The organism is Bradyrhizobium sp. 154 (assembly GCF_023073875.1).
Taxonomy (GTDB): Bacteria; Pseudomonadota; Alphaproteobacteria; order Rhizobiales; family Xanthobacteraceae; genus Bradyrhizobium.
On the sequence record NZ_JADPKG010000085.1, the window covers coordinates 112,718 to 167,387 of the forward strand.

The 54,670-nt window shown below is 63.2% G+C and carries 59 protein-coding genes and 2 pseudogenes (2 of these 61 cut by a window edge); 27 read left to right on the forward strand and 34 right to left on the reverse strand.

Going from position 1 to position 54,670, the window contains the following annotated elements:
* The 4 genes from IVA92_RS20105 to IVA92_RS20120 all read right to left on the reverse strand — a co-directional run.
* Positions 1 to 227: the start of an ABC transporter permease gene (locus tag IVA92_RS20105; RefSeq protein WP_247280503.1), read on the reverse strand. It extends 622 nt beyond the left edge of the window; 227 of the gene's 849 nt are visible here — the first part of the coding sequence; its start codon is at positions 225 to 227; its stop codon lies off the left edge, out of view.
* Complete coding sequence (locus tag IVA92_RS20110) at positions 224 to 1,030, reverse strand: ABC transporter ATP-binding protein (protein ID WP_247280504.1); 807 nt, start codon at positions 1,028 to 1,030, stop codon at positions 224 to 226. Before IVA92_RS20110 ends, IVA92_RS20105 begins: the two co-directional genes overlap by 4 nt.
* Positions 1,027 to 1,986 carry a YVTN family beta-propeller repeat protein gene (locus tag IVA92_RS20115; RefSeq protein ID WP_247280505.1) on the reverse strand — a complete coding sequence of 320 codons (960 nt, stop codon included), beginning with the start codon at positions 1,984 to 1,986 and terminating at the stop codon, positions 1,027 to 1,029. Before IVA92_RS20115 ends, IVA92_RS20110 begins: the two co-directional genes overlap by 4 nt.
* Positions 1,987 to 2,218: 232 nt before the next feature.
* Complete coding sequence (locus IVA92_RS20120) at positions 2,219 to 3,400, reverse strand: ABC transporter substrate-binding protein (RefSeq protein ID WP_247280506.1); 1,182 nt, start codon at positions 3,398 to 3,400, stop codon at positions 2,219 to 2,221.
* Positions 3,401 to 3,459: 59 nt separating this feature from the next.
* On the opposite strand from IVA92_RS20120, the gene IVA92_RS20125 reads away from it, so the two are divergent.
* A complete protein-coding gene (locus tag IVA92_RS20125; protein ID WP_247280507.1) occupies positions 3,460 to 4,032 on the forward strand; it encodes a DUF3280 domain-containing protein in 573 nt (190 codons plus the stop codon).
* 173 nt (positions 4,033 to 4,205) lie between these two features.
* On the opposite strand, the gene fghA is transcribed toward IVA92_RS20125, so the two are convergent.
* Both fghA and IVA92_RS20135 read right to left on the reverse strand, forming a co-directional pair.
* Entirely contained in the window at positions 4,206 to 5,051 is an 846-nt protein-coding gene (gene fghA, locus IVA92_RS20130) for an S-formylglutathione hydrolase (protein WP_247280508.1), read from the reverse strand.
* A 69-nt stretch (positions 5,052 to 5,120) separates the two neighbouring features.
* Complete coding sequence (locus IVA92_RS20135) at positions 5,121 to 5,741, reverse strand: response regulator transcription factor (RefSeq protein ID WP_247280509.1); 621 nt, start codon at positions 5,739 to 5,741, stop codon at positions 5,121 to 5,123.
* A 210-nt stretch (positions 5,742 to 5,951) separates the two neighbouring features.
* Here IVA92_RS20135 and IVA92_RS20140 point away from each other — a divergent pair, with 210 nt between their 5' ends.
* The 3 genes from IVA92_RS20140 to IVA92_RS20150 all read left to right on the forward strand — a co-directional run bounded on the left by IVA92_RS20140 (position 5,952) and on the right by IVA92_RS20150 (position 10,340).
* Positions 5,952 to 7,310, forward strand: a complete 1,359-nt coding sequence (locus tag IVA92_RS20140) for a histidine kinase (RefSeq protein ID WP_247280510.1) — start codon at positions 5,952 to 5,954, stop codon at positions 7,308 to 7,310.
* A gap of 163 nt (positions 7,311 to 7,473) precedes the next feature.
* On the forward strand, positions 7,474 to 9,942 hold the full coding sequence (locus IVA92_RS20145) for a TonB-dependent receptor (protein WP_247280511.1): 2,469 nt from the start codon (positions 7,474 to 7,476) through the stop codon (positions 9,940 to 9,942).
* A 185-nt stretch (positions 9,943 to 10,127) separates the two neighbouring features.
* Complete coding sequence (locus tag IVA92_RS20150) at positions 10,128 to 10,340, forward strand: hypothetical protein (protein WP_247280512.1); 213 nt, start codon at positions 10,128 to 10,130, stop codon at positions 10,338 to 10,340.
* On the opposite strand, the gene IVA92_RS36070 is transcribed toward IVA92_RS20150, so the two are convergent.
* The 3 genes from IVA92_RS36070 to IVA92_RS20165 form a co-directional block, all read right to left on the reverse strand.
* Positions 10,319 to 10,522, reverse strand: a complete 204-nt coding sequence (locus tag IVA92_RS36070; protein ID WP_247280513.1) for a hypothetical protein — start codon at positions 10,520 to 10,522, stop codon at positions 10,319 to 10,321. The genes IVA92_RS20150 and IVA92_RS36070 overlap by 22 nt on opposite strands.
* A 52-nt stretch (positions 10,523 to 10,574) precedes the next feature.
* On the reverse strand, positions 10,575 to 10,811 hold the full coding sequence (locus tag IVA92_RS20160) for a transcriptional regulator (RefSeq protein WP_247280514.1): 237 nt from the start codon (positions 10,809 to 10,811) through the stop codon (positions 10,575 to 10,577).
* 97 nt (positions 10,812 to 10,908) lie between these two features.
* Positions 10,909 to 11,118 (reverse strand): cold-shock protein, encoded by a 210-nt coding sequence (locus tag IVA92_RS20165; RefSeq protein WP_247280515.1) that lies wholly within the window; start codon positions 11,116 to 11,118, stop codon positions 10,909 to 10,911.
* A gap of 440 nt (positions 11,119 to 11,558) precedes the next feature.
* Here IVA92_RS20165 and rpsU point away from each other — a divergent pair, with 440 nt between their 5' ends.
* Positions 11,559 to 11,834 (forward strand): 30S ribosomal protein S21, encoded by a 276-nt coding sequence (gene rpsU / locus IVA92_RS20170; RefSeq protein WP_247280516.1) that lies wholly within the window; start codon positions 11,559 to 11,561, stop codon positions 11,832 to 11,834.
* 109 nt (positions 11,835 to 11,943) lie between these two features.
* On the opposite strand, the gene IVA92_RS20175 is transcribed toward rpsU, so the two are convergent.
* From IVA92_RS20175 to IVA92_RS20185, 3 genes are read right to left on the reverse strand one after another with little or no spacing between them, the layout of a single operon-like run.
* Entirely contained in the window at positions 11,944 to 12,222 is a 279-nt protein-coding gene (locus IVA92_RS20175) for a DUF1488 domain-containing protein (protein ID WP_247280517.1), read from the reverse strand.
* 59 nt (positions 12,223 to 12,281) lie between these two features.
* Complete coding sequence (locus IVA92_RS20180; RefSeq protein ID WP_247280518.1) at positions 12,282 to 12,578, reverse strand: hypothetical protein; 297 nt, start codon at positions 12,576 to 12,578, stop codon at positions 12,282 to 12,284.
* Positions 12,571 to 12,837, reverse strand: a complete 267-nt coding sequence (locus IVA92_RS20185) for a hypothetical protein (RefSeq protein ID WP_247280519.1) — start codon at positions 12,835 to 12,837, stop codon at positions 12,571 to 12,573. The genes IVA92_RS20180 and IVA92_RS20185 overlap by 8 nt, the downstream gene beginning before the upstream one ends.
* A 337-nt stretch (positions 12,838 to 13,174) precedes the next feature.
* On the opposite strand from IVA92_RS20185, the gene IVA92_RS20190 reads away from it, so the two are divergent.
* Positions 13,175 to 13,519: a hypothetical protein gene (locus tag IVA92_RS20190; protein ID WP_247280520.1), complete on the forward strand. Its 345-nt coding sequence runs from the start codon at positions 13,175 to 13,177 to the stop codon at positions 13,517 to 13,519.
* A 510-nt stretch (positions 13,520 to 14,029) separates the two neighbouring features.
* Complete coding sequence (locus IVA92_RS20195) at positions 14,030 to 14,437, forward strand: hypothetical protein (RefSeq protein ID WP_247280629.1); 408 nt, start codon at positions 14,030 to 14,032, stop codon at positions 14,435 to 14,437.
* Positions 14,438 to 14,611: 174 nt separating this feature from the next.
* On the opposite strand, the gene IVA92_RS20200 is transcribed toward IVA92_RS20195, so the two are convergent.
* Positions 14,612 to 15,187: a nuclear transport factor 2 family protein gene (locus IVA92_RS20200; RefSeq protein ID WP_247280521.1), complete on the reverse strand. Its 576-nt coding sequence runs from the start codon at positions 15,185 to 15,187 to the stop codon at positions 14,612 to 14,614.
* Between the two features lie 83 nt (positions 15,188 to 15,270).
* On the opposite strand from IVA92_RS20200, the gene IVA92_RS20205 reads away from it, so the two are divergent.
* From IVA92_RS20205 to IVA92_RS20220, 4 genes are all read left to right on the forward strand, one after another.
* The gene (locus tag IVA92_RS20205; protein ID WP_247280522.1) at positions 15,271 to 16,224 is read left to right on the forward strand and encodes a LysR family transcriptional regulator; all 954 of its coding nucleotides are present in this window, start codon (positions 15,271 to 15,273) and stop codon (positions 16,222 to 16,224) included.
* 173 nt (positions 16,225 to 16,397) lie between these two features.
* Positions 16,398 to 17,861 (forward strand): GH1 family beta-glucosidase, encoded by a 1,464-nt coding sequence (locus IVA92_RS20210; protein WP_247280523.1) that lies wholly within the window; start codon positions 16,398 to 16,400, stop codon positions 17,859 to 17,861.
* A gap of 190 nt (positions 17,862 to 18,051) precedes the next feature.
* Positions 18,052 to 19,284: an acetyl-CoA C-acetyltransferase gene (locus IVA92_RS20215; RefSeq protein ID WP_247280524.1), complete on the forward strand. Its 1,233-nt coding sequence runs from the start codon at positions 18,052 to 18,054 to the stop codon at positions 19,282 to 19,284.
* Between the two features lie 283 nt (positions 19,285 to 19,567).
* Positions 19,568 to 19,870 (forward strand): HU family DNA-binding protein, encoded by a 303-nt coding sequence (locus tag IVA92_RS20220; protein WP_084805933.1) that lies wholly within the window; start codon positions 19,568 to 19,570, stop codon positions 19,868 to 19,870.
* A 71-nt stretch (positions 19,871 to 19,941) separates the two neighbouring features.
* On the opposite strand, the gene IVA92_RS20225 is transcribed toward IVA92_RS20220, so the two are convergent.
* From IVA92_RS20225 to IVA92_RS20255, 7 genes are all read right to left on the reverse strand, one after another.
* On the reverse strand, positions 19,942 to 20,097 hold the full coding sequence (locus IVA92_RS20225; protein WP_247280525.1) for a hypothetical protein: 156 nt from the start codon (positions 20,095 to 20,097) through the stop codon (positions 19,942 to 19,944).
* Positions 20,098 to 20,102: 5 nt separating this feature from the next.
* Entirely contained in the window at positions 20,103 to 22,484 is a 2,382-nt protein-coding gene (gene lon / locus IVA92_RS20230) for an endopeptidase La (protein ID WP_247280526.1), read from the reverse strand.
* 8 nt (positions 22,485 to 22,492) lie between these two features.
* Positions 22,493 to 22,876: an Hsp20/alpha crystallin family protein gene (locus tag IVA92_RS20235; RefSeq protein WP_247280527.1), complete on the reverse strand. Its 384-nt coding sequence runs from the start codon at positions 22,874 to 22,876 to the stop codon at positions 22,493 to 22,495.
* 153 nt (positions 22,877 to 23,029) lie between these two features.
* Positions 23,030 to 23,596 carry a ferritin-like domain-containing protein gene (locus IVA92_RS20240; RefSeq protein ID WP_247280528.1) on the reverse strand — a complete coding sequence of 189 codons (567 nt, stop codon included), beginning with the start codon at positions 23,594 to 23,596 and terminating at the stop codon, positions 23,030 to 23,032.
* 114 nt (positions 23,597 to 23,710) lie between these two features.
* Entirely contained in the window at positions 23,711 to 23,917 is a 207-nt protein-coding gene (locus tag IVA92_RS20245; RefSeq protein ID WP_247280529.1) for a hypothetical protein, read from the reverse strand.
* Between the two features lie 87 nt (positions 23,918 to 24,004).
* The gene (locus IVA92_RS20250) at positions 24,005 to 25,192 is read right to left on the reverse strand and encodes a carboxylate-amine ligase (RefSeq protein WP_247280530.1); all 1,188 of its coding nucleotides are present in this window, start codon (positions 25,190 to 25,192) and stop codon (positions 24,005 to 24,007) included.
* 3 nt (positions 25,193 to 25,195) lie between these two features.
* Positions 25,196 to 26,014, reverse strand: coding sequence for a gamma-glutamyl-gamma-aminobutyrate hydrolase family protein (locus IVA92_RS20255; RefSeq protein WP_247280531.1), 819 nt, complete (start codon positions 26,012 to 26,014; stop codon positions 25,196 to 25,198).
* Positions 26,015 to 26,338: 324 nt separating this feature from the next.
* Here IVA92_RS20255 and IVA92_RS20260 point away from each other — a divergent pair.
* The 3 genes and pseudogenes from IVA92_RS20260 to IVA92_RS20270 form a co-directional block, all read left to right on the forward strand.
* Positions 26,339 to 26,479, forward strand: a pseudogene (locus IVA92_RS20260) (MarC family protein); the annotation flags it as partial.
* A 239-nt stretch (positions 26,480 to 26,718) separates the two neighbouring features.
* Entirely contained in the window at positions 26,719 to 27,372 is a 654-nt protein-coding gene (locus IVA92_RS20265) for an L-fuculose-phosphate aldolase (protein WP_247280532.1), read from the forward strand.
* A 12-nt stretch (positions 27,373 to 27,384) separates the two neighbouring features.
* Positions 27,385 to 29,172 carry a chloride channel protein gene (locus IVA92_RS20270; RefSeq protein ID WP_247280533.1) on the forward strand — a complete coding sequence of 596 codons (1,788 nt, stop codon included), beginning with the start codon at positions 27,385 to 27,387 and terminating at the stop codon, positions 29,170 to 29,172.
* 1 nt (position 29,173) lies between these two features.
* Here the strand turns inward: IVA92_RS20270 and IVA92_RS20275 are convergent, their stop codons facing one another.
* The gene (locus IVA92_RS20275) at positions 29,174 to 29,431 is read right to left on the reverse strand and encodes a DUF2798 domain-containing protein (RefSeq protein ID WP_247280534.1); all 258 of its coding nucleotides are present in this window, start codon (positions 29,429 to 29,431) and stop codon (positions 29,174 to 29,176) included.
* 290 nt (positions 29,432 to 29,721) lie between these two features.
* Between IVA92_RS20275 and IVA92_RS20280 the strand changes: the two genes are divergently transcribed.
* From IVA92_RS20280 to IVA92_RS20290, 3 genes and pseudogenes are all read left to right on the forward strand, one after another.
* Entirely contained in the window at positions 29,722 to 30,117 is a 396-nt protein-coding gene (locus IVA92_RS20280) for a hypothetical protein (protein ID WP_247280535.1), read from the forward strand.
* 679 nt (positions 30,118 to 30,796) lie between these two features.
* Positions 30,797 to 31,015, forward strand: coding sequence for a hypothetical protein (locus IVA92_RS20285; protein ID WP_247280536.1), 219 nt, complete (start codon positions 30,797 to 30,799; stop codon positions 31,013 to 31,015).
* Between the two features lie 797 nt (positions 31,016 to 31,812).
* A pseudogene (locus IVA92_RS20290) lies at positions 31,813 to 31,925 on the forward strand (SOS response-associated peptidase); the annotation flags it as partial.
* Between the two features lie 396 nt (positions 31,926 to 32,321).
* On the opposite strand, the gene IVA92_RS20295 reads toward IVA92_RS20290, so the two are convergent.
* Both IVA92_RS20295 and IVA92_RS20300 read right to left on the reverse strand, forming a co-directional pair.
* Positions 32,322 to 32,588: a hypothetical protein gene (locus tag IVA92_RS20295; protein WP_247280537.1), complete on the reverse strand. Its 267-nt coding sequence runs from the start codon at positions 32,586 to 32,588 to the stop codon at positions 32,322 to 32,324.
* Positions 32,589 to 32,959: 371 nt separating this feature from the next.
* Positions 32,960 to 33,439, reverse strand: a complete 480-nt coding sequence (locus IVA92_RS20300; protein WP_247280538.1) for a DoxX family protein — start codon at positions 33,437 to 33,439, stop codon at positions 32,960 to 32,962.
* Between the two features lie 326 nt (positions 33,440 to 33,765).
* Between IVA92_RS20300 and IVA92_RS20305 the strand changes: the two genes are divergently transcribed.
* From IVA92_RS20305 to IVA92_RS20320, 4 genes are all read left to right on the forward strand, one after another.
* Positions 33,766 to 34,314, forward strand: coding sequence for a thermonuclease family protein (locus IVA92_RS20305; protein WP_247280539.1), 549 nt, complete (start codon positions 33,766 to 33,768; stop codon positions 34,312 to 34,314).
* Between the two features lie 250 nt (positions 34,315 to 34,564).
* Positions 34,565 to 35,647, forward strand: a complete 1,083-nt coding sequence (locus IVA92_RS20310) for a hypothetical protein (protein WP_247280540.1) — start codon at positions 34,565 to 34,567, stop codon at positions 35,645 to 35,647.
* Positions 35,648 to 35,812: 165 nt separating this feature from the next.
* Complete coding sequence (locus tag IVA92_RS20315; protein ID WP_247280541.1) at positions 35,813 to 35,989, forward strand: hypothetical protein; 177 nt, start codon at positions 35,813 to 35,815, stop codon at positions 35,987 to 35,989.
* Between the two features lie 93 nt (positions 35,990 to 36,082).
* Complete coding sequence (locus IVA92_RS20320) at positions 36,083 to 36,316, forward strand: hypothetical protein (RefSeq protein ID WP_346015601.1); 234 nt, start codon at positions 36,083 to 36,085, stop codon at positions 36,314 to 36,316.
* Positions 36,317 to 36,800: 484 nt separating this feature from the next.
* Here IVA92_RS20320 and IVA92_RS20325 read toward each other — a convergent pair whose 3' ends face one another.
* On the reverse strand, positions 36,801 to 36,995 hold the full coding sequence (locus tag IVA92_RS20325; protein ID WP_128956029.1) for a hypothetical protein: 195 nt from the start codon (positions 36,993 to 36,995) through the stop codon (positions 36,801 to 36,803).
* A gap of 149 nt (positions 36,996 to 37,144) precedes the next feature.
* Positions 37,145 to 37,696, reverse strand: a complete 552-nt coding sequence (locus IVA92_RS20330; RefSeq protein WP_247280542.1) for a hypothetical protein — start codon at positions 37,694 to 37,696, stop codon at positions 37,145 to 37,147.
* A 245-nt stretch (positions 37,697 to 37,941) separates the two neighbouring features.
* Here IVA92_RS20330 and IVA92_RS20335 point away from each other — a divergent pair, with 245 nt between their 5' ends.
* The 4 genes from IVA92_RS20335 (at position 37,942) to uraD (ending at position 40,544) form a co-directional block, all read left to right on the forward strand.
* Positions 37,942 to 38,211 (forward strand): hypothetical protein, encoded by a 270-nt coding sequence (locus IVA92_RS20335; protein ID WP_247280543.1) that lies wholly within the window; start codon positions 37,942 to 37,944, stop codon positions 38,209 to 38,211.
* Positions 38,212 to 38,299: 88 nt separating this feature from the next.
* Entirely contained in the window at positions 38,300 to 38,713 is a 414-nt protein-coding gene (locus tag IVA92_RS20340; RefSeq protein ID WP_247280544.1) for a DUF3830 family protein, read from the forward strand.
* Positions 38,714 to 39,649, forward strand: a complete 936-nt coding sequence (gene puuE, locus IVA92_RS20345; protein ID WP_247280545.1) for an allantoinase PuuE — start codon at positions 38,714 to 38,716, stop codon at positions 39,647 to 39,649. It abuts the gene before it with no gap.
* A gap of 7 nt (positions 39,650 to 39,656) precedes the next feature.
* Positions 39,657 to 40,544: a 2-oxo-4-hydroxy-4-carboxy-5-ureidoimidazoline decarboxylase gene (uraD, locus tag IVA92_RS20350; RefSeq protein WP_247280631.1), complete on the forward strand. Its 888-nt coding sequence runs from the start codon at positions 39,657 to 39,659 to the stop codon at positions 40,542 to 40,544.
* A 105-nt stretch (positions 40,545 to 40,649) separates the two neighbouring features.
* Here uraD and IVA92_RS20355 read toward each other — a convergent pair whose 3' ends face one another.
* Together IVA92_RS20355 and IVA92_RS20360 are read right to left on the reverse strand one after the other, a co-directional pair.
* Positions 40,650 to 43,445: a molybdopterin cofactor-binding domain-containing protein gene (locus IVA92_RS20355; protein WP_247280546.1), complete on the reverse strand. Its 2,796-nt coding sequence runs from the start codon at positions 43,443 to 43,445 to the stop codon at positions 40,650 to 40,652.
* The gene (locus tag IVA92_RS20360) at positions 43,442 to 44,269 is read right to left on the reverse strand and encodes an FAD binding domain-containing protein (protein WP_247280547.1); all 828 of its coding nucleotides are present in this window, start codon (positions 44,267 to 44,269) and stop codon (positions 43,442 to 43,444) included. The genes IVA92_RS20355 and IVA92_RS20360 overlap by 4 nt, the downstream gene beginning before the upstream one ends.
* 151 nt (positions 44,270 to 44,420) lie before the next feature.
* Here IVA92_RS20360 and IVA92_RS20365 point away from each other — a divergent pair, with 151 nt between their 5' ends.
* Positions 44,421 to 45,770 (forward strand): 8-oxoguanine deaminase, encoded by a 1,350-nt coding sequence (locus tag IVA92_RS20365; RefSeq protein ID WP_247280548.1) that lies wholly within the window; start codon positions 44,421 to 44,423, stop codon positions 45,768 to 45,770.
* 95 nt (positions 45,771 to 45,865) lie between these two features.
* Here IVA92_RS20365 and IVA92_RS20370 read toward each other — a convergent pair whose 3' ends face one another.
* The 4 genes from IVA92_RS20370 to IVA92_RS20385 form a co-directional block, all read right to left on the reverse strand.
* Positions 45,866 to 46,942 (reverse strand): BMP family ABC transporter substrate-binding protein, encoded by a 1,077-nt coding sequence (locus tag IVA92_RS20370; protein ID WP_247280632.1) that lies wholly within the window; start codon positions 46,940 to 46,942, stop codon positions 45,866 to 45,868.
* A gap of 78 nt (positions 46,943 to 47,020) precedes the next feature.
* Positions 47,021 to 47,938: an ABC transporter permease gene (locus tag IVA92_RS20375; protein WP_247280549.1), complete on the reverse strand. Its 918-nt coding sequence runs from the start codon at positions 47,936 to 47,938 to the stop codon at positions 47,021 to 47,023.
* Positions 47,925 to 49,016: an ABC transporter permease gene (locus tag IVA92_RS20380; protein WP_247280550.1), complete on the reverse strand. Its 1,092-nt coding sequence runs from the start codon at positions 49,014 to 49,016 to the stop codon at positions 47,925 to 47,927. Before IVA92_RS20380 ends, IVA92_RS20375 begins: the two co-directional genes overlap by 14 nt.
* Positions 49,000 to 50,589 (reverse strand): ABC transporter ATP-binding protein, encoded by a 1,590-nt coding sequence (locus IVA92_RS20385; protein ID WP_247280551.1) that lies wholly within the window; start codon positions 50,587 to 50,589, stop codon positions 49,000 to 49,002. Before IVA92_RS20385 ends, IVA92_RS20380 begins: the two co-directional genes overlap by 17 nt.
* Positions 50,590 to 51,098: 509 nt before the next feature.
* Here IVA92_RS20385 and IVA92_RS20390 point away from each other — a divergent pair.
* Positions 51,099 to 52,202, forward strand: coding sequence for a hypothetical protein (locus IVA92_RS20390; RefSeq protein WP_247280552.1), 1,104 nt, complete (start codon positions 51,099 to 51,101; stop codon positions 52,200 to 52,202).
* A 77-nt stretch (positions 52,203 to 52,279) separates the two neighbouring features.
* Here the strand turns inward: IVA92_RS20390 and IVA92_RS20395 are convergent, their stop codons facing one another.
* The 3 genes in view from IVA92_RS20395 to IVA92_RS20405 are tightly spaced (at most 13 nt apart) and all read right to left on the reverse strand, a layout consistent with a single transcriptional unit that may run on beyond the window.
* A complete protein-coding gene (locus IVA92_RS20395; RefSeq protein WP_247280553.1) occupies positions 52,280 to 52,765 on the reverse strand; it encodes a nucleoside deaminase in 486 nt (161 codons plus the stop codon).
* Positions 52,766 to 52,778: 13 nt separating this feature from the next.
* Complete coding sequence (locus tag IVA92_RS20400) at positions 52,779 to 54,311, reverse strand: ABC transporter ATP-binding protein (protein ID WP_247280554.1); 1,533 nt, start codon at positions 54,309 to 54,311, stop codon at positions 52,779 to 52,781.
* On the reverse strand, positions 54,308 to 54,670 hold the 3' portion of the coding sequence (locus tag IVA92_RS20405) for an isochorismatase family cysteine hydrolase (RefSeq protein ID WP_247280555.1). Its footprint extends 321 nt past the window's final position; 363 of the gene's 684 nt are visible here — the last part of the coding sequence; the start codon falls outside the window, past its right edge; the stop codon is at positions 54,308 to 54,310. The genes IVA92_RS20400 and IVA92_RS20405 overlap by 4 nt, the downstream gene beginning before the upstream one ends.

Consider the following 54,670-nt stretch of genomic DNA (forward strand, 5'->3'; position numbering starts at 1 on the left):
TAGAGGATGTAAGTCTCGTAGGGCGGGATGATGGAGATGCCGAGCACCTGGCGGAAGCCGGCGGCGAAGATGAACAGCCACACCAATGGCCGCACCAGCGCCGAGACGAAGCGCTCGCGCTGATGCAGGAAGCGCAGGCCTTCGCGCCAGACGATGCCGGTGAGGCAGGTCATGTACTCCGCGGACGAAAAGCCGCGCGGCGCCTCGCGGGTCGTGATGCTGCTCATGCGATGCCTCCCGGCATCGCTTGCGCGCCGGTCAGGCGCATGAAGGCGGTGTTGACGTCCTGCGCACCGACTTCCGTGACGACGCGGCTCATCGGCCCCTGCGCCAGCACCTTGCCCTGGTGGAGCACCACGAGATCGTCATTGGGCATGACCTCGTCGAACAGATGCGTCGCCCAGAGCACGCCGATGCCTTGCTCGGTCACGAGCTGGCGGACATGGCCGATGATGTCGGCGCGCGCCTTGACATCGAGGCCGACGGTCGGCTCGTCCAACAACAGCAGCCGCGGCCGGTGCAGCAGTGCCCGTGCGATCTCCAGTCGCCGCATCTGCCCGCCCGAGAGATCGCGCACCTTGCTGCCGGCGCGCTCGGAGAGCCCGATGCGCCCGAGCAGCTCGGCGCTACGTGAAGCCGCCTCACGCCGGCTGATGCCGTGAAGCGCAGCGTGATAGAGCAGGTTCTGCGTCAGCGAGAGGTCGAGATCGAGCGTACGCGGCTGGAACACGACACCGAGCAGCCGCAGCGCCTCGCCCGGAGTATTGCTGATGTCGTGACCGAAGATGGCGACACGGCCAGCCTGGATGCCGAACAGGCGCGTGATCAGCGAGAACAGCGTGCTCTTGCCGGCACCGTTGAGGCCGAGCAGCGCGGTGAAGCTCGCGGGCTGCACGTTGAAGGAGACGTCGGTCAGTGCCCGCCGCGGCCCGTAAGAATGACTGACGCTGTCGATCGATAGCGCCGGCACTGCGGCCAATTCCAGCCTCGGCGTCTCACGCGGTTCGGCGATGGGGGCAGGGCTGGTCATGGCGCGATCGTGATGCCCCAGGGCAGTTCGCCCACCTGAATGGTCTTGATCACCTTTTGCGCGGCGACGTCGATGACGGAGACGTCATTCGACACGCCGTTGGTGGTGAGCAGGTATTTTTCATCCGGCGTGAACGCCATGTGCCAGACCCGCTGCCCCACCAGCAAATATTTCAGCACCTTGCGCGTCGCGACGTCGACCACGGCGATGCGGTTGGCGGGGCCGAGCGCGATGAAGGCGGTCTTGTCGTCCTTGGTCATGCCGATGCCGACCGGCTGGATCGCCTCTTTCCGCAAGCCCGGGATCTCGAAGGTGACCTTACCGATCACCTCATGCTTGTTGGGATCGATGATCGAGACGGTGCCGCCGATCTCGGAGGAGACCCACACTTCCGAGCTGTCATGCTTGAATTCGGCAAAGCGCGGCCGCGCATCGACCAGCACGTTGGCGACGATCTGGCGCGACGATGTGTCGATGAAATGCGCCATGTTGGTCGTCTCGGACGTGTTGATCAGCGTCTTGCCATCGGGGCTGATGGTCATGCCCTCGGGCTCGACGCCGACCTGGATGTCGCCGAGCCGGGCGCGCTTCTCGAGGTCGATCACAGTCACCGTGTTGTCGTTCTCGTTGGCGACGTAGAGGATTTTCCCCGCGGCATCCTGAGCGAACAATTCCGGGTCGGGCCCGGAGGGCAAGCTGTCCACCACGCTTTGCGTCTTGGCGTCGATCACCTGGATGGTGTCGTCGTCGCCGACCGCGACCATCACGAACTTGCCGTCACGGGTGAAATCGATGCCGCGTGGACGCTGGCCGACCTTGATGGTCTTGGTCACGGTCCAGCTGTCGGTGTCGATCACAGACACCGTGTTGCTTTTCTCGTTCGAGACATAGGCGATGAACGCATGCGCGGGCGCGTTCGCAAGCGCTAGTCCGGCAAACAGCGAGAGGGGCAACATCAGCGTATGCAAGGGACGTTGCACTTCGATGCGCTGAGGTTGTGCGCGGGCTGCCTTCACCTCCCCCGCTTGCGGGGGAGGTCGTATCGCATCGACAGATGCGATGCGGGAGAGGGCTCGCTCCTCTTGGGGAGTCTTCCTTACTGAGACACCCTCTTCCCAACCCTCCCCCGCAAGCGGGGGAGGGGGCGCAGCGTCGTCGCGGTGGCGGCTCGAACTCATCTCAAATTGCTCACTTCAGCTTGCATTTGCTCTCCGGACGGTCGTAGCCGAGCGTGTCGAGCTCGGAGACCTGGTGCAGGAATCCCTCCTGCGGCGAGACCGACACCACCATGCGGCCGTCGACCAGCAGGATCGGCTGGCGAAGCTGGAGATTCCAGTCGCGCAGGGTGAGCCGCGTCCCCTTGAAGGCGGCGACCGAGAAATCCGGGCCCTTGATGAAATCGGCGACTTTCTTGACCTCGCCGGAATTGGTGCGCGAGGTGGCTTCGCCGATCATGCGCACCGCGGTCCAGGCCTGCATGTCGAGCGCGGTCATGCGCCGCGAGTTCAGCTTGACGAAGCGGTTCTGCATCTGGATCGCGCCCCATTGATCCTGCGCCGCGTCCCAGCTGCGCGGCACGAGACCGGCCGAGCCCGCGACGGGCCGCGGATCCCAGGTGCGATAGGGAAGGTACGCGCCGAACACCTCGCTCTCGTCGGCGACAACGAGCACGTCATAGGCCGGCGCCTGTTGCGTGAACACCGGCATCTGGCGCTGGATCAGCGTCACGCCCGAGTCGGTGCGCCGCGCGCCGCCTTTGTCTTCAAACGTGCGCTCCTGCACGATCTTGGCGCCGAACCGCGTCGCGGTGCGCCTGAGCGCATCGGCGAACAGCTTGTCCTCCTCATGCGAGCCGACCACGAGCAGCCAGCGCTTCCACTGCTTCCACACCAGATATTGGCCGAGCGCATCCGCCAGCATCGCGCGCGTCGGTGCGGTGTGGATGACGTTGGCGCGGCAATCGGCCTCGCGCAGCCGCTCGTCGATTGCGCCTGCATTGAACAGCAGCGTGCCGCGATCGCGCAGGGCGTCCGAGACTTTCAGCAGCGCATCGGCCGGCAGGTCGGCGATGATGAAGCCGTTCTTCTCGGCGAGCGCGGTCGCAGCCTGCACCACGTCCTCGCCTTCCCCGATGCGGCGCTCCTCCAGCGTGAAACGCTGGTTGAGGAATTTCCCCGTGGTGTTGTTGTCCTCGATGGCGAGGCGGGCGCCGGCGATGCCGTCATTCTCCGCGGGCTGCTCGACCAGCGACAGCGTCGATCTGGTGCCGGCGACGCCGAGATAGCCGACGCCGATCATGACAGGGTCGGCCGCGAGCGCACTCGCCGCGGCAGCACCCAAGCCGATCAGGCCGACCAACCATCGGATCATGTTTCCTCCAGGCGTTCCCCCCGGCTTGACCGCTGGTGGAGAATTGTCTCTGCTAAAGCATGACCAATTTGTCAGGGCATGCAACCCCGCATTTCGTCCTCGCAGGCGCGGGGACTGGAATCACGATCGTGCGAGCGCTGATATGTCTCGCCGCACTACTGTTGACGGGATCGGCCGCGTTCGCCGATCCGCCGAAACTCGCGGTGTTCGATTTCGAGCTGATCGACACCAGCCTGCCCGGCGAGTTCTACGGCTCGAAGCTTGAAGAGGCGCGGCTGGAGCGCATCAGCGAGCAGCTGCGCAAGGAACTGGCTGACTCAGGCAAGTTCCAGGTGCTCGACATCGCGCCAATCAGGGATGCCGCCCGTCACGCCAACCTGCAGGCCTGCGGCGGCTGCGACCTTAAGCTCGCCGGGCAGCTCGGCGCCGACTTAGAAATCACCGGCATGGTGCAGAAGGTCTCGAACCTGATCATCAATCTGAACATCTATCTGCGCGACGTGAAGACCGGCAACGTGATCACGGTCGCCAGCGCCGACATGCGCGGCAACAGCGACGAAGCCTGGACGCGCACGATGAGCTATCTGATCCGCAACCGGTTGCTGGCACCGAATTACGGCAAGCCGGAGTAGGGGCTCTTACCCTCCCCTGGGAGGGGAGGGTCGATCGCGCGGAGCGCTAGCGGGGTGGGGTGACAGTCTCTCCCTTGAGGCGGTGCCCGAGTGGAGAGATCACCCCACCCCGCTTCACCTCTCGCTTCGCTCGACGCGAGGCGACCCTCCCCTCCAGGGGAGGGCAAGAAGGATCACGCCGTCAATCTTTCCGCGTGCCAGTGCAGATGATCGCTCATGAAGGTCGAGATGAAATAATAGCTGTGGTCATAGCCTGCCTGACGCCGCAGCGTCAGCGGGATACTCGCCTTGGTGCAGGCGGCTTCGAGCAGTTCCGGCTTGAGCTGTTCTTTCAGGAAATTGTCGGCCTCGCCGATATCGACCAGAAAGCCCGAAAACTTCGCGCCGTCCTCGATCAGCGCAACCGTGTCGTGGCTGCGCCAGGCGTCCTTGTTCAGCCCGAGATAACCGGTCAACGCCTTGATGCCCCAGGGCACGAGCGAGGGCGCCACGATCGGGGCGAAAGCGCTTGCCGCGCGAAAACGGTGCGGATTGCGCAGGGCCACCGTCAGCGCACCGTGGCCGCCCATCGAATGGCCCATCACCGATTGTCGCTTGGCGTCGACCGGAAAATTCGCCGCCACCAGCTTCGGCAGCTCGTCCGTCACGTAGCTCCACATGCGATAGTTGCGGGAGAACGGCTCTTGCGTCGCGTCGACGTAGAAGCCGGCGCCCAGGCCGAAATCGTAGGCGTTGTTGGCATCACCCGGCACGTCGGTCCCGCGCGGACTGGTATCGGGCGCGACGAAGATCAGGCCGAGCTCGGCGCAGGCTTTGCGGAATTCGCCCTTTTCGGTGACGTTGGCATGCGTGCAGGTGAGCCCGGAGAGATACCAGACCACGGGCAGCTTGGCGCCGTCCGCGTGCGGTGGAATATAGACCGAGAACGTCATGTCCGTTCCGGTCGTCTGGCTCGCGTGTCGATAGACACCCTGGACGCCGCCATAGGATTTGTTCGTCGAGACAGTCTGAATCGTCATGCCCAAAGCTCCGTGGCATCTCGCCACATCAAGATTGCAACGCTTGTGTGACCGAAATTTGTGGCGATGTCAGGCAACGCCGCTGTCGATCGCCAGCCGCACCAGCTCGACCGAGGTCTTCACGCCCAGCTTCTGGCGCATGATCGAGGACGTATTGGCCACCGTCTTGTAGGACGATTGCACCAGCCAGGCGATCTCGGACAGACTTTTTCCGGCGCTGAGCAGCCGCAGGATCTCCATCTCGCGTGCGTTCAGCTTCGACAGCGGGCTTTGCGCCAGCGCCGGTCCCGCAAAGGCAATGCTGCGCGCGATCGCGCTCGGGAGGTACGTGCCGCCGCTCCCGACGGCGCGGATCGCCTCGACGAGGTCGTCGGGGTCGCCGGTTTTGGAGACGTAGCCCTTGGCGCCGCATTCGATCGCGCGCGCCGCAAAGGCGGGATCGTCGTTCATGCTGAACATGATGATGCGGGCCTCAGGCGCGCGCTCGAGGATGCGGCGCGCGAGCTCGAAGCCGGAGACGGTCGGCAGGTTGATGTCGATGATGCAGAGGTCGGGGCGTTCGACGATGAACACGCACTCGCCGTCTTCGGCGTCGGCAGCCTCCAAAATCTCGATCTCGCCCGCGTCGGCCAGCACGGCACGGCAGCCGGAGGCGACGATGGGATGATCGTCGACGATCAGAATGCGCATAGGCGTTCCCCGCGACAGCGCGTTCTCCCTGATAGAAACTGCCTGTTCTGCGCCGCATGAGGCCGACCAGGCTAGACGCGCGCGTCTCATGTCGCCTCATGCAACCCGGCCGGGATTGCTGTACGCTTCCGATTAGATATCCGCCGCTTCGCCTCTGTCAACGTCATCGGAGAGGCGGGGCAGAACCTTCGCGGGGCACGAGCGATACCAATGTGGCAAAATCTTTCCTTGCGCGGGCGCATCAACCTGTTGCTGGCGCTGCTGCTGGCGCTGGGGCTGGCCGTCAATATCGGCCGCCAGGTCGCGGAGGCGGGGCCGCGCGTGCAGGCCGAGGACCAGAGCGTGATCCGGCTCGCACGCGAGTTCATCGAGATGATCGTGGCGGACCTGAACGAGGCGCCCGATCCGGACGCCCGGCTGAACCAGATTGCGCGTGATCTCAGTCGCCTGCGCCATGTCAGCATCGCGCTCCATGACGCCGGCGGAAATCCGCTGACGCCGCCCCGGGCCGATGCCGACGCCGACACGCGCGGGCCGCCGGCTTGGTTCGTCAGCCTGGTTCATCCCGAGCAGACCGCCGTCAGCGTGCCCGTCTCGATCCATGGCAAGCCCGGCTCGCTCGTGATCACCTCGCATCCGAACGACGAAATTGCCGAGATCTGGGACAGCATCGTGACCCAGCTCGAGGTCGGCTCGGTCATCGCGGTGGTGGTGTTCCTGGTGATGATGAATGTGGTCGGCCGGGCTCTGGCGCCGCTCCAGTCGTTGGCCGAGACGATGTCCGAGATCGAGGGCGGGCATTATGACGCGCGGGTCACCCCAGGCGGTGCGCCCGAGCTCGGCGCCATCTGCGGCAAGCTCAATCATCTCGCAGCAGCGCTCGGCGAGGCGGTCGAGGACAAGCGGCGCCTTGCCGAGCGTGCGGTGTCGCTCCAGGACGTCGAGCGCAAGGAGATCGCGCGCGAGCTGCATGACGAGTTCGGACCGTATCTGTTCTCGCTGCGCGCTCATGCCAGCGCGCTGGCGAAGCTGGCGGACGGACGGGCGCCGAGTGCGGAGGCGGTGCGAAAGCACGGCAGCGCCTTGCTGGAGCAGATCAACGCGCTCCAGCAGTTCACCCGCCGCGTGCTGGAGCGCCTCCGGCCCGTCGGCCTCGCCGAGCTTGGCCTGCGCCAGGCGCTCGAATCGCTATCGCGGCTATGGCGGGAGTCGCATCCCGAGGTCACCATCGAGACCTCGATCTCGCCGGCGCTGGGCGCGACCGGCGAGACTGCCGACCTCACCATCTACCGCATCGTGCAAGAGGCGCTCACCAACGTGTTCCGCCATGCCGGCGCGACCGCGGTCAACGTTGTCATCGAGCCGGCCGGGCAGCACGGGCGCGACGGCCGCGTCTGCGCCCGGGTACGGGTCAGCGATAATGGCCGCGGCATGGAGCCGGGTCAGAAGCTCGGCTTCGGTCTCGTGGGCATGCGCGAGCGGATCCTGGCACTGGGCGGTACCCTCAATGTCGTCTCTGGCGAGAACGGTTTGACCGTGGAAGCGCTGGTTCCGACGGCGGCGGCCTGATCGTGCCCGAAACGATCGGGAAAAATTCCCGATTTTATCGGGAAAACGAGCGCGGATATCGCCCGATCTTTTGTGGCTGGCGCGCTCATTGCGGCCGAATACACTCATCTCGACCGAACGGCGGAAAATCACAACAGCCGGTCGTCACGGATGGGAAGGCGGGATGGGCAAGGGTCTCTGGTTCAAGCGTCGTTTATTGATGGCTTCGATCTCGACGGGGCTGGTGTCCGGGTTGTTCGCGCACCCTGCCGCGGCCGCGCAGGATGAGGAGACCAACGTTCAGAACCTGCCACCGGTCGAAGTGACCGCGCCACCGTCGGCGACGAGGCGCACGACGCCGTCGCGACCGGTCGCACGCGTCGGAACGCCGGGGTCCGCCAGCCCCAGGACGCGCATTTACGTCTATCCGACCGCGCCGGGCACCGGCAGAGGTCTTGATGTTGACAAGGTCCCGTCGGCGATCAACGCCGTTGATGCCAGCCAGATCAAGCGCACCGGCTCCCTGAACGTCACCGACGCGCTGCGCGACAACATCGCCGGCGTCAACATCAGCGAAGTCACCGGCAATCCGTTTCAGCCCGACGTCGAATTCCGCGGCTTCGTCGCTTCGCCCGTGACCGGCACGCCGCAAGGCCTTGCGGTGTACCAGAACGGCGTCCGCATCAACGAAGCCTTCTCCGACGCCGTCAATTGGGACCTGATCCCCACCGCCGCGATCAGGTCGGTGACGCTGGTGACCAACAATCCCGCCTTCGGTCTCAATGCGCTGGGCGGTGCCATCAACCTGCAAATGAAGGACGGCTTCACCTATCAGGGTGCGGAGCTCGATGTCATGGGAGGCTCGTTCGGTCGCATCCAGGGCTCGGCGCAATGGGGCAAGCAGGTCGACAAGAATTACGCCGTCTACGGCGCGCTCGAAGGGCTGCACGACAACGGCTTTCGCAACTTCTCCCGATCGGACGTGCGGCGCTTCTACGGCGATGTCGGCTACAAGGCGGGCGACAGCGAATTCCACGCCAACATGGGAGTGGCCAAAAACGATTTCGGCGCCAGCGCCACCGTTCCCGCCGAGCTGCTCGAAAAATATTGGGGCGCGACCTACACCACACCGCAGATCACCTCGAACCGCGTTGGCTATCTCAACCTGACCGGAAAGGTCGATGCGACGCCGACCTGGACGCTCGAAGGCACCGCGCATGTGCGCCGCTACGAGCAGAAGATCGTCGACGGAAACCCGACCGATGCGCAGGCGTGCGGTGCAGATCCGACGCTGCTGTGCTTCGGCGATGACACCACGCCCGCAAACGGCGTGAACGGCGTGCAGCTTGCCAATCCGTTTGCGCCGGGAACGATCCTCGGCGAGATCGACCGGGGCACGATCCGTTCGACCACCTTCGGCGTTTCGGGACAGGCCACCAACACCGATCAGCTGTTCGGGCACGACAACCGCTTCGTGATGGGCGCAACCTATGACACCGGTGTCACGCGCTACAACGCCACCGCCGAGATCGGCTCGATTGCAGAAAACTACGTCGTCAGCGGCAGCGGTGTCTTCCTGGGGCCGACCGGCTTACCAGATCCCGTTGCCGGTCCTGTCTCGCTGCGGACCGTCAACCAATATAACGGCCTCTACGCGATGGACACGTTCAACGTCACGGATGCCTTCGCCATCACCGGCGGCGGTCGCTTCAACGTGGCGCGCATCACGCTGGAAGATCAGCTCGGCACTGCGCTCAACGGCGATCACACCTTCGCCCGCTTCAACCCGGTGATCGGCGGCACCTACAAGATCACTCCCGAGCTGACCGCCTACGCCGGCTATTCCGAAGCCAACCGCGTGCCGACGCCGCTCGAGCTCGGCTGCTCCGATCCAGCCCGTCCCTGCCTGATCGCAGCGTTTCTCGTCTCCGATCCGCCGCTGAAGCAGGTCGTGTCGAAGACCGTGGAAGCGGGCCTGCGCGGCACCAAGGAGCTGAACATCGGCACGCTCGGATGGAAGATCGGCGGCTTCCGCGCCACCAATCACGACGACATCCTTGCGGTACCCGCCGTCGGGCGCACAGGCTTCGGTTATTTTTCCAATGTCGGCCGGACGCGGCGGCAGGGGCTCGAAGCCGAAGTCAACATCAAGTCTCCGGCGCTCCAGTTCCAGGCGAGCTACGCCTTCGTCGACGCGCGCTTCCTTGACCCGCTCGAACTCGGCTCGGAAAGCCCGTTTGCCGATCCGGCCACCGAGACCATCCGGGTTTTGCCCGGCAACCAGATCCCCGCGGTCCCGCGCCATCGCGTCAAGGTCGGCGTCGATTACTCTGTGACCGACGTCTGGAAGGTCGGCGGCAACGCGCTGTTCGTCTCCAACCAGTATCTGGTCGGCGATGAGTCCAACCAATACGCGAAGCTGCCGTCCTATACGGTCTTTAACCTCCACACCTCCTATCAGGTCGCAAAGAACGTCCAGCTCTACGGCCGCATCGACAACGTCTTCGACAAGCGTTACGCGACCTACGGACAGTTCTTCGACCGCGAGGCCGTGCCCAATTTCACCAATGGCGGCGCAGAATTCACCGACCCGCGCTCGCTCAGCCCGGCAAGGCCCCGGGCGTTCTATGCGGGCATGCGGGTGACGTTCTAGGCGTGCTCGATGCACTGCCTTCCGCTACGGCCTGAGGCGGACTCGCACCTGCATTGCGGGAATTGGCGGAGGAGTACCGGCGCTGTGCGGACAGCCAAGAGGAGAGAGGCCAAGCTCTGCAGCCTGAAAAAGGCGAGCGGACAAACTAAATCGGACGCGTTCCGATATCGGTGCTAGACACGGGGATGATAAAATTCATTATGATTGCGCTGGTCACCACAGTTCCGGTCCTTGCTCAAGTCAGTTCCACTCAAAACCCGCCCTTTACCGATCGCGAACAGGTTAAGCATGACCGCGCGAAAGCGGCCGAGGCCGAAAAGAGTGCACCCACAGCGCGGCCCTGGGATCGAGACGCGGACGGCAAGCGCCCGTGGGATCAAAAGCCCTCGAAGCCCTGACAGAACGATGTCGCGTCTGGCGCCATGCGCTCGAACTCCGTTCGATGCTTCTGGAGATAGCTGATGGCCTGCTTCCGCGTGTTGAATGTCGTCGCGAGCCGGCACATCTGCCGATTTGCGCCGGAAGCGAGAAAGAAAGTGATGGTTCCGTGATCTGGCGGGATTCTAGGCACGACCTGCACTTTCCGGCATGTGATCGGCCCCTTTAAGTTTCGGCGGTGGCGTTGAAGGCGACTATCGCGCCGGCTTCCTCGAACGCTTCTTGGGTGCCGGCAAAGCTATTCGAACAGCTTCATCGGCCGCTTCCTTGGCCTCGCGCACCTCGCGGAGCCGCGCCATGTTCTTGCGAATCTCGATAGCCTGTCTTTCGGCATCCGCCAATGCGCGCGCTCCCTCTTCGGCGGCCAGCTGCTTACGATTTAGACGCGCGATGCCTTCGGGTGACAGGTCTGCCGATTTCTTGGGGCTCATTGCTCACCCGGCCTGGCAACAGACAAAACCCGCTCAATCCGAAGATCGAGCGGGCAGGGGGGCCGTTTCAGTACATCCGTGAAACGGCGCCACGATATCAAGCCAGCGAGAGGTTCTCAGCGCTGACTTTGCCTCGCATCTTGTCGGTCTTGACCTCGAAATTGACCTTTTGGCCTTCTCCGAGGCCCGCCAGACCGGCGCGTTCGACGGCGCTGATGTGAACGAACACATCGTTGCTACCATCGTTCGGCTGAATGAAACCGAAGCCCTTTTGGCCGTTGAACCACTTCACAGTACCTGTCGTCATTTTCTTCTCCAAAGCGCGCGAACGCGTTCCGCGCGACAATCACGCGGTTATCTTCAACTTCGTCGATGTCTTTGGAAAAGGAGCCCGCGGGGCGCATTCAACAAGGCACAGCGGCTAATCGAACAAGGTCAATATACATCACATTCGCGATTTCGCAAGGACGCAAGCCAATTTGTTTCTGCGAGGCTCCTCGGGTGTTCCGATCGCAGCACTTCGCGTCTGTCTGCCGGCCTGCAAGCAAGACGTTAGCGATTGACAGCACAGCACGACAGTGGTCACGTTGGTGTCACCAAGCTGCATCGCTGTGACAAGCAGATCGGCTCGTCCGAAGCCGCGATGAATGTCGCCGCCGCTATCCTCAAAAATCGCAATGAAGCTCCTGCGCAATTGGCTGCCCTGCAGGACGTGTCGCATTCGCAGCCCCCAGCGAGGATGATCAATTGCACGTACTTGTCAGAGACAACAACGTCGACCAGGCGCTCCGCGTTCTCAAGAAGAAGATGCAACGCGAGGGCGTCTTCCGGGAAATGAAACAGCGGCGTTCCTACGAAAAGCCGTCGGAGCGAAAGACCCGCGAGAAATCCGAGGCCATCCGCCGGGCCCGCAAGCTCGCTCGCAAGCAGGCGATCAGGGAGGGCTTGCTGCCCGCGCCGCCCAAGAAGAAGCCCTTCGAGCGCAAGGCGCCACTGCCGGAGATCAAGGCGCGCGCGGAGTAGAAAGAATCCTCGTTCCGGAGACTCCGCAGCAACGGCATGTCGGTCTCATAACATGATGGTGGCGTCACTTGTGACGCCGCAAGAAGGCCGGTCGCGGTGCTGTCGTTGCTTATGACCTGAAATCGATGCCTCGCAGCACAATGCCTGGCGGCGTGCCCTCGAACTCCGTCGCACGATATTTGCTCGCAGCGCATGCTTCGATGCGATCCCGCAATCGGCTGAACTGGGCCTCCCGCTGCTCGGGTTTGACTTGCGGGCCGCGCTCGAGGTCGTCCATCGCAGAGGTCGAGATCGCGCAAGGAATCTCCCGGGCACCGTCATGCATCGAGAACCGGACGATCATTCGGTCGTATTCGTGGCCGATAAAGCGGCCGCTGGTCAATGTCATGGCTTGCTCCGTTAACCTAATTGCGGCATGTCGAGAATGCGGGGCGGCCGTCGTTCGCCTCAGACCTCGCCCGACAGCCGGGCGAAATCGTCGAACAGTGCTGCCACTAGCGCGCGATGGCGCGTATCCTCGGAAGGCAGACTCGCAGCATAGAGGTTGAGCAGATGGCGCGCCTTCACTGCCGCCTCCGGCCAGGACGCGGCTGGCACCGTCATCATGCGGTTTTCGAGATCGGCTTCACGCTCGCGGAGCTCGCGGAGATGCGCCTCCACGTCAGCCAACGCACGGCGCAGGTCGGTTGCCTTCTGCGCGGCCATGCCGCGACGCTTGTCGAGATCGACCGGCCGGTCAGTCATTGGTGATGCTCGCGTCCGCGGCTTGTGCGTTCGCAAGATCGATCGAGCCGATCGACAGCATCTCCGTGGCGCCGCAAGCGCCTTCGGCGGGCACCGTGATCATTGTGGCAATGCGGCGATAGGCCGAGAAGGTCAGGCCCTCGATCGTCTCCTCGTCTGTGACGACCTCATAGGCGCCGGCCGGCAAGGTTCGCTCGATGCCGCGGATGCGGAACGGATGCTTGAACTTGACGGTTTCTCGCCGCGAACGGATGGTCATGCACGCCTGCCTTTCGCAAGTGAAGGCTGTCGCGACCATGCGCCCTTCGCATGGCAATAGCCAGCATTATCGTGACTAGCCGGCAAATGAAGATGTCGCGGCGGAGCCGTCGCCCGCGCGGCATTTAACGCTCGCTATTGGCTCGGCGCGGGCGTAGCCTCGCCACCATCACCGCACATCTCAACGGCTTCGACCGGTGACTGAGGGTCACGTGTGCTCCCGCCGAAGGCCTCGCAGGAGCATTCGATGTCGCGTGTTCGCATCTCGGAATGGATCGTGCCGCCGGTGATCGTTCCGTTGTTTTTGCTGCTTCTCGTATGCGGAGCCCCCGTCCTCAATGGCTAGGACAACCCGCGTGCCATATCTGGTCAGCGGAACCAACGAATACGGCAGCTCCAATCTCGGCCGCGGCAGTGCAACGGTCGCGCTGCGGCTTGCGCGAAGACTGCTGCGCGAAGGCTACATGGACGTTAGGGTCTGCACTCCGCGCGGACGGGTGCTGCAGTCGAACGAACTCGACGAACTCAAACCACCAAAGGAGAGCGACATGGCGAAGGGCCAGCAACGCGGCAATCGCGAAGCCAAGAAGCCGAAGAAGGAAAAGGCCAAGGTGATCGCTGCGGCGCCGAACCGCAAGGAAGCCGCTTGGCAGCCGGATTTCGGGACGGTGAAAAAGAAGTAGCGAGGAACGAGGCCGAAGGGACGGGCGAGCTCGAGGCGCCGCTCGAATTGACTCTCCTAATTAACTCGCAACTTCTGATGTCGCCTGTTCGTCCGTAGCGGGCGGCGCGTCGGGGTTCCCATGTCCGCTTTTCCCAAGCGACCTGGCTTGAACAAGATCGGCACCCTGAATTCCTCGCCGCGTATTGTCTTTAACCAAACAGAAACCATCGCGAATGATCCGAAAATTTTAACGAAACTCCCCGGCCGGTTCTGCGTCGGTTTGTCGGAGGGCCCGGCTGATGACAGAGCACCAGTTGCGAGAGCAGGAATTCAAGATCGCACGCTATCGGCGCCTGGAGCGGGAAGTGACAGATCCGCTCGCCGCATGTCTGCTTCACAGCATCATCGAGGAGCTCGAGGCCGAGCTGCGGAGGGACCAACCGGATTGGCACGGGCCGCGCGATTAACGCTTTCTTAGCACTGATGCTGCGGACTATCCGCTCAGGAGTACCAGGCGGAGATGGCTCCCATGCTGAAGGACGGCACCTACGCGGCTTGGTACAAGACGCCGCTCGACCAGGGCACCGGGATCGTCCATGTCGCAGACGGACAAATCTGGGGCCGCGACAGCCTGATGACGTATCATGGCTCCTGTCACGTCGATGGCGATCGCTTCACCGCCACGGTATCGACCAAGCGCCATACCGACGGCCGCGCAACGGTGTTCGGCAACGACGATGAGCTCACGCTGCACATCGAAGGAAGCTGCCCCGGCAAGATCGCGAGTTACACGGCGACAGCGATACAAGTCCCGGGAATGATCCTCCAGGGCACGCTCATCCTGACTGAACAGCAGCCACCGGCACCTGAACGAGCCGGGCAGATGCCGGAGTTCAATCCCGACAAGCTGCCGAAGTTGCCGAAGCGCTCGCGCTGAGCGCGTGCGCCATCGCGACGAAACCGCTCGTCGAAGCCTTGCCACCTAACGCCCTGCAAACTTCAGGCATGGCGACGCAGAATCCCCCCGCGCGCGCCAACCAGCAGGGGGACGTTTCACGCGGAATACGGCGACGTTCTGAGTCAGTTGGCTGCTCCAGCGAGGCGAGGGAGATCATTTTTCCTCCCTCCAACCCCGGGCGAGTATCGCCGCTTGTTGCAAGGTGATGCTTCGGACCAGCGGATCCGCATGACGGTGCACGAGTTGCCAATCCGTGCCATCCTTGCGGTAGACTTCAGTCACGCGCAGCGACCAGTCTTGAGCCGCCAACCCGCCCACCTCGGCCCGCTGGTGTTCGACCATAACGAGAACGACGAGCTCGCTCGATGCATAGGTTTGCAAAACCTCGAGTTCGGTTTCGCCTTCCCTGAAATATCGCGATAGGTCAGCCAAGCGCTTCGGGCTGGCGTCGAATCCGCGACTTGCAGGACCGCCGAAGGGCTGCATCAGCGTGAAATCCGGCGCAATGCGGACAAGCTGGAACCAGCGATCCATGTCGCCACGCATGAAGGCGGCATTCTTCTCGCGGGCGCGTTCGATGAGGCTGGCTATCACGTCGTTCCCGGCGGCCGCATCGGCCGAAAGCTGGGCGGACAGAGGAAGCGCAGCCGTAGCGGCAATCATCGAGCGCCGCGACATCGCCTCCGGCGAGCCTGGCGATTTGTTCACCCCGGGCGGTCTCTTGGTCATTTCAGGACTCCTGATCAAACGGCGAGCGAGCCCGATCCATGCGGCCTTGATCTTGATGAATCCAGCGATATGATTTCAGCAATATGCTGAAGAAAATTGATCTATCCAGGATTGATCTGAATCTGCTCGTGCTCTTCCGCGTCGTTCTGGAAGAACGTCATGTCGCGCGCGCAGCCGCTCGGCTGAGCCTGACGCCGTCGGCTGTCAGCCATGCGCTTGGCCGGCTCCGGCTTCTGCTGAACGATCCGCTGTTCCTGCGGACACCGAAGGGCGTCGTTCCAACGGCGCGGGCGTTGGAGCTTGGGGAGCCGGTGGCCGAGATCATCGCGCGTGTCGAACAGCTGATCGGGTCGGCTGCGCCGTTCGACCCTGTGAAAAGCAGCCGTCGGTTCACGATTGGCGCCCCCGACGCCGTCCTGGTCTCCACAACCGTTCCGCTCTTGCGTTCGATCGCGACTGCGGCACCTCACATTGACATCGGGCTGATCCATCTGATGCCTGCGCCGCGCGGCGGCGCGATCGGAGAGCCCTGGCACCAAAGTCTCGACATGCTCGAAACACGCGAGCTCGATATCGCAATGCTGCCGCTGCCGGCGGTATCATCGCGTTTCGAGGCACGCAGGCTCTATGAGGAGGAGTTCGTGCTGGCCATGCGCAGGGGACATCCCTTGGCAACAGCGCCACCCCGTGCTGCATTCTCGCAATCACAGCACCTGCTGGTGTCTCTCAGCGGTGAACCGCGTGGTTTCGTCGACGAGATGTTGGCAAAGCGTGGCCTCGAACGCCGCATCGCCCTAACGGTCCCGAATTTCATGATGGCGCTTGTCCAGCTTTCTGGGTCTGATCTGATCGCAGCGTTGCCGCGCCGACTGGTGGAGCACCATGCCGGCCGCTTCGGCTTGGTGTTTGTCGAGCTGCCTTTCGCCCGCAAACCGGATACGATCCGGGCCATCGCAACCAAGGCAGCGATGAGAGACGCCGGCATCGCCTGGCTGATGCAGGTTGTGGTCGGTTCAGTCGGAACAACCCGGCCCTAAGATCGCCGGCCCTGAAAACACGAGAGGTGTTCAGCCGACGCAGGAAAATGGACGACATCGTGCCTGCTGCGTCACCAACGCTTGCCGGATCTGGGTCCTCCTGCATGCGCTTCTCAAACGGCCCGGAACTGTTCATTGTGCCGGGCCCAAATGAAGAAAGCGGAGCAGCATCAATGTCGGACCCCGTCTCGCGTCGCCAGTTTGCCAAGCTGGCGGGATTGTCCGCAGCCGGAGTTGCGAGTCCGCTTCAAGCCCTCGAGGTCAAGCCGGTATCGCCGCCGCGCAGCGGAAACGGCTTCCCCGCAGGCTTCCTCTGGGGCACGGCGACCTCGTCCTATCAGGTCGAGGGTGCGGTCAACGAGGATGGGCGAGGGGCCTCGATCTGGGACAAGTTTGTCCGCATCCCCGGCAAGATTGAGGACGGCACCAATGGCGACCGCGCCAACGAGCATTATCAACGCTACAAGGAGGATGTCGCGCTCATCAAGGAGCTCGGCTGCAAGGCCTATCGCTTCTCGGTGGCCTGGCCGCGGGTGTTTCCGGACGGCGACGGCAAGCCCAATCTGAAGGGGCTCGACTTCTACAACCGCCTGATCGACGAGCTCCTCAAGAACGGCATCGAGCCGTGGCTGACACTGTATCATTGGGACCTGCCGCAATCGCTCCAGGACCGTTTTGGCGGCTGGCGCTCGACCGAGACTTGCAAGATCTTCGGCGACTATGCGGCCTATGTCGCCAAGCATCTGACCGACCGGGTCAAGAACGTGTTCACGCTGAACGAGAGCGGCCGCTTCGTCTATTTTGGCTATGGCATCGGCATCGACGCGCCGGGCTTGACGCTGCCGCAGGCCGAGGTCAACCAGATCAGGCACAACAGTGCGCTCGCGCACGGGCTCGCCGTGCAGGCGGTGCGCGCCCATGGCCGCCGCGGCACCCGCGTAGGGCCGGCCGAGAACATCGACGCCTGTGCGCCCGCGATCGACACGCCGGAGAACGTCCGCGCCGCGGGAATCGCGCTGCGCGAGATGAATGCCGGCTATCTCAACGTCATCATGACGGGCAAGTATACCGACGCCTTCCTGAAATTCGCCGGGCCCAACGCGCCGAAATATACCGATGCGGAGCTGAAGATCATCTCCTCGCCGGTCGATTTCCTCGGCCTCAACATCTACGCGCCGCAGAACTATGTGGTGGCTTCCGACCAGGGTGCCGGCTTCATGCCGCTGCCGATCCCGAAATCGTTCCCGCACATGAACTCGGACTGGTTGCGCGTCGGTCCCGAGACGATCTACTGGGTCCCGAAGCTGGCTGCGAAGATCTGGAAGACCGACGCGATCTATATCAGCGAGAACGGCACCTCCAGCGATGACGTCGTCACGGCCGACGGCAAGATCTACGACACCGATCGCATCATGTATCTGCGCAACTATCTCGCCCAGCTCCAGCGCGCCACCACTGAGGGTGTGCCGGTGCGCGGCTACTTCCTCTGGAGCCTGATGGATAATTTCGAATGGGTGTACGGGCTGAACAAGCGCTTCGGCCTCTACCACGTCAATTTCGACACCCAGGTCCGCACCCCAAAGCTCAGCGCCAGCTTCTACCGCAACGTGATCGCGAACAACGCGGCGGGTGTGTGAGCGCCTTCTTCCCGTGTAGATCCATGACGTCGCTGAGGCTTTCGCGCCCGATCGCTCAGATCGCATGCCCCTAGCCCGATTTTACGCGTAGCGGAAAATCCGGGTGAGGGGTGCACACGCCACGCATTGACTCACCTGTCTCCCTAATTCACAACGCCTCTCAACACCCATAAACAAGAGGACAACGCCAATGGTTGACGCGCTCATCATCGATGCCTGCCGCACCCCGCGGGGCGTCGGCAAGGCCGGCAAGGGAGCACTCTCGGGCATTCATCCGCAGCAACTGGGTGCAACCGTGCTGCGCGCGCTTGCCGACCGCACCGGCATCGATACCGCCGATGTCGACGACATCGTCTGGGGCTGCAGCGCGCAGGTCGCGACGCAAGGCGGCGATCTCGGGCGGATGTCGGCGCTGGATGCCGGCTATGACGTGCGCGCGAGCGCGGTGACGCTCGACCGCTTCTGCGGCTCCGGCATCACCAGCGTCAACATGGCCGCCAGTTCGATCATGGCGGGCGCCGAAGACCTCGTCATCGCCGGCGGCTGCGAGATGATGTCGATGGAGGGGCGGCGCGGCTCTGGTCCGATGATGATGGACAGCGGCAATCTTCGCCTGCGCGCGCGGCACCCGCAGTCGCACCAGGGCGTCTGCGCCGATGCCATCGCGACGCTGGAGGGTATCACGCGGCAGGACGTCGACGCGCTCGGGCTGGAGAGCCAGAAACGGGCAGCGCATGCGATCGCGAACGGCCACTTCAAGAAGAGCCTCGTGCCCGTCCACCGCGAGGACGGCAGCCTTGCGCTCGACCATGAAGAATATCCGCGCCCGCAGACCACGATGGAGGGGCTGAGCAGCCTGAAGCCCGCGTTCTCCGCCGTCGCCGACTATGCGCTCGACGATAAGGGCACGACCTATCGCGGCTTGATCCTGCAAAAGTATCCCGACCTCGAGATCGACTTCGTGCACCACGCCGGCAACTCGTCTGGCGTCGTCGACGGCGCCGCCGCAATCCTGCTGGCCTCGCCGGCCTACGCCAAGGCACATGGCCTCAAACCGCGCGCCCGCGTCGTGGCGATGGCCAACATGGGGGACTCGCCGACCCTGATGCTGAACGCGCCGGTCCCGGCGACGCGCAAGGTGCTGGCGAAGGCGGGGCTGACCGTTGATGACATTGACCTGTTCGAGATCAACGAGGCCTTTGCGGTGGTTGCGGAAAAATACATCCGCGATCTCAGGCTCGATCGCGCCAAGGTCAACGTCAATGGCGGCTCGATCGCGCTCGGCCATCCCATCGGCGCGACGGGCTCCATCCTGATCGGCACCGTACTCGACGAGCTCGAACGGCGCGACCTGAAGCGCGGTCTCGTCACCATGTGCGCCGCCGGCGGCATGGCGCCCGCGGTCATCATCGAGCGCGTCTAGCCCTTATATTTCAGGGTGAATCGCGACCGGCCTCCGGCAAAGAGGCCGGTCGTCGCTTGTCGAAAGCATCGAATCAGCTTTAGCAAGGTGGCTTGCGGGCCTTTGAAACAAGGCAAAAAGCGCTGCCTGAGGCTCCTTTCGCTCCGGAAGCAGCTAAAATGCAGGGTTTTTTGTCACAGAGGGCCAAAAAAGCCCGTAAAAACCGCGACAAAACTGTGCAGAAGGCTATAGGCCTTCGCCGGTTGGTCTAATATGCAACCGGCAACGAATCAGAGGAGACACGATGCCAACCCAAATGTCGAAATCGCAGCTGATCGAAAAGATTGCGACCGCCACCGAGCTTTCCAAGCGTGACGTCAAGAGCGTGATGGAGACGCTGACCGACGTCGGTCACAAGGAGCTCAAAAAGAACGGCCTGTTCCTGGTGCCGGGCTTCGCCAAGTTCGTGGTCATCAAGAAGCCCGCGACCAAGGCGCGCAAGGGTACCAACCCGTTCACGGGTGAAGAGATGATGTTCAAGGCCAAGCCGGCCCGAAAGATCGTCCGCGCCCGCCCGGTCAAGGCTGCCAAGGACGCCGTGGCCTGACAACGCAAAGGCCCCCTCGATCGGAGGGGGCCTTTTATTTGGGGCTGCCGCGAGGGCTTGAGACGGAGGGCTCAACCCTTGCGGCGCTTCACCCGTACCGGGACTGGCTCAAGCCGCGGTCCTGGCGCCACCAGCGCATCGCGCACCCGGTCGATGGCGCGATCGAGCAGCTGGCGCAGCCGCTGCGTTTTCTGCGATCGCTTCGCTCTTTCCAGCAATCCGCTCATCACCGTTACTCCGCAGCTTCGACCTTGGCGTCAGCCGGCTCGAGCGCCGCGGCGATGGCTTCGTCCACGCGCTCCAGCCAGATGAATTCGAGGTTGTCCCGCGCGCTCTTTGGGATCTCGTCGTAGTCCCGTTTGTTGCGCGCCGGTAGCATCACCAGCTTCAATCCGGCAGCGGCGGCGGCCACCACCTTCTCCTTGATGCCGCCGACAGGCAGCACCAGGCCGCGCAGCGAGATCTCGCCGGTCATCGCGGTGTCGCTGCGCACCGTGCGATTGGTGAGCAGGGACGTTAGCGCCGTGAACATCGCAACGCCCGCGCTCGGTCCGTCCTTCGGGGTCGCGCCCGCGGGAACGTGAACATGGATGTCGCTCTTCTCGAACAGCTGCGGATCGATGCCGAGCTGGGTGGCTTTGCTCTTCACCAGCGTCAGCGCAGCCTGCACGCTCTCGCGCATGACGTCGCCGAGCTGACCGGTCAGGATCAGGCCGCCCTTGCCGGGCACGCGCGTCGCCTCGATGAACAGGATGTCACCGCCGACCGGCGTCCACGCAAGGCCGGTGGCGACGCCCGGAACGCTGGTGCGCAGCGCGATCTCGCCTTCGAAGCGCGGCTGGCCGAGTACGATGGCGATGTCCTTCGGGCCCACCACGACCTTTGCGGCCGTGCCCTCGGCGACCTGCACCGCGGCATGCCGGAACACCTTGCCGATCTCGCGCTCGAGGTTACGCACGCCGGCCTCGCGGGTGTAGCCCTTGACGATCAGCTTCAGCGCCTCCGGCTCGATCTCGGCCTGTTCGGCCGAGAGGCCGTTGGCCTCCAGCTGTCGCCGCACCAGGTAGCGCCGCGCGATCTCCAGCTTCTCGTCCTCGGTGTAGCCGGCGAGGCTGATCAACTCCATGCGGTCCAGGAGCGGACCCGGGATCTGATCCAGCATGTTGGCGGTCGCGATGAACACCACGCGCGACAGGTCGAAGGGCACGCCCAGGTAATTGTCCCGGAACGTCCCGTTCTGCTCGGGGTCGAGCACCTCCAGCATGGCGGCGGAAGGATCGCCCTGCACACCGCGGCCCATCTTGTCGATCTCGTCGAGCATCATCACGCAGTTGCGGGCGCCCGCCTTCTTGATGCCCTGGATGATGTTGCCGGGCAGCGCGCCGATATAGGTGCGCCGGTGGCCGCGGATCTCCGCCTCGTCATGCACGCCGCCTAAGCTGACGCGCACGAAGGGGCGATCCATCGCGCGTGCGATGGATTGGCCGAGCGAGGTCTTGCCGACGCCGGGCGGGCCGACGAAGCACAGGATCGGGGCCTTGCCCTGCGGGGCGAGCTTGCGCACCGCCAGATATTCGATGATCCGGCTCTTGATCTTCTCCAGGCCGAAATGATCGGCATCGAGGATGCGGCGCGCCTCCTTGATGTCGATCGGCTTCTCCGCGGGCAGGGCCCAGGGCAGCTCGATCAGCCAGTCGAGATAGGTGCGGACCATGCCGGCTTCGCCGGCGGCCTCCGGCATGCGCTCGTAGCGGCGCAGCTCCTTCTTGGCGTGCGCGTCCGCCTCGGGCGGCATGTTAGCCTTGGCGATGGCAGCCGTCAGCTCGGCGACCTCAGCCTGCTTGCCGTCGCCTTCGCCGAGCTGGCGCTGGATGGTCGCCATCTGCTCGCGCAGGATCGCCTCGCGCTGCCGCTCGTCGAAGCTGGCCCGGGTCTTCTGGCCGATCTCGTTGCTGATGCGCAGCACCTCCAGCCGCTCGGCGAGGTGCTTCGACACCTTCTCGACCCGCAAGGCGAGGTCAATGGTCTCCAGCACCTCCTGCTTGTCCTGCGGCTTGATGTCCATGAACGAGGTCGCGAGGTCCGCCAGCGCGCCGGGCGCGCTGGTGCCCTGGAACATCGCGGCCAGCTCGGGCGGGGCCTGCGGCAGCAGCTCGATCGCCTCGATGGCCTGGCGCTGCAGGTTGAGCGCGCGCGCCTCGATCTCAGGCGAGGTCGTGGTCGGCTCGGGGATCTGCTGGATGCGCGCAGCCAGGAAAGGTGTGCCCGGCAGGAAGTCGAGGATGCGGGCGCGCTGCACGCCCTGGCAGACGATGTGGTGGCTGCCGTCGGGCGCGGTGATGTAGCGCACGATATTGGCGATGGTCGCGACCCGGTAGAGGTCGTCCGGGCCGGGCTCGTCGATCTCGGGGCTGCGTTGCAGGACGATGCCGACCGGCCGCTGCTCGCGCAGCGCCTGCTGCGCGGCGGCGATGGACTTTGCGCGGCCGATCGAAATCGGCGCGATGGCACCGGGAAACAGCACCATCTCGCGCACGGGGATGATGATCAATGCGTCCTCGGGAATCTTCACGTCGGAACCGTTTTGCTGGGTATTCATCTGTTCGGGAGCCATGATCAATCTCAGGATTTGGCGAGGCGCAGCGCGACGCAGCCGTCCATCACGAAGCGGCTGATGGCATAGCGGCCAAGCGGAAGCGCGATGCGCCGCTCGAAGCGGCCCTGCGGCAGCTCGAGCCGGTGGATGCGGGCGTTGCGAAGCTCCGGGGGAAGGGTGCGCTGGCCGGAGATCACGAGCACGCCGTCATGGATCGCCGTCTCGACATTGCTCGGATTGACGCCGGGAAGCGCGATCAGGATCAGGAGCTCATGCTCGGTTTCGAGCACGTCGATCGGTGGCTCCCAGCAAACTTCCTGGCGGCCGAACTGCTGCCGCAGCCGTTCGGCGCGGGTCAGCGAGTCCAGGGCTTCGGACAGCATCCAGTCGAGGGGATTTTTGGGTTGCATGATGCGGACTCGGCGATGGGAAAGGCTGCATATGGGACTGGTTCCCCAGAATTCCAGCCCGCCGGCGCGGACGTGCCATGCGGATCCTGCGATCCAGAAAAGGAAAACGCCGCGGCTCGCACCGCGGCGTTCCGTTATCGGCCACGCACGGCGTCAGGCCGCTGCGCGGTACTCCTCTTCCGCTTCGAGGTTGATCACGGAGGTGGCGAGCTCGGTCAGCGCGCGGTCGGTCGCCTCTTCCTCGTCCAAGGTCTCCTGAAGCAGCCTTGCCGCATCCTGCATGCCGAGCTCCTCGGCCCAGGTCCGCAGCGTGCCGTAGCGGGAGATTTCGTAATGTTCGACCGCCTGTGCCGAGGCGAGCAGGCCCGCATCGAGGGCGGGGGCGTTCTTGAACTCTTTCATGATTTCGGCGCCCTCGTCCGCGATGCCGTTGATGGCCTCGCAGGGCTTGCCGCGCGCCGGCTTGCCCAGCATTTTGAAGACTTGGTCGAGACGTTTGACCTGGCCCTGGGTCTCGCGCAGATGCTTGTTGAACGCCGCCGCAAGCTCCTTCGAGTTTGCGGCCTTTGCCATTTTGGGCAGCGTCTTGATGATCTTGTTCTCGGCGAAATAGATGTCCTTCAGCGTCTCCAGGAACAGGTCGCTGAGCATCTTCGGCGCCTGACGCGGTCGCCGCGCCGCGGTCTTCTTGGTTGTGCGTTTCTTCGCTCGTTTAGCCATACGTCCTCCTCTTGAGGTGACACGGGAAGGCGTCGCCTTCCTCAATCCTCAGGCGATCAAAACCCTTTCGAGAACGAAAGTTCCAAACTGGCAACCGGGGTTCGTGGCGATCGCTCAGGTCGGGCGCTTATAGGGGTCTTCCTGGCGCTGTCGCTCTTCGGTCGCGCGATCGAGCCGCGCACGCTCGCTGCGGCGCAGGCGGCCGGCCTTCATCACTCCGTAGACGAGGACGCCGCCGAGCACGAACGCGCCGATGAACCAGAGCCAAAGCATCTGGGCCGAGGCGTGACCCAGCAGCATGCTAACTCCGCTGTCGCTCATAGTTAGTCTCCACCGATGTCCATTGCGGTTATGCTGAGCTAAGTCGGCTGCCGAAACGTCGTTCCATGCGGCCGCGCTCGGGGGATGTCAGACGAGATGCGCCAGAGGCTGCCGCACCGGCGTGCCCTTCGGCTCACTGCCGCGCGCCGTGAAGTCGCCGGCCTCGGTCGAAGTCCGCAGCCATTTCGTCACGTCGGCAATGGCCTCCCGCGGCGAGCGACCGAATTTCCGCAAACTACGGAAATATTCGAGCTGAAGATGCGCCGAAGTGCCGCGCTTCGGGATCATCTTCAAATGCTGGATATCGCCTTCGATGCCGAGATGCGCGATGTCGGGCGCCAGCATGGCAATCACCGCCTCGAGCCAGCTCCTGAATGAGATCGGCTCAAAGGACGCCAGATCGATATATGTGCCGTCGGTTCCATAGCGCTGGGCTCGCCAGCGGTTTTCCTCGATCAGCGCGCGGTGCACAGGCGAATAGGTGGCATTCAGATCGGGATGGTGCACGATACGCCGGACCAGCGCGCGAAACAGGGCTGCGATTGCTACCGAGTCTGCAATTGCCGTGCAACAGTCGGTGATGCGCAGCTCCAGGGTCGGATGCTGAAGCGACGGCCGCAGCGCCCACCAGACATAGGTGGCATTGGGGACGATGCCCGCGTCGACCAATGTCTTCACATAGGTCTCGTATTCGGCGAGGTTGCGAAACATCTCCGGGAAACCGGTCCGGGGCAGGGCGTCGTTTGCGGCATTGCGGTAGCCCAGCAGTCCCGTTGGACAGCCGCACCAGAACGGCGACGAGGTCGAGAGCGCCAGCAGCAGCGGCAGGAACGGCACCAGGCGGTGCATGATCTCGACGCGCTGGTCCGGCTCAGGCACCTCGACGTGAACGTGCAGGCCGCTGATAGGATTGCCGAGGCCGACCATTCCGAGATCGTTGATGACCTTGCTGTAGCGGCGCTTGCGCGTCATGCGCTGCTGCTGCGGTTGAGCCAGTGGATGCGTCCCCGCGGCAATGATGCCGACCCCGTGGTCCTTGCCGACCTCGGCGAGAACCGAGCGGTAGCGCGTGAGCTCGGCGATCGCATCGGCCGAAGACGCCAGCGGCGGCGTCGCCACCTCGATCTGCGATTGCAGGATTTCGGTGGTCAGCCGTTCGCCGAGGCGCTTCTGGGCCGCCGCCATATAGGGCTTGGGCAGCTCGGATCTAGGCGCCGCCGATTGCCGATTGACCAGAAAATACTCTTCCTCGATGCCGAAGCGGTAACGGTGCATGGCCTACGCTGCCCCTTGCGGCTTGGCATGCTTGCGAACCGCGTCTCCGAACGCCGAGAGGATGCGGGCCGAGGCATGATCCGTGCTGGCCCAATAGTCCGGATGAAAGAGTGTGCCGAGCGCAAACGCGCTCGCGCCCTTGACGCTGACGGCCTCGATCGAGCCGTCCTCGGCCACCGCTTCCGCGACGAGGCCCGGGGCCAGATCGGCGATCAAGAAACTATGCAGCGAATTCACCGGAATGGCCTCTGCGCTACAGATCTGCTGCAGGACGCCACCCTTACGCAGCGTCACCTTCTGCCGCAACCGATAGCGCGCATCCTCATTGTCCGCCTCGGGCGTGCCATGACGCTGGTCCTCGGGCATATCGTCCGGCTCCTTTGCCAGCGTGCCGCCGAGAGCAACGTTCAGCTCCTGCATTCCGCGGCAGATGAAAAGAGCGGGGATGCCCCGCGCCAATGCACGCGGGATCAGGCGAAGCGCAATCTCGTCGCGGAATTCATCGAACGGACCGTCGCGCGCCTCGTCGGCCATTTGCCCATACCGGGAGGGATGGACGTTGGTCTGTCCGCCGCCGATGAAAATGCCGTCGAGGCCGTCGAGGTAAGCATCGATGTCTGCTTCGGGCGCTGCCGGAAGGATCCGTGGCACCGCGCCCGCGACGAGCCCGACGGCGTTGACGCAGATCAAGGCGACCGAGGCGAGTTGCTCGCCGCGCGTGACCATGGAATCGGAGAGAATACCGACCTGCGGCGCGCCGCTGCGGGCTTGCCAATGGCCACGCGATGCGCTGTGCCTCCATTGCTGAAGACCATAGGCCACCGCATCCGCAGCGCTACCGAATTGATGAATGGCAGCCTTGAGCTCTCTGACGTTTGTCCCTAATCGAAGCGCCCAGTGACTGCAGGCAACGGGATCGTGCGGGTCAATTGTGGAACGGTGCTCGTGCAATTGTCGCGGCTGCTTCTAATTCGTGTGTCGATGCTGAGTGAAACGGCAATCGTGCAGAATGGTTGCTGTCCGATCGAGCTGCCCGATCGTTTTACAGAGCACGCGGGTTAACTTTTGTTATGGCTCGGTACTTGAAGAAGCCGGGCTGGAAGAGACGCCAACGATTGACATCTCCCTGTCCGCCTTCGTGATGCTGCGAAGCTCGCGATCATCATCGTGGTCGTGCTCTCGGGCCTGCTTCTGCTGCTGTGCTTCGCCTCCGCTCATCTGATCGCCCGCATCCTCGAGCGCACCGCAGATGCCGTGCGCTCGCGCATGCTCGGCATGCTGCTCGCAGGCCGCCCGGCTCCATTCGCGACGACGGGATTGCAGCAGCCAGCCGGGCGTTCGGTGAGACTGCGACAATCTGCTAATTCTTTGATTTTGCGATGTATTTCCAGACGTTGCGGCCGTGCCGGCAAGACATGGGCCGGTCCGGGTCGCTTTCTCTTGCGCTGCCTTATTGCTTTGACGTACTTCCGGTCTAGCAAACGCCCATCGCCGACAAACCGCCAAGAAGCCGAGAAGAAATCGAGATGTCGATGACAGCGGACGAGCTCGCCAAGAGACAGGCCATCATCGACGCCTGCCGCCGCATGAATGCGCTCGGTATCAACCAGGGCACCTCGGGTAATATCAGCATCCGGCATGTGGATGGGCTTCTGGTCACCCCGACCAGCGTGCCCTATGACGCTATGACGCCGGACCAGATCGTGTTCATGGCGATGGACGGCTCGCATGCTCCTGGGCAGAAGCCGTCCAGCGAGTGGCGCTTCCATCGCGACATCCTGAAGTCCCGGCCCGACGTCAACGCCGTCGTGCACGCCCATCCGACCTATTGCACCATCCTGGCGATCATGGGCATGGAGATCCCGCCGGTGCACTACATGATCGCGGCCGCCGGTGGCGACAGCATCCGCTGCGCGCCCTATGCCACTTTCGGCACCGTGGAGCTGTCCGAACATGCGGTGCGGGCGCTGGAGGGCCGGCTTGCCTGCCTGCTCGACCATCACGGAATGATCGCGATCGGCAAGACGCTGGACAAGGCGATGTGGCTCGCCGTCGAGGTCGAGACACTGGCGCGGCAATATCACGGCTGTCTCCAGATCGGACAACCGCCGCTGCTGCCGAGCGCCGAGATCGAACGGGTCCGCCAGCGCATGGCAGGCTACGGCCTGTCGGAAGGGTAGGGCGGGCAGAAAGTGTTCGTGCGGATCAGACATCTCGTCGATCGCAAGGGGACGAACCGTACCATGGTTCGGCTGCGTGCCCTGCTGCGCAGCAACGAGTTCTACCTGATCCCGCTCGCGCTGGTGATCGGCACGCTCGCGGGCGCGATCGTGACGCTGATGGCCGAGATCGCCCAGATCGCGCACGTCGTGATCTACGGCATCCCTGTCGATGTCCGCCTCTCGTCCAATGCGAGCGTCAGTCCCTGGGCGGCGCTGATCGCGCCTGCACTCGGCGGGTTCGCGCTCGGCATCATGGAATGGTCGCGGCGGCGCATGAAGATCTCGAATGCGGTCGACCCGATCGAGGCAAACGCACTGCGCGGCGGTAATCTGTCGATGCGGGACAGCTTGGTGGTGTCGAGCCAGACCCTGATCTCCAACGGCTGCGGCGCCTCGGTCGGCCTCGAAGCCGGCTATACCCAGATCGGCTCCGGCATCGCCTCGCTGCTCGGCAAGTTCTTCAATCTCCGCCGCAACGATCTGCGCCTGATGGTCGGTTGCGGCGCTGCCGCTGCAATCGCGGCGGCGTTCGGCGCGCCGATCACCGGCGCCTTCTACGCCTGCGAGCTGATCGTCGGCGTGTATTCGGTCGGTAGCGCCGCTCCGATCCTGGCGGCCTCGCTCGCCGGCGCCCTCACCGCGCAATGGCTGGGGGGCGCGCCGTACTCGCTGGAGATACCGAAAGTCAGCGCCGTCGGCGTCGAGCAATACCTCGCCCTGATCGGACTTGCGCTCGTCACCAGCGGCGTCGGCATCGCCGTGATGCGCTCCTCGCCGACGTTCGAGCGCCTGTTCGCCTGGATGCCGGTCTGGCTGCGTCCGGTGATCGGCGGCCTCATCGTCGGCGGCTTCGCGATTGTCACGCCGCAGGTGCTCGCAGCCGGCCACGGCGCCATGGTGCTCGATCTCTTTCATGACATGACGATCGGCCTGATCGCACTGATCATCGCCCTGAAGGTGACGGCCTGCCTGATCTCGCTCGCCTCGGGCTTCCGTGGCGGCCTGTTCTTCGCCTCGCTGTTCGTCGGCAGCTTGATCGGCAAGTTTTTTGCCGCGGTGCTGCTCTTGATCAGTCCGAACTTCGTGATCGATCCGCTGGTCGCGATGCTGACCGGCATGGCGACGCTCGGCGTCGCCATCGTCGGCGGTCCCTTGACGATGTCGTTCCTGGTGCTGGAGATGACCCGCAATGTCGACGTCACCGCCGTGGTGCTGGCCGGCTGCATCGTCACCTCAATCTGCGTCCGCTTCATGTTCGGCCATTCCTTCTCGACCTGGCGCCTGCATCTGCGTGGCGAGACCATCCGCAGCGCCAACGACGTCGGCTGGCTGCGCAACCTCACCGTCGAGCGCTTGATGCGTTCAGACGTCGGCAAGGTGCCGTCGACCACGACGATCGCGGCCGTGCGCCGCGAATTCGCGCTGGGGTCGCGGCCCGGAATCGTCGTCGTCAACAATGCCGACGAATATGTCGGCCTGGTCATGCTGCCAGACCTGTTCTCCAACGACCTCGACACCATCGCCGACGACATCCAGGTGGTCGAGCTGGCGCGCCTGACCGATATCGTGCTGATCCCGGAAATGAACGTGAAGTCGGCGATGGCGGTGTTCGACGAGGCGGAAGCCGAGATGCTGGCGGTGGTTGATTCCACCGACAGCCGCAAGGTGGTCGGCTTCCTCACCGAGACCTTTGCCCGTCGCCGCTATGTCGAGGAAATCGACAAGGCGACGCGCGGGGTTTTGGGGGCGCTGTCGTAGTCTATTGGCCTTGTCGAGGTGGCGAGGCGACGAGGCAGGCTACGATCCGGCGGACCAGTGGCAGCACCACGAGCAGCGTCGGAAACGCGACGAGCCATGACAGCGCCCAGGCGCCGGGCCAGGTTGCCAGGAACGCCGGCGTTGCGCCGAGGCTCCGCAGCGTCGAAATGACCGACACCACCGCGGTCATGAGGACGGACAGCACAAAGGGCATTACGATCGGCGCATAGCGCGCCGGCAGTTTGCGAACCGCAATCATCTGATTTCTTTCAAGGAAAAGGACGCGTCGATCACGTTGAACCCTTAAATGGCATCGATCCCGACGGCGTCGGTTGATGCGTTGGTTCACGTCAAACGCTTACGGCGACCGAAAAACGGCGCGGCTGTTCATTATCCGCTCAGGTTGGATGGTTCAAGCTGGACCTAGTCGTTCGGTTTACAATCGTTCAAAGCGTGGCAGATCGCCGCGATCAGGAAACCATTTCAGTGGTTTGCGCGTTACGTGTCGTTTGCTGATGGGCTCTTTGGGCGAGAACAGAGGAACGTCAAATGAGCATTAGACCCATGATTCCCGCGGCCGGCCGCAGCACGCTCGTCGCCGCGTTCGCAAGTCTCGCCCTGATCGCAGTCTCCGCCTCGCCCTCCGTGGCCGCTTCGCCCGGGACACCATCCGCCAGGGCAGACGTCGCTGGCCAGGCCGTGTCGGGCGCCACCGATTTCAGCGCCGCTCGCCGTCATCGCTATTACCGGCGCGGCCCGAACGCAGCGGGCCTCGCCTTCATGGGCGCCGCGGCAGGCCTGATCGGAGGAGCAATCGCCGAGAGCCAACGCCGCGAATACTATGAGAACCGCTATTATTATGGCCCGCGTCCTTACTACGGCGGCCCGGGTTATTACGGCGGCGGTCCTTATTACGGTCCGCGCTACTATTCCCAGCCATATTAAGCGATCGTTTTCGCCGTAGGCCGCGGGTGCGATCCGGCACGTCGTCGGTCAAACTGCGGCAACCTCCGGAATGCGCGAAGAAGGGGGCGGTGCTTTGCACCGCCCTTGCTGTTTCCGGTTTCGGCTCTCCCTGCCGTCTCATGTGTGTCGCCTGCCTGTCAATCCTCCTGTGCGAAAATTCTGTTTTACCGAAATTCGGAAATGACGTATATGTCGGCCTCCCGGCTCATCCGAGAGGGGCGATCATGTGTCGTGATGATCGCGGAGCCGGGCTTGCGGTGGACGCGGCAGCGTCGGGCGCGAGAGGCCAAGGGCAGGGCGGATTGCTCTCCGTGAGTCCTTAAGCTTCGCGCAGACGGACGGCGCTGTCAGGTTCGTCGCGCCAGCATGTCGATGGCAAGGTGCACAATGCGAACCCTGTGGCGCAGGCGAGCCGCGCGTACGGCAAAACCGCGTGGTCCTGGCCGTCGTTGCTACGGTCAAGCTCTTGCGGATGCGGCATTGGCGTCAACCGGCGCGGTGTCCGTGACTTCTACGAGGGCGAGGGAGGCCAGAACGAACTCGGCTCCCGGGAGAGCGCGGCATAAGCCGTCAAACCACTGCGCAGGGCTTCGCAAACAAGTCGTTTAACCCTCGAAGGCACTTCCGCGCTTTCAGCAACCACGAAAGGCACCTTAGCGTGACCACTCCTGTCACACAAGACAACACCCCGCGTAAGACCAAATTCACCTTCGAAGAAGCTGTGGACGTTTGGCTCCGTCGTTGGGCCGGTCAGTTCCAGCACGAGATCGCCGCAGCATACGTGATCAACGTGCGTGCGATTAATCACGTGCTGAAGGAAGTCAGCCACGTCGGCAGCAAGGAAGAGGCCGCGCGGCGCATGGGGCGTACTGCATAACTTGCGCTCATTGCATAAACGGACGCGGGGTCACTGGTGCCCCGCGTCGGTCCCCGAGAGATTCCAATGGCACCATGAATTACAAGCTCAACCCACTCCGCCTTTGGTACACATTACTTGATAGTCGCCCACTATCGCACATTTCTTGGTCGTCTATTCGCAGAATTGGTCAGTCACGACTCCTTAGCTTGACTATCATCGTGCCATTTCTGGGCTCAGTCATTCTGTTCAATCAAGCCGTTGTGGACTTGCTGAGCATTTCGCCCGAGGTGGTGCACCGCTGGTTCCATCTTGCGAATGAGCGCTCAGACGAAGCAAAAGTCACAGCGCACACCCTTACCCTGTCGCGATTATACTTCGTGTACTTCGGACTGAGCTTCCTTGGGTTCGGGTCCGCCCTCTTTGCTCTTTTCTGCCCTGAATCGATAAGTGTTTCCGTTCGTTAAAGCGGGAGATATGCGAGGTGATTTGAATTGGGCCGATTTCCTTCGGTGTGCACGAGAATTTGCGCCGCCGCAAATCGACATCGTTAAGCCCTTAATGGTTATCTGCTTGGGACGTTCGACTCCCTTCCGTGCAATCTCCGAAGTAGTGACCGGCCGAATGCTATCTGGCACAGGGGATGATGCCTTGGGGCCTGTTCGATTCAATGGGGGTCGAAATCTACGGCGTCACTCATACCGGTGGTCGCGGAAACGGCTGGCTCAACAGAATAGAGACCGAATGGGGAGGTCTAGCCGAAAGACTGAAGCGATTGATGCCCCCCAATTCGTCCTCCTTGTAAAAAACTCTCGGAAATGTGCAGCCTGGACAGCACAACCGCCAACTAGCCGCCATCCTCGCGCTCTTCCGCATGGTCAATCGCTACGTCGGCAACTTGCAGCCGATGCCCGGCGCATTCCCCGACTATCCAATGCCCGCGCTCAGCAACACGGAAGCCGCGATCGAGACGACGATGATGCGTCGGGACATCAGTTATCACCGCGCGGTAGCTTCGCGACAGCTCGACGTAGCTTGATTTCGATGCACGGAGCGCAGATCACCTCGCCATCCCCGGCCGGTGGCGCAAGAACGGTCAGCTCTTCGGGCGCAAACTCTTCTTCGCAATGATCGCAGCGGCGTGGAATTTCGAGCATCCGCGCATTTGCTCACGTAGTTGTGGTGGAATTCGGCAAAGGGCGCCGGAATGAACTCGCCCAAGAATCGCTGGTCAGTTGGTGTCTGGAGAACACAAAAAGTCGCGCCGACAGGAATGGGCGCGACTTTTCTCGAACAGCCCAAAGATGATCAGGAATGATGCCCTCGACTATTTCTCTTTGATCACAGTCGTGCTGCTGCTGCTACCAACTGTCCCTTCCTCGCAGACTTTGGTTTGCTTGATGCGATCTTCGGCTTCCACGCGGCTCTTGAAAGCCAGCGGACCGATCTGTGTTACGACCTCCTTGTCCGCCGGACGTGTCGTGGTAACGGTGCATTGGCGGTTCGGACCCTGCACGACATAATACTCGTCGGCCAGTGCCGGGGCGGCGCATCCGATGATTAATGCGCCAGCAAGAAGAAGTGGTGCCTTCATTGTCGCCTCTCTCTGTTCAAGTGCTGCCGACCGGCGCGATCGAGAAACCATCACGTGCTATCGCGCACGCGACGGCTCATGCTCGCTTCTGTCGGCGGCTCTGTAACTCATTGCGGACTGCAAGAGTTCCGAAAGGCCACGTCCTCAGAACGAAGCCTTGGAACGACGCGAAGGTGCCGCAACGGCCAGTTGCGGGATGATGTGCTCAGGCTCTGATGGCCATGGCGCGGGCTTTCTTTCGAAAAGCACAAACAAAACGCCGCCCGGAGAGAGCGGCGAGTACGAAACGTTCATGTGAGCGGAACTCATTTCTTCATGGCATCTGCTGCGTCTCTCGCCGGATCCGTCGCGCTCTTCCGCGTGGTTAAGCACTACGTGGAGGGATTTGCCCGGCAAGCGCTGAGCCAGCAAAGGCGCTCTTTCAGGCGGCCGCTCGCTGCATCCGCCGCTCCCATGGCAGGCTGGGCACCTGGGACGGCGAAAGCTCCATCTCCAAGCAGAGCTTGCACAACCAGCATGATTGCCCATGCGAACGGCATTTCCCATCCGCCCTCGACGAACCAGAAACTCTTACGAACCATCCAGAAATGAGTTGCGCCGAGCATCATAGGCAGGGTGTAGAGGCTGATCCATCGAGTATAGATGCCGAGCAGTAGCAAGATTGCGGCCGCGAACTCTGCGCTGAGTGTATAGGCGAGCACCCATTCCGGATACCCCGCCTTAAGAAGCCCGTTCCACCAAAGGCTAATCGGCTTTAGAACGAACTTACCATAGAGTGCCGCAACAAACAGGCCAGCAATCGTAAGTCGCAATATCAACGCCGCGTAAGGCGCAGTTCTCTGGTCAACCATCGAACGCTCCTCAAAGGATCGAAGGCACCGTCAGTGTGACGCCGCGCGGCAATCAATTGCAATCTTTAGCAGGCTCACTCCGGGCCAGTAAAACTACGGAGGAGACCGTATGATGCGCATCTTTGCTCCCGGCCAACCATGCGTCGGTGGTCGCGCTCGCCCGCCTTGGTCAATCGCTAAATCGGCAACTTGCAGCCATGTTCGAATTGTTTGCTGACTCTCCCGCCCACTGACCCGCAACACACGAGTGCGGGTAGCGGATGACGTCACGCCTGCGGGCACTACCATGGCCTCGCGGTCCCACGTCAACTCTTCACCGGAGAAGTTTGCAAACCAAACCTTTGCTTCACCACGCAAAGCTAAGCCACGCGGCTTCTTACTCGGCAGGACGAGAATGGGACTGCGATCTGAACGGCCAAGACCGCTACGGCCGCTCTCTTGCAACGTGCTTCATTGAAGGCGAGGACGTTGCTGGCTGGATGGTGCGCCAAGGCTGGGCTCTCTCATTTACGAAGTACTCACATTCCTATGATTCCAACGAGATGACGGCTCGCGAGGCGCGCTTAGGCTTATGGCAAGGAGCGTTCATTGCGCCTTGGGACTGGCGGCATCGAAACAAAAAAACCGAGGTCTTAGGCGCCGCATCGGTCCCGGTGAACGCTCAATCAATACTGCTGGGCGCAGTTTCGGCTGCTGCCGCTCCCGATCCAAATTGCGTCATTAAGGGAAACGTAAACCGTAAGGGAGAACACATCTTTCACTCGCCTGGTCAGTTGAACTACTCAAAGATCGCCATGGACAAGGGCCTCGGCGAACGCTGGTTCTGCACTGAAGCGGAGGCCGAAGCAGCGGGTTGGCGCAAAGCTGCTCGCTGAAAAAAGAAAAAGGAACCCGACTTTGAAACTAACTTCAATGGTGCTCGCGCTTTTGATCGCGCTTTCAACTCCTGCCATTTCAGTGATTTCCGCTTCGGATGCCGCTGCGTGGGGGCGACGGAGCTATCATAAACATTCATACAAACATCGCGGCGAAACTTGTTGGCGGACCAATCGGCATACCGGGGCGCGTTTCCGGATCTGCTGAGCCTTGGCCCGCGTGAGCTTGTGTTGTCGGTCGTAGTTCAGAATGCGCAGTAACCTGACGTCGCTGGACTGGGTTGAGCTTGGAAGGTCAATTGCCGAGCTCGCAGGCGCTCGTCTTATTTCGACGGCTGTCGCGATTGTGGTTGGAAGTTGGCTTCCGTGCCATGCCGCCGAACTAGCCATCCACCCGCTAGGCGAATTCACCTTCATAGACGTGTCAGGAAACTTCGAGAAGGGTGATGCTAGTCTGTTCGCGGAAAGGACGGCGAATGTACCAAAAGCCATTGTAGCGCTACGAAGCGACGGTGGAAGCCTTTTAGCCGGGATCAGCATCGGTGAAACAATCCGCTCAAGGGGCTTCGCGACGCTAGTGCCTGCAAATAGCCGTTGTGCATCGGCTTGCGCTCTTGCTTGGCTTGGCGGGACTCCACGATATATGGCGGCAAGTGCTCAAGTTGGGTTTCATGCGGCCTATGATAGCTCATCGGGCAATGAGACCGGCGTGGGAAATGCCATCTTGGGAGCTTACGTCAACAAACTTGGCCTGTCGTACTCCGCAGTAATATACATAACGCAAGCATCGCCTGCATCGATGACTTGGTTGAGCGCAGAAGATGCCAAGAAGAACGATATTGAGGTGAAACTCCTTGAACCATTCAAAACGGGTTCAGCCCTAGCCCCCTCGCAGGCAGACCCGTCACATTCACCTTCCTCGCTCCGCGCGAAGGTCAGTGAATTCGTAAGGCTCTTGTTCACCGTATGGTCCGGCCCTAACGATAAAGTCGCGGCAGTTCTTCCGCGTCTGTACGGCGTACATGTCCTCTTCTACGGTCGCGATCTCTCGGATAACGAGGTCGTCGCGGATAAGATGAAATCGATAAATCGGTGGCCTCAGCGCCTGTATAAGATGCGTGAAGGTTCACTTACTGTAGAATGCAACGAGGCGGTCGGCTCGTGTAAAGCAAGTGGCATAGTGGATTGGATGGTTCGTAGTCCTGCACGGAATGCGCAAGGCAGCGGCTCAAGCAGCTTTGAATACACTTTTGAAATGCGCGATGGACCGTTGCGGATTACGGCGGAAGGCGGAAGCGTGATCAGCAGACTGCCCACCACCGCAATCCGCTAAGTCAGAAGTCCTGTTTCATTCCATCCCGACGAAGTCGTTTGCCGAGCCAACTCTTCTCGCGGTTCGGACACATTCCCGTAGATCTACGGCCATTGCCTACGCGCGATGCTTAGCATCTACTTGACATTGATTTCTGTGACGATCTTATTTCTCGGAAAAGCGCGCATGAGCATTAAAGCCATGATGGCGACGATCCTCCAGAACCAATTGGAGTTGCGCGGCGTACACTCACTGACGCCATCCGACTATGAAGCGATCATAGAGCAGTTGGTCGAGCAGCTTAGAGAGCTGGAGCTTAGCTTGGCGGCTCGCGAATTAGCTGGCAAGCACGAGCCGAAGTAACTTCATATCGAAGGCTGGCGCGCGCATTTGGTTGGTCAGGTATGGCGACTCAATGTATCGGTCGCTACCATGAAATACGCTTCTGCTCGCCCCTTGGCCGACCCGGAAAACGCCGCTCGCAAGCTGGTTGAGATCGCCTCCGGCATCCAGCCCGTGCAGGATGGGCGCATCTTCATCGAGCTGATCAATGTCCCCTTCCTGAAGCAAGGCGGGATCGGCGAACAATTCCGCGCTGCAGTCGCGCTGGCGCAGGAGCGAGGCTGGCTAGAGCTGCATGAGAGCGGCACGTATGTGCGGCTAACGGGGCAGACCACAGAAGTTCGGTGAAGAACTAGAACATTCTGCGCAGTTGATCGCGATGGAACGTTCGCAAGAAAAGAGGGCCGAAAGCCCCCTTTTCAAGATCAGTACCGACGATAACCCCGATGGTAGCCGTAGCCGCGACGCACATAGGGGCGGCGGACGACGTAGGCCCCACGCCGATACACGGGCCTTGTGCGGACGCAACCGCGCGGACCGCAGACCACTGCAACACTCTCGACGTTCGAAGACTGGAACTGTCCCACAGGGGCGAGCGGCAACGCTGAACCGGCTCCGGTCGAAATTGCAGCGCCACCTAAAGTGGCCAATGCGAGAAGTGCGAATTTAATTCTCATCTCGTTTCTCCCGTTGGGTGTAGTCGCCCCAGGCAGCGTAGGGGTCCTTCTGAATGGAGTGTGAGCGCGAAGTAAGATTGAATCGCCGTAATAAAGCGGCGACTAAGGAGTCTCTTGCTTCGACCGCGAACATCTATCTCTGCGACAATTGGTCTTTAGTTCTTCGTCAGCGGCTTCTTTGGCTCCTCGGCGACTGCCTCAACATCAACCGGGGGAAGCTCGCCCGTGCGGTCCTTTAGGTCGGCCGCTCGCTGGATCAATCCCGACGCAACCTGCGGGTCCTTTGTCGTTTTTGCCATTCGCAGCAGCGTTGCTGCGGCCTCTCGGGCGAAGGAGGTGTAACGCGGCACGTCTTTTTTATCCCATCGAAGTGTCCCCGTGGGATGAGTCAGAAACCCGGACTGCGTTCCGGTGCTTTGTACAAAATGTACACAGGCGACAAAAAGGCCTCAGCTCCGGGGCTGGTGCCAAGCTGAGGCCTCGTGTCGGCATCACGTTATTACGGCGTGATTTGGAAGGACCAACTAAGTTCTTGCCATTTGGTTCCCGCTGCTTGGTCAGCTGGATCGGTGGCTGAACCAACCCGCTGTGGCACCTTGACTTGCAGCGGCGTCAGCGCCCAGAGCGTCGCAGCGCGAGCAAAAGAGGATGCCATCGCCGCGAGCTGCCGCGAACGCCTCAGCATGACCGATCCCCCAGCACATGCCTTCAGACCCACGGACGGGGTCAGGCTCGCCTTCGGGGCTGCCGCAGCGAGCAAGCCCTCCACCAGCACTGCAAACCAATCGCCACATTGACGCAGGCGATAGAACAACGCCACGCTACTGAGGTCGGCAAGGCCAACAGAAGCGGCCCACGCGGCTGTCGATCTCAACCCTCTTTCACCCAGACAATAGGCCAGCATCAGCCGAAGTAACGACACCGCATCTGGAATTTGGCGCCGCCGCACGAAAGCCTTCGTCTGGCGCGCACTTATCTCAAGCTGCGCAGCCCCGCCGAGTTGCGTAAGCACTCTCGTCCAGTCCTCGTTCAGAAGCGATTCGTCTGCCATCCCGGCTAGGAATCACGTGTGATTCCAACACTCAAGAATAAACTTAACGCCTATGCGGCCTTCCCTGCGCCCTCTCGGCTTTGAGGGTGGAGCGACGAAGCAAAGCTCGGGCGAAACGCGCCGCGAGGACGCGAAGGCGTGTGTGCGCATTCGGCTAAATATTCCGCAATCGCACCCGCGGCGCCGGTGGACTTGCCCGCCGCAATCCGGTTCAATGGTCGCGTTGAGTTTTCAGAGCGACAACGATGTCGAGATATCTGCTGGTTCTGCTGCTGATCGCCTCGCCGGCGGCTGCGCAAGTCAAGATGAAGCCGCAGACCACGGCGGCGCATCCGGACCCCTGTGCCCCGATCGGGCGTACGGCGGATGGCAAGCTGGTCTACTCCATGACATGCGAGACCCTGCCGGCGCCGCCCCCGTCGCCGCACACGGAACTGAAGGAGGCGCCGCTGCCTGCCGCGGAGCCGGAGGTCCGGCGGAGCGGCATTTTCGGCTGGTCCTACGACCGCCGGTGATGCGGCTACGCCCCTTGCGCGAGGCCCGACGGAATGCTCTTTGCCGAGGAGTCCACGGTGGGCTACGCCCCCGACCCAGAGAGATGAGATGAGCAAACTCGTTATCCGCGCCGGCGATTTCACCTTCGATGCCCGCTTCGAGGAGCAGCTGGCACCCAAGACTGTCGCCGCCTTCCGCAAGGCGCTGCCGTTCGAAAGTCACATCATCCATGTGCGCTGGAGTGGCGAAGGGGTGTGGATGCCGCTCGGCGATTTCGATTTCGGCGTCGGCTACGAGAACCATACGAGCTATCCCGCGCCCGGCCAGATCATCCTCTATCCCGGCGGTATCAGCGAGACCGAGATCCTGCTCGCCTATGGTGGCGTGCATTTCGCGAGCAAGATGGGCCAGCTCGCCGGCAACCATTTCATCACGCTGACTTCGGGCCTGGAGAATCTGGCGACGCTCGGCAAGAGCGTGCTGTGGAAGGGCGCTCTACCGATCCGCTTCGAGGAAGTCTGAGTGACCGACGCAAGCTACCCGCGCGATCTTCGCGGTTACGGCCGCAATCCGCCGCATCCCGAGTGGCCCGGCAACGCGCGGGTCGCGGTGCAGTTCGTCGTCAATTTCGAGGAAGGCGGCGAGAACAATATTCTGCACGGCGACCGCGCCTCGGAAGCCTTTCTGTCCGACGTGCTCGGGGCCCAGCCCTGGCCGGGCCAGCGCCACGCCAACATCGAATCGATGTTCGAATATGGCTCGCGCGCAGGCTTCTGGCGGCTGTGGCGGATGTTCGGCGAACGCAACTGGCCGGCCACCGTGTTCGGAGTCGCGACCGCGCTGAAACGCAATCCGGAAATCGTAGCTGCCATGAAGGAGGCGGGCTGGGACATCGCCAGCCACAGCCTGAAGTGGATCGAGCACAAGGACATGACCGAGGCGCAGGAGCGCGCCGAGATCGCCGAAGCCATCCGCGTCCACATCGAGGCGACCGGATCGCGGCCGCTCGGCTGGTACACCGGGCGCTCCTCCATCAATACCAACCGTCTCCTGATGGAGGAGGGCGGCTTCCTCTATCTCTGCGACTCCTATGCCGACGATCTGCCCTATTGGGTCAAGCGCGCAGGCGGCAAGCAGCTCATCATTCCCTACACGTTAGATGCCAACGACATGCGCTTCATCAACCCGCAAGGGTTTGCCGACGGCGAGCAGTTCTTCACCTATCTGAAAGATGCCTTCGACGTGCTCTATGCGGAAGGGCTGACCGCGCCGAAGATGATGTCGGTCGGTCTGCACTGCCGCCTTGCCGGCCGGCCTGGCCGCGCTGCGGGGCTGATGCGCTTCCTGGACTATATCGGCAGGCACGAGCGCGTCTGGGTGCCGACGCGATTGCAGATCGCGCAGCACTGGCACGACAAGCACGCGCACTTTGCGGCCGACGCATTCGAGATCGAGTGAGAGGATGATGTCGCAGATCTCGCTGGCCGACGTCAACGCCGCAAGCAAAGCCGATTTCGTCGCGGCACTCGCCAACGTCGTCGAATATTCGCCATGGATCGCCGAACAGCTCGCCGGCAAGCGGCCGTTCGCGGGCATCAACCAATTGCACGCCGCGCTGCTGGCGGCGATCCAGAGCGCTGAACCGGACGTGCAATTGGCGCTGATCCGGGCGCATCCCGATCTCGCCAACAAGACGCAGCGCGCCGCCGGTCTCACGGCGGAATCAATCGACGAGCAAAACAGCGCCGGCCTCGACCGGCTGTCGGACGCCGAATTCGCGGCATTCGAGCGTGTCAACAACGCCTATCGGGAGAAGTTCGGCTTCCCCTATATCGTCTGTGTGCGCCGTTACACCAGGGATTCCATCCTGCGTGACTTCGAGATGCGGCTGCTCAACATCGTCAAGACCGAGACAAGGCGTGCGATCGAGGAGATCGGCCGCATCTCCGCGTTGCGGCTGGATCAGCTCATCGTCGCCGACGACAAGCTGAAGGTGCACGGCCGGCTGTCGACGCATGTGCTCGACAATCACACGGGCAAGCCCGCGCCCGGCATCCCGGTCGAGCTGGTCGAGCTTGCGAGCCTCGGCGACAGCCGTGTCATTGCGCGCACAGTAACCAACTCGGACGGCCGCACGGATCAGCCGCTGATCGGCGGTCGCCCCGTGCCGATCGGCCGCTACGAGCTCAGGTTCAGCGTTGCCAGATATTACGCCGAACGTAACGTGCCGTTGTCCGACCCGCCATTCCTCGACGAGATTCCGCTGCGCTTTGCTCTCAGCGAGCCGGAGGGGCACTATCACGTGCCGCTCCTGGTCACGCCGTGGAGCTATTCGACCTATCGCGGCAGTTAAAGCATGTAATTTCGACGGGCTGTCGGTGGTTCACCTCTCCCCGACGGGGAGAGGTCGGATTGCGCAGCAATCCGGGTGAGGGGCGGTGGGACTCAGTGAGACCCCTCACCCGGATCGCATCTTCGATGCCCTCCGACCTCTCCCTACGGGAGAGGTGAAGCGAACCATCCCGCTCTGGCCGCCAAACTTCTCGAGCAGCGCCGGAAACAGCCGGTCCGGCTTGAAAGGCGGCGCGGTGAAGCGGATGCCGGTGGCATCGGCAATCGCGTTGCCGAGCGCGGCCGCAACCGGATTGTACGGACTCTCGCTCATCGACTTCGCGCCCAGCGGTCCGATCGTGTCGGACGTCTCGGCGAAGAACACCTCGGTGCGCGGCACGTCGGCGAAGGAGGGCAGGTGGTAGTCGCGGAACTTCGGGTTGGTGACGCGGCCGCCTGCGTCGATCACCATCTCCTCGTAGAGCGCGGCGCCGAGCGCCTGCGCAACACCGCCTTCGACCTGCCCGCGGCATTGCATGGGATTGGCGACGACGCCGGCGTCGGCCGCGTGCACACTCCTGAGAATCTTGAGCTCGCCGGTGCCCTTGTTCACGGCGACGCGAAAACCCTGCACGTTGAAGCCGACCGAGCGGGGCGTGCCGTCCGAATTGCCGACGCCTGCCAATCGCTGTCCCCGTTCGCGCGCGAGCTTCGCCAGCTCCGTAAAAGGCATGCGCCGGACGCCGCTAACGACGCCGTCAGCTTCGAGCGCGCAGCTCCCGGCATCGCACAGCCAGGCGTCTGCGGCCGTCGCCTTCAGCTCGGTTGCAAGCTGGATGGCCGCCGCATGCGTCGCCTTGCCGGCAACGAACATGCCCGCGCTGCCATAGGCGCCGGTGTCGTGCCCGCCATGGGCGGTGTCGGACTGGCGCAGGCGGATCCTGTCGGCGGTGGTCGCAAGCGTCGTTGCCGCGATCTGCCGGTGCACGGTGCTGGTGCCGTTGCCGAACTCGGCAGTGCCGACGGTCAGGTCGAAACCGCCGTCGTCGTTGAGCGCGATCATGGCGTCGGCGATATGGCCCGCCGGGGGCACCGTGTCGATCATGGTCAGCGCGACGCCGTCGCCGATCAGCCATTCCGGCGACAGGTCCGGTTGCGGGCCATCGGCCTGCATCGCGCGCTCGACGAGGTCGAGGCACTGGTCGAGCCCGTAGGAGCCATAGACGACGTCGTGATATTCGGACGGCGGCGGCGACAGCATGGGGTCGCCGGGCCTGACGATGTTGCGCCGGCGCATCTCGTAGGGACTGATGCCGAGCTGCTTCGCCAACTCGTCGATCGCTGCCTCCACCGCGATCAATGTCTGCGGCAGGCCGTAGCCACGAAACGCGCCCGCCGGCACCGTGTTGGTGTAGACGGCGGCGCCGTCGACGCGCTTGTTCGGGCAATTATAGACGCTGATGGACTCGGCCAGCGCGTGGAACATCACGGGGCCGGCGTGATTGCCATAGGCGCCCGTGTTGGAGAGCACGTCGAGCTGGAGCGCGGTGAGCTTGCCGCCGGCATCTGCGCCGGCCTTGATGTGGACCCGCATCGGGTGGCGCGTCGAGGTCGCGATGAACTGCTCCTCGCGGGTCAGCTCGAGTTTCACCGGCCGCCCGGTCTTGAGCGTAGCGAGCGCCAGGACGTCCTCGACGAACATCTCCTGCTTGCCGCCAAAACCGCCGCCGACGCGCTCGCAGAACACGCGGACCTTGTCCATGGGAAGCTTGAAGATATCGGCCAACGCACGCCGGGTCAGGAACGGGACCTGCGTCGAGGTGCGGACGTTGAGCACGCCCGCGTCGTCGAGCCAGGCCAGGCCCCCATGGGTCTCCAATGCGGCGTGCTGCACACGATGACTGTGAAAGGTGCCCTCGAAGGTGACGGCGGAGGTCGCGAGCGCAGCGGCGACGTCGCCGAATTCGCCATGCGTCTCCGCGACGAGATTGCGCTGGGCGTCAGCGACGCGGTTCGCGATGGCGCGGGCAGGATGAATGACGGGCGCGCCCGGCGCCATCGCCTGCTCCGGATCGATCAGCGCGGGCAGGATCTCGTAATCGACCTTCAGCCGACGGCACGCCTCCTCGGCGGCCGCTTCGCTCTCGGCAACGACGGCGGCAACCTTCTGGCCGACGAAGCGGACGACGTCGTCGAGAATGCGGGTGTCCTCGGGATCCATCCACTCCTTCTCATGCCGCGCGGTCGAAATCAGGACAGGCGGCGCATCCTCATGCGTCAGCACGGCGTGGACGCCGGGGACGCCAAGGGCGTCCGACTTGTCGATCGCAACGATCCTGGCGTGGGCATGAGGCGCGCGCAGCAGCTTGATGTGCAGCAGTCCGTCGATGGCGCTGTCGAAGGTGTAGCGCGCCTTGCCGCGCACGATGTCGGGACCTGCAGGGGCCGGCAGGCTGCGGCCGAATGCGGCGCCGGCCTCGACGCTCGCCTCGACATTGGTCTTGCCGAGGATCGCATCCTCGATCGAACGATAACCGGTGCAGCGGCAGATATTGCCCTTCAACGCTATGCCGAGATCGGTGCGCTGCGCCTGGTTCAGCGAGGCGCAGGTCAGGATCATGCCGGCGGTGCAGAAGCCGCATTGAAACCCTTGCGCATCGAGGAACGCCTGCTGCATCGGATGGACGCCGTGGTCCCCGCCAAGACCTTCGATCGTGGTGACGGTGCGCCCCTGGACGCGGAACGCCGGGATCAGGCAGCTATGTACCGGCTCGCCATCCAGCAGCACCGTGCAGGCTCCGCAATCACCGGCATCGCAGCCCTTTTTCACGCCGAAATGGCCAAGCTCGCGCAGGAACGTGCGCAAGCACTGGCCGGCGCGCGGCTCCTGCGCAAACGCCTTGCCGTTGACTTCGAAGCTCATGATTGCGCTCCCCCCAGGAGCTCGCCGCGGATCTCCTCTGCGAGCCGCAGCGTCATGTGCTTGCGCCAGAGCGGCTTGCCATGGATGTCGGTATGGTACAGGTCGTCCGTGATCTGCTGCGCGATCACATCGCGAAGCGCACTCGGGTTTGGGGCCTTGCGAAAGGTCAGCTGGATCGGCCGCACCGTCGATGCGGTAACCGTCAAAGTCAGCGTGCCGTCCGGATCGAGGCTGCCGATCAGAAGCGCCGCTGAGCGGCCGACAGGCGCCAGCGAGATCTGGCGAAAGGCGGTACGGCGCCTCAACGCGGCAATCGGGATATCGATCTGCCGGACCAGGTCGCCTGACGTCAGGCGGTTGCGCTGGTTGCCGGTGACGAAGTCGGCGACGGAGATCCTCTGTTCGCCGCCGTGAGCCTTCCAGATGGTGCAGACGCCCTCGAGCGCTGATGTGAGCGAGATCATCGGTCCCGCAGGCAGCGACATGCAGAGATTGCCGCCGACCGTTGCCGTCTTCCAGATCTTGAACGAAGCAAGGAAAGCCCGACAGCACTGGCCGATCAGCGGCGCCGCGAGCCAGTCGGAGGGGCAGGCGAGACCATCGAGCTCTGCGATGGTGCAGGTGGCGGCGATGCTGAGATGGCTCTCAGTGATCGTCAGCGCCGGCCATTTCAGGTCGGTGAGATCGATCAGCCGCGTCAGGTGGACCTGCGGCTCCGAGAACAGCCAGGTGCCGCCTGCGAGCCACGCGTCGCCCGCCGTCCAAACCGGCAGCTGCGCCCGCGTTTGCGGATGGACGACGGCTGTGATGGTATTCAAATCCATGGCTGCGCCAACGCTTCCGCCGGGTGAATCGGACAAGAGAAAGTCTTGCAAGACCGGAGCCAAGTCGCAACAACAAGTCGCAGCCGGAACGCAATCGGGCTGGCTCGCCTTGCAGGCCTGCCATCAGCGGATGTGAGGAGAAGCGGCAATCATGACCGACGCAAGTGCGATCTGGATCAGGGACCCCCTGGCCGTCCTCGCCGACGGGGCGGAGCGCGGGATCGTCGTGAAGGATGGCCGGATTGTCGAACTGGTGCCGGCCGGCGGGACGCCTGCGACCGCGGATGTCGCGGTGTTCGATGCCGGTGAACACGTCGTGCTGCCCGGTCTCATCAATACCCATCACCATTTCTACCAGACGCTGACGCGGGCGCTGCCGGCGGCGATGGATCGCGAGCTGTTTCCCTGGCTCCAGGCGCTTTATCCCGTGTGGGCGAAGTTGACGCCGGAGGCGCTGGAGCTCGGCGTCACCGTCGCGATGTCGGAACTGCTGTTGTCGGGCTGCACGACGACGACCGATCACCATTACGTATTCCCGGCAGGGCTCGAAGACGCTGTCGATATCGAGGTGGCGGTGGCGAAGCGGCTCGGTGTGCGCGTGTTGCTCACGCGCGGCTCGATGAACCTGTCGCAACGCGACGGCGGCCTGCCGCCCGACAGCATCGTGCAGGACGAGGACACCATCCTCGCCGACAGCGCGCGCGTGGTCGCCAAGCATCACCAGCGCGGCGCGGATGCGATGGTGCAGATCGCGCTCGCGCCGTGCTCGCCATTCTCGGTGACGACATCCTTGATGCGCGCCACTGCCGAGCTCGCCGACAAGCTCGATGTGCGCCTGCACACCCATCTCGCCGAGACCGAGGACGAGAACAAGTTCTGCGAGCAGATGTATGGCTGCCGCCCGCTCGACTATCTCGAACAATGCGGCTGGCTCCATGCGCGGACCTGGCTCGCTCACGGAATCTTCTTCAACCCCGACGAGATCAAGCGGCTCGGTAAGGCCAGGACGACCATCAGCCATTGCGCGTGCAGCAACCAGCTGCTGGCGTCCGGCTGCTGTCCCGTCTGCGAGATGGAGGAGGCCGGCGTCGGCATCGGCATCGGCGTCGACGGCTCGGCCTCCAACGACGGGTCGAACCTGATGCAGGAAGTGCGCGCCGCATTCCTGCTGCAACGGGCCCGCTACGGGGTGACAAAGGTCAGCCACAAGGACGCGCTGCGCTGGGCCACCAGGGGCTCGGCGGCTTGCGTGGGCCGTCCGGAACTCGGCGAGATCGCGGTCGGCAAGGCCGCCGATCTCGCGCTGTTCAAGCTCAACGAGCTGCGCTTCTCCGGCCATGGCGATCCGCTGGCGGCATTGGTGCTGTGCGGGGCGCATCGGGCCGATCGGGTGATGGTTGCGGGACAATGGGCCGTGGTTGATGGCGCCATCCCGGGCCTCGACGTGGCGGACCTCATCCGCCGCCACAGTTCGGCAGCGCGGAGCATGCAGCGGGGATAAAAGAGGGGGCGACCACAAGTGCCGGGTGCTTCTGGCCACCCCCTCCCGAACCTCCTCCGGGAGGAGCAGGTGATCTGGTCAAAGCAAGAAGCGTGCTACTTGCCCGGAAGCTTGTCGTCGATGCCCTTCACGTAGAAATTCATGCCGAGAATCTGGCCGTCATCGAGGTGATCGCCGCCCTTGCACTCGACCGGCTTGCCGTCCTGCCCAATGATAGGGCATTTGAACGGGTGCAGCTTGCCGGCTGTGATCGCGGCCTGGGCATCCTCGGCCATTTTCTTCACGTCATCAGGCATGTTGGTATAGGGCGCCATCGCGAACATGTGGCTGTCGAGGCCGCCCCAGGTGTCCTCGGATTTCCAGGTGCCGGCGAGCTCGGCCTTGACGCGCTCGATGTAGTAGGGGCCCCAGGTGTCGAGGATTGAGGTCAGCTGAGTCTTGGGTCCGAACTTGATCATCTCGGAATCCTGGCCGAAGGCGAGCTTGCCGCGCTCGCTCGCGATCTGCATCGCGGCCGGGGAATCCGTGTGCTGCATGATGACGTCGGCGCCCTGATCGATCAACGCCTTGGCGGCGTCGGCCTCCTTGCCCGGATCGAACCAGGTGTTGGCCCAGATGATCTTGACCTTGATGTTCGGGTTGATGGTCTGCGCCGCCAGCATCGTCGCGTTGATGCCGGAGACGACCTCCGGAATCGGGAACGAGCCGATATAGCCCAGCACGCCGGACTTCGACATCTTGGCCGCGATCAGGCCTTGAATGTAGCGGCCCTGATACCATTTGGCCGAATAGGTCGACATGTTCGGGTTGCGCTTGTAGCCGGTGGCGTGCTCGAAATGCACGTTCGGATATTTCTTGGCGACCTTCAGCGTCGGATCCATGTAGCCGAACGACGTGGTGAAGATCAGCTTGTTGCCGGCGCGGACGAGCTGCTCGATGGAGCGCTCGGCATCGGGACCTTCGGGCACGTTCTCGAGATAGGTGGTCTCGATCTTGTCGCCCAATTCCTTCACCAGCGCCTGGCGGGCGAGATCATGCTGATAGGTCCAGCCGAGGTCTCCGATCGGACCCAGATAGATGAAGCCGACCTTCAGCTTGTCGGCGGCGGAGGTTGCACCGACGCTCCCGGCAAGCAAAAGCCCGGCAGCCAGCGCAAGAAGTGATTTCCTCATCATCAGTCTCCAAACATCAGGGGAAAGCCACGATCCGCAACGCGCGCGCCCCATCGCGCACGCTGCGGAAATGAAAACTCAGCGGTCAGGCACGAACACGGTGCCGAGCGCGGCCGGTGCGCTCGAGCCGCCGGTGCGCGCGCGGGAGAGCAGGACCAGGACGATAACGGTTGCGAGGTAGGGCAGCGCGGACATGAACTGCGAGGGAATGCCGACGCCCCAGCCTTGGGCGTGCAATTGCAGGATCGTCACGGCGCCGAAGAGATAAGCACCAACGACGAGCCGGCCCGGCCGCCAGGACGAGAATACGACCAGCGCCAGTGCGATCCAGCCGCGGCCTGCTGTCATGCCGGGAATGAAGAACGGAGTATAGGCCAGCGGCAGATAAGCGCCCGCAAGCCCTGCGCAGGCGCCACCGAACATGACGGCAAAGGTGCGGATGCGCAGCACGGGATAGCCGAGCGCATGCGCGGAGACATGATTGTCGCCACAAGCGCGCAGGATCAATCCCGCTCGCGTGCGGTGCAAGAACCACCAGACGCCGACTATCAGTGCGACCGAGAAGTAGACGAAACCGTCCTCGCCGAACAGCACGCGCCCGATCAGCGGGATCTCGGTGAGGCCGGGAATGGCGAGGTGCACTGCCGGCGTGATGCGCTCTCCGACGAAGCCGGCGCCGATCAGGCCGGAGAGCCCGATGCCGAGGATGGTCAGCGCGAGACCCGTTGCAACTTGGTTGACGGCGAGCCCGAGCGTCATCAGCGCGAAGATCAGTGACACCAACGTGCCCGCGACGATGCCGAACAGCGCACCAATGAAGGTGGACCCGGTGAGCCACGCGCCGGCAAAGCCGCAGGCCGCACCGACGATCATCATGCCCTCAACACCGAGATTGAGCACGCCGGAGCGCTCGGTCACGAGCTCACCGGTCGCAGCAATCAGCAGCGGCGTCGACGCCGCGAGCACCGCGAGGATGATGGCCTCAACCAGCTCCACGGGTCACCTGTCGGTTCGGGAAGACCAGCTTGAAACGGTAGAGAATGAGGGAATCGCAGGCGAGCACGTAGAACAGCAGAATGCCCTGGAAAACCTTGGTGACATCCAACGGAATCTTCATCGCGATCTGCGCCTGCTCGCCGCCGATAAAGGTCAATGCGACGAACAGGCCTGCAATTAATATTCCAAGCGGGTTCAGGCGGCCGAGGAAGGCCACGATGATCGCAGTAAAGCCGTAACCAGGCGAAATGCCGGGCTGGAGATGCCCGACGGGGCCCGCGACCTCGATGATGCCGGCGAAGCCCGCCAGCGCACCGGAGATGGCGAAGGTGAGGATGACGAGCTGGTTGGCATTGAAGCCGCCGAACCGCGCGGCACGCGGCGCTGCGCCAACCACGCGGATCTCAAAGCCCTTGATGGTGCGCCCCAGCAGGATCGCCACGGCTGCGACGACGAGCAGGGCAATCATCGCGCCGAGATGCAGCCTGCCGCCTTCGATCAGCAGCGGCACCGTCGCTATCGGATCGAACTCGGCCGTGGTCGGGAAGTTGAAGCCGTGCGGATCGCGCCAGGGCCCGCGCACGAGATAGTCGAGGAAGAGGTCGGCGACATAGACCAGCATCAGGCTGGTCAGGATTTCGCTGGCGCCGAACTTCACCTTGCAGATCGCCGGAATCAGCGCATAGAGCGCGCCCGCGGCGGCGGCGAGCACGAGCATGGCCGGCAAAACCCAAGGGCCGACGTCAGTACCTTGCGTCTTCACCGCGATCCAGCTTCCGGCGACGGCGCCGATCAGGAATTGTCCCTCGGCGCCGATATTCCAGGCATTGGCGAGATAGCAGAGCGAGAGCCCGATCGCGATCATCACCAACGGTGTCGCCTTCACGGCGATCTCCTGGAGCGAATAGCCGTCGGTCAGGGGCGCGATAAAATAGGCATGCAAGGCGAGCAGCGGATTCTTGCCGAGGATCGCGAACAGGATGACCATCGTCACGATCGTCAGGCCGATCGCGATCAGCGGCGAGATCAGCGCGATCGTGTTGGAGCGCTCGGCGCGCTTCTCAAGCACCAACTGCATGCGTGGCTTCCTTCGGCTCCAGGCTGCTGCCTCCCATCAGAAGGCCGAGCTTTTCGCGGCTCGCCTCGCTGGCGGCGAGTGGGGCCGACAGCCGGCCGTGAAACATCACGGCGATGCGGTCGGCGATCTCCGCGAGCTCGTCGAGGTCCTGGCTGGTTACGAGCACCGCTGCGCCTGCGGTTGCGAGATCGAGCAGCGCCTGGCGGATGATCGCGGCGGCGCCGGCGTCGACGCCCCAGGTCGGCTGGCTCACCACCAGCACCGCGGGGTTGCGCAGGATCTCGCGTCCGACGATGAATTTCTGCAGATTGCCGCCGGAAAGCGATGCTGCTTCCGGATCGCGCTTGGCCTTGCGCACGTCAAACGTTTCGGTCGCGCGGTCGACGGTCTTGAGCGTGGCCGCCGTATCGATGAAGCCGTGACGAACCATGCCGCTGGCGGCATGCCCGGTGAGCAGCGCATTCTCGGACAGCTTCATGCGCGGTGCAGTGCCGTGACCGAGCCGCTCCTCGGGAACGAAGGCGGCGCCAAGCTTGCGCCGCTGCGTGATCGAGAGGTGGCCGGCGGCGATACCCTCGATCACGACGGTGCCGGAGTGCTTCGACAGGCGCTCGCCGGAGAGTGCGGCGAACAGCTCATCCTGGCCGTTGCCGGCGACGCCGGCGATGCCTAGGATCTCGCCGCCCTTCAACTCGAAGGAAATGTGCTCGAGCCGCACGCCATGCGCCTCGGCAGGGGCCAGCGAGAGATCGTTGACGACGAGCCGCGGCACAGTGGTCTTGCGACCGGATGCGGCCCTCACTTGCTTGATCTCGCCGCCGACCATCATGCGCGCGAGCGAGGCGGCGGTCTCGCGCTGGGGATTGCAGGTCTCGATCTTCCTGCCGCCGCGCAGGATCGTTGCGGTGTCGCACAGCCGCTTCACTTCGTCTAACTTGTGGCTGATATAGAGGATGGCGCGGCCTTCGGCCTTGAGCCGCTCCAGCACGATGAAGAGCTGGTCGGCCTCCTGCGGCGTCAGCACCGCGGTGGGCTCGTCCAGGATCAGAAATTTCGGATCCTGCATCAGCGCGCGGACGATCTCGATACGTTGGCGCTCGCCGACCGACAATTGCCAGACCTCTCGCCGGGGATCGAGCGGCAGTCCGTAGGTCTTCGACACCTGCTCCAGCCGCGCCGACATGTCCTTGAAGGGTTCCTTGCCATCGAGGCCGAGCGCGACGTTCTCGGCGACGGTGAGATTGTCGAACAGCGAGAAATGCTGGAACACCATGCCGATGCCGCGGCTGCGCGCGTCGGAGGGACCGGACAGCACGATTGGTTCGCCGTGCCAGCGGATCTCGCCCGCGCTCGGCTGGATCAATCCGTAGATTGCCTTGACCAGCGTCGACTTGCCGGCGCCGTTCTCGCCGAGCAACGCGTGGATTTCCCTCGGCCGGATCTCGATGTCGATGGAATCGTTGGCGATGAAGTCCCCATAGCGTTTGGTGAGCTCAACCGTTTGAAGCAGCGGGGGCTCGCTGGAGTGCAGGCGTTGAGGCGTCGGATCGAACATTCGCTGATGCATCGGCATGGATGAAGTGCTTCAATACTGAGCTAGTTTGGCCCGCCGCGTAAGATGCGAAAAAGCGTCATGCCTTGCTCAACGCCGCGGCAGGCGTGGCAGTGCCGGTGTGCCGGTCCATGGGTGTGACGATCGCTGGGTGCCTGTTGCAAATTTGTGACGGTTCAAGCCAAATCGGAACCCTGTGGGCTGGCTTGACGCCATGTTGAGCAATCGTAGGTCCGTCCATCCATCGCTCAGAGCACAGCGCTCGCGACGTCTGCTTCAACTCGGCTTCGCATCGGGGCGCGATCAGAAAATCCGAATAAAAACAATCGGGAATGTTCGGCAATAGCGATCCTCGCCGCTCGTGCTCACCGCGTCCGGCCACTTTGCAATCTCCTCCTTGATACGTCGCGTGCTGCCGCAACAAGCGGCACGCCATGTGAAAAGTTGAGGCTTCGCACTCCGGGAGATCGGCGCAAGTGTCGCACCCAGGGACGTTCATTTTTGAACGTCCAAACTTGGGGGTATTCAGGATGTCGTTTCGTTACACGGCAATGGCAGCAGCGGCGCTGTCACTTGCTACGCTGGCCACCGGTGGTCTAGCTCAGGCGGCGGATCTGCCAGTGAAGGCGGCCAAGAAGGCGCCGGACCTTCCATTCTTCCTGGTCATCGATAACCGCGTCACCTTCTCGTACATCTTCAACGCTTCGCAGCCGGGCGCGTGGTCGTTCCGGCCGGATGGGTCGATCAACAGCAAGACCACAAAGCAGGTCTACTCGTTCACCCATTTCGACGCCTGGGCGTACGGCACGAACTTCTTCACCATCTCGATGTACAAGTCGGATCACAATGACCCGGCGGGGCCCTGCACCAATGCGGGCACGATCTTCGGCACGCCGGCATCCTGCGCCGGTGCGACCGAAATCTATGGCCTGTTCCGTTCGACCTTCGGCTGGAACGAGCTCTTCGACACCAAGGCTTTCAGCGCGGGGCCGCTGCACAACATCTCGTTCGAAGTCGGCATGGACGCCAATACCGAGAACAGGTATTTCGGCGCTGCCAAGCGCGACGTCGTTGGCGGTCTGCAGTTTGCGTTCGACCTGCCCTACAAGGGCTACATCAACGTCGCGCCGCTGGTCTATTGGGAGTTCGCCAACCACAATTCCTTCAGCCAGTGTGGCCTGTTCGGTCCGGGCGTTCCCGGAGTCACGTGTCTGGCGGACGGCAACACGTCATTCAAGCCAACCTGGGCTGTCGAAGTCAATTACTACATGGACCTCGGCTTCCTGCCGCCGAACATGCAGTACTTCTCGATCAGCGGCCGTGCCGGCTGGTACGGCAAGAAGGGCACCGACACCGAGCCGCTGCCCTACAGCCCAGCGAATGGCGTCTACAACACCGCTGTTGAGCTCAACTCGGAACCGATCCGTCTAACCTTCGATGCCTCGAAGGCAGCCTGGGGTGACAAGTACTCCCACTTCGTGGATGTCTGGGTGGCTTACCGCTATTGGCAGAACAAATTCGGCCTCGATCACAATCTTGCCGTCGGCTGTACCACGGCCGTCGGTGGCCGGACGGTGAGCACCGGCTCCTGCACCGAGTCCTCGCTTTACTCCGGTATCACCGTAAAGTTCTAGTCATCTGACGCTCTCCAGGTGAAAAACGATGGCGCCGCGTCAAACCTCCGCGGCGTCATTCCCTTTTGGATGTGCTGCTACTTCGTCCACACCCCCTCGTGCAGCGCCTCGGCCTCATCCTCCAGCAAAGGCCCGACCACCTCGGTCGGGCGCTGTCCGCTGGCAAAGACCTCGCGGCAGGGCAGGTCGAGCGTCGGATTCTCCGGACGGTTGCCGGTAAGGCCGCGCAGGCGGTGCTCGCTGAGACCGTAGACCACGCGGCCGATGCTGGCCCAGTAGATCGCGCCTGAACACATCGCGCAGGGTTCTGCGGAGGAATAGAGCGTCGCCATCGCCAACACCTCCCGACTGAGCGTGCGGCAGGCCTGCGTCGCCGCCAGGCGCTCGGCATGCGCGGTGCCGTCATGATCCGGTAGGTAGCCGTTCTCGGCCTCGATCAGCACGTTGCCGTCGGCATCGACGACGATGCAGCCGAAGGGATGATTGCCATGGGTGAGGGAACGGCGGGCGACCGCGAAGGCTAGACGCAGAAAGTGCTCGTCCCGCTCGGATGCGCCGCTCATCGCTACTCCCTGGTCAGTGTCCCGCCATGTGCCGGCCGATCACGGTGAGTTCGGCCTCGCTGGTCCGTGCTTCATACACGAATTCGCCGCGGAACATCACCACCAGCCGGTCGGACAGTTCGAGCAGCTCATCAAGGTCCTCGCTGACGAGCAGCACGGCGGCGCCGCGGTTGCGCGCGGCCATGATCTCGGCGTGGATCTGCGCCACCGCGGCGAAGTCCAGGCCGAAACAGGGATTGGCCGCGATCAGCACCTCGACGTCGCCGCCTAGCTCGCGGGCGAGCACGGCGCGTTGCACGTTGCCGCCCGACAGGGCCGAGATCGGCGTGTCCGGCGTGCGGGTCTTGATCTTGTACTGCGCGATCTTCGTCCTTGCCTCCTCGCGAAAGGCGCCGCGATTGAGCCACCAGCCGCCACGGGCGAAGGGCGCACGGTCGAATTCGCGGAAGGCGATGTTGTCGGCGACGCTCATGCCGCCGACGCAGGCGTTCTTCAGCGGCTCCTCGGGCAGAAGCGACATCTTGTGCCGCCGCATCTCCTCACGGCTGGCGCGGTACAGATCGCCGGCAACACGGATATCGCCGCTTTCGGCCTCGCGCTGGCCCGCCAGCACCTCGACCAGCTGGCGTTGGCCGTTGCCGGAAACACCTGCAATGCCGACGATCTCGCCGGCGCGGACGGTGAGCGAGACGTCATGCACGGCGACTGCGCCGGCATCGTCGAGTGCGCGAAGCTTTTGCAGTTCGAGCCTGGTTTGGCCAGCCGCGCCGGTGCGCGCCGGCTGCACCGCCAATTGCTCGGCGCCGATCATGGCGCGTGCCATCGCGTCCGGCGTGAGCTCGGCGACCTTGCCGGCTCCGGCGAGCTTTCCGCGGCGCAGGATCGTGACGTCATCGGCGAAGGCCATGACCTCGCGGAACTTGTGCGTGATCATCAGGATGGTCAGCTCGCCTCTGACGACCATATCGCGGAGCATGCCGAGCACCTCGTCGGCCTCTGCCGGCGTCAGCACCGAGGTCGGCTCGTCCAGGATCAGGAAGCGACGCTTGAGGTAGAGCTGCTTGAGGATCTCGCACTTCTGCCGTTCGCCGGCAGAGATGTCCGCGACTTTCGCGCCGAGCGGCACCTTGAAGGGCATGCGGCTCAAGAACGCTTCGAGCTCCTTCATCTCCTTCGGCCAGTTCACCACGGCCGGCACGTCGTCGCGGGCCAGCACGAGGTTTTCCGCGACGGTCATGGCGGGCACCAGCGTAAAATGCTGATAGACCATGCCGAGCCCGAGCGCGTGGGCGTCCTTCGGATTGCCGATCGCCTGCTCGCGCCCGCCGACGAGGATGTCGCCTTCGGTCGCGTGGTAATAGCCCATGATGCATTTGACGAGGGTCGATTTGCCGGCGCCGTTTTCGCCGAGCAGCGCGTGGAAGGAGCCCGGCCGCACTTTCAGCTCGACATTGTCCAGCGCCAGGAAATCGCCGAAGCGCATCGTCATGGCGACGGCGTCGACGCCGAAGGCGCCGGAGGGCGGCGGCGTTTCGCCGATGATCACGAAATCGCTCCGATGACGGCGTCGGAGGTTGAGACCGCGCCGAACACGCCGCCCTGCATCTTGATCATCTTCAGCGCGTGGTCATGGTTGCTCTTGTCGGTCGCGCCGCAACAATCGTGCAGCAGCACGCATTCGAAGCCGCGATCGTTGGCCTCGCGCATCGTAGTGTGAACGCAGACGTCGGTCGTGATCCCGGTCAGCACGATATTATCGATGCCGCGCACGCGCAGGATCAGCTCCAAGTCGGTGGCGCAGAACGAGCCCTTGCCCGGCTTGTCGATGATCGGCTCGCCCGGCAGCGGTGCCAACTCCGGGATAATGTCCCAGCCGGGCTCGCCACGCACCAGGATGCGGCCGCA

Bases quoted from the DNA above. Each gene is read 5' to 3' on its own strand.
- IVA92_RS20165 (WP_247280515.1), bottom strand. From the start codon at position 11,118: ATGACGACAGGTACTGTGAAGTGGTTCAACGGCCAAAAGGGCTTCGGT.
- IVA92_RS20335 (WP_247280543.1), top strand. From the start codon at position 37,942: ATGTCGAGATATCTGCTGGTTCTGCTGCTGATCGCCTCGCCGGCGGCT.
- IVA92_RS20240 (WP_247280528.1), bottom strand. From the start codon at position 23,596: ATGGCTAAACGAGCGAAGAAACGCACAACCAAGAAGACCGCGGCGCGG.
- IVA92_RS20205 (WP_247280522.1), top strand. From the start codon at position 15,271: ATGCTGAAGAAAATTGATCTATCCAGGATTGATCTGAATCTGCTCGTG.
- IVA92_RS20175 (WP_247280517.1), bottom strand. From the start codon at position 12,222: ATGACATTGACCAGCGGCCGCTTTATCGGCCACGAATACGACCGAATG.
- IVA92_RS20310 (WP_247280540.1), top strand. From the start codon at position 34,565: ATGCGCAGTAACCTGACGTCGCTGGACTGGGTTGAGCTTGGAAGGTCA.
- fghA (WP_247280508.1), bottom strand. From the start codon at position 5,051: ATGACGATTCAGACTGTCTCGACGAACAAATCCTATGGCGGCGTCCAG.
- IVA92_RS20245 (WP_247280529.1), bottom strand. From the start codon at position 23,917: ATGAGCGACAGCGGAGTTAGCATGCTGCTGGGTCACGCCTCGGCCCAG.
- IVA92_RS20135 (WP_247280509.1), bottom strand. From the start codon at position 5,741: ATGCGCATTCTGATCGTCGACGATCATCCCATCGTCGCCTCCGGCTGC.
- IVA92_RS20355 (WP_247280546.1), bottom strand. From the start codon at position 43,445: ATGAGCTTCGAAGTCAACGGCAAGGCGTTTGCGCAGGAGCCGCGCGCC.
- IVA92_RS20210 (WP_247280523.1), top strand. From the start codon at position 16,398: ATGTCGGACCCCGTCTCGCGTCGCCAGTTTGCCAAGCTGGCGGGATTG.
- IVA92_RS20295 (WP_247280537.1), bottom strand. From the start codon at position 32,588: ATGAAGGCACCACTTCTTCTTGCTGGCGCATTAATCATCGGATGCGCC.
- IVA92_RS20185 (WP_247280519.1), bottom strand. From the start codon at position 12,837: ATGACCATCCGTTCGCGGCGAGAAACCGTCAAGTTCAAGCATCCGTTC.
- IVA92_RS20195 (WP_247280629.1), top strand. From the start codon at position 14,030: ATGCTGAAGGACGGCACCTACGCGGCTTGGTACAAGACGCCGCTCGAC.
- IVA92_RS20370 (WP_247280632.1), bottom strand. From the start codon at position 46,942: ATGAGGAAATCACTTCTTGCGCTGGCTGCCGGGCTTTTGCTTGCCGGG.
- IVA92_RS20200 (WP_247280521.1), bottom strand. From the start codon at position 15,187: ATGACCAAGAGACCGCCCGGGGTGAACAAATCGCCAGGCTCGCCGGAG.
- IVA92_RS20280 (WP_247280535.1), top strand. From the start codon at position 29,722: ATGAGCATTAGACCCATGATTCCCGCGGCCGGCCGCAGCACGCTCGTC.
- IVA92_RS20215 (WP_247280524.1), top strand. From the start codon at position 18,052: ATGGTTGACGCGCTCATCATCGATGCCTGCCGCACCCCGCGGGGCGTC.
- IVA92_RS20110 (WP_247280504.1), bottom strand. From the start codon at position 1,030: ATGACCAGCCCTGCCCCCATCGCCGAACCGCGTGAGACGCCGAGGCTG.
- IVA92_RS20365 (WP_247280548.1), top strand. From the start codon at position 44,421: ATGACCGACGCAAGTGCGATCTGGATCAGGGACCCCCTGGCCGTCCTC.
- uraD (WP_247280631.1), top strand. From the start codon at position 39,657: ATGTCGCAGATCTCGCTGGCCGACGTCAACGCCGCAAGCAAAGCCGAT.
- IVA92_RS20390 (WP_247280552.1), top strand. From the start codon at position 51,099: ATGTCGTTTCGTTACACGGCAATGGCAGCAGCGGCGCTGTCACTTGCT.
- IVA92_RS20160 (WP_247280514.1), bottom strand. From the start codon at position 10,811: ATGAGCCCCAAGAAATCGGCAGACCTGTCACCCGAAGGCATCGCGCGT.
- IVA92_RS20395 (WP_247280553.1), bottom strand. From the start codon at position 52,765: ATGAGCGGCGCATCCGAGCGGGACGAGCACTTTCTGCGTCTAGCCTTC.
- IVA92_RS20120 (WP_247280506.1), bottom strand. From the start codon at position 3,400: ATGATCCGATGGTTGGTCGGCCTGATCGGCTTGGGTGCTGCCGCGGCG.
- IVA92_RS20360 (WP_247280547.1), bottom strand. From the start codon at position 44,269: ATGGATTTGAATACCATCACAGCCGTCGTCCATCCGCAAACGCGGGCG.
- IVA92_RS20380 (WP_247280550.1), bottom strand. From the start codon at position 49,016: ATGCAGTTGGTGCTTGAGAAGCGCGCCGAGCGCTCCAACACGATCGCG.
- IVA92_RS20145 (WP_247280511.1), top strand. From the start codon at position 7,474: ATGGGCAAGGGTCTCTGGTTCAAGCGTCGTTTATTGATGGCTTCGATC.
- IVA92_RS20250 (WP_247280530.1), bottom strand. From the start codon at position 25,192: ATGCACCGTTACCGCTTCGGCATCGAGGAAGAGTATTTTCTGGTCAAT.
- IVA92_RS20265 (WP_247280532.1), top strand. From the start codon at position 26,719: ATGTCGATGACAGCGGACGAGCTCGCCAAGAGACAGGCCATCATCGAC.
- IVA92_RS20315 (WP_247280541.1), top strand. From the start codon at position 35,813: ATGAGCATTAAAGCCATGATGGCGACGATCCTCCAGAACCAATTGGAG.
- IVA92_RS20225 (WP_247280525.1), bottom strand. From the start codon at position 20,097: ATGAGCGGATTGCTGGAAAGAGCGAAGCGATCGCAGAAAACGCAGCGG.
- IVA92_RS20275 (WP_247280534.1), bottom strand. From the start codon at position 29,431: ATGATTGCGGTTCGCAAACTGCCGGCGCGCTATGCGCCGATCGTAATG.
- IVA92_RS20190 (WP_247280520.1), top strand. From the start codon at position 13,175: ATGGCTAGGACAACCCGCGTGCCATATCTGGTCAGCGGAACCAACGAA.
- IVA92_RS20235 (WP_247280527.1), bottom strand. From the start codon at position 22,876: ATGCAACCCAAAAATCCCCTCGACTGGATGCTGTCCGAAGCCCTGGAC.
- IVA92_RS20125 (WP_247280507.1), top strand. From the start codon at position 3,460: ATGACCAATTTGTCAGGGCATGCAACCCCGCATTTCGTCCTCGCAGGC.
- IVA92_RS20180 (WP_247280518.1), bottom strand. From the start codon at position 12,578: ATGACTGACCGGCCGGTCGATCTCGACAAGCGTCGCGGCATGGCCGCG.
- IVA92_RS20115 (WP_247280505.1), bottom strand. From the start codon at position 1,986: ATGTTGCCCCTCTCGCTGTTTGCCGGACTAGCGCTTGCGAACGCGCCC.
- lon (WP_247280526.1), bottom strand. From the start codon at position 22,484: ATGGCTCCCGAACAGATGAATACCCAGCAAAACGGTTCCGACGTGAAG.
- IVA92_RS20385 (WP_247280551.1), bottom strand. From the start codon at position 50,589: ATGCCGATGCATCAGCGAATGTTCGATCCGACGCCTCAACGCCTGCAC.
- IVA92_RS20220 (WP_084805933.1), top strand. From the start codon at position 19,568: ATGCCAACCCAAATGTCGAAATCGCAGCTGATCGAAAAGATTGCGACC.
- IVA92_RS20300 (WP_247280538.1), bottom strand. From the start codon at position 33,439: ATGGTTGACCAGAGAACTGCGCCTTACGCGGCGTTGATATTGCGACTT.
- IVA92_RS20330 (WP_247280542.1), bottom strand. From the start codon at position 37,696: ATGGCAGACGAATCGCTTCTGAACGAGGACTGGACGAGAGTGCTTACG.
- IVA92_RS20140 (WP_247280510.1), top strand. From the start codon at position 5,952: ATGTGGCAAAATCTTTCCTTGCGCGGGCGCATCAACCTGTTGCTGGCG.
- IVA92_RS20340 (WP_247280544.1), top strand. From the start codon at position 38,300: ATGAGCAAACTCGTTATCCGCGCCGGCGATTTCACCTTCGATGCCCGC.
- IVA92_RS20150 (WP_247280512.1), top strand. From the start codon at position 10,128: ATGATAAAATTCATTATGATTGCGCTGGTCACCACAGTTCCGGTCCTT.